Annotated in this window: 58 protein-coding genes (1 of these 58 running past the window's edge); 22 read left to right on the forward strand and 36 right to left on the reverse strand. The window is 37.8% G+C overall.

The window, feature by feature from the left end; all coding sequences use genetic code 11:
- Window positions 1-243: 243 nt before the first annotated feature.
- The 5 genes from J2R98_RS09945 to J2R98_RS09965 all read right to left on the reverse strand — a co-directional run bounded on the left by J2R98_RS09945 (window position 244) and on the right by J2R98_RS09965 (window position 5,333).
- Window positions 244-1,119 (reverse strand): glycine betaine ABC transporter substrate-binding protein, encoded by an 876-nt coding sequence (locus J2R98_RS09945; RefSeq protein ID WP_307068559.1) that lies wholly within the window; start codon window positions 1,117-1,119, stop codon window positions 244-246.
- A gap of 42 nt (window positions 1,120-1,161) precedes the next feature.
- On the reverse strand, window positions 1,162-2,376 hold the full coding sequence (locus J2R98_RS09950; protein WP_307068561.1) for a M24 family metallopeptidase: 1,215 nt from the start codon (window positions 2,374-2,376) through the stop codon (window positions 1,162-1,164).
- 123 nt (window positions 2,377-2,499) lie between these two features.
- Complete coding sequence (locus tag J2R98_RS09955; RefSeq protein WP_307068563.1) at window positions 2,500-3,210, reverse strand: GntR family transcriptional regulator; 711 nt, start codon at window positions 3,208-3,210, stop codon at window positions 2,500-2,502.
- Between the two features lie 79 nt (window positions 3,211-3,289).
- A complete protein-coding gene (locus tag J2R98_RS09960) occupies window positions 3,290-5,017 on the reverse strand; it encodes a DEAD/DEAH box helicase (protein ID WP_307068565.1) in 1,728 nt (575 codons plus the stop codon).
- Between the two features lie 127 nt (window positions 5,018-5,144).
- Window positions 5,145-5,333: a hypothetical protein gene (locus tag J2R98_RS09965; RefSeq protein ID WP_307068567.1), complete on the reverse strand. Its 189-nt coding sequence runs from the start codon at window positions 5,331-5,333 to the stop codon at window positions 5,145-5,147.
- A gap of 170 nt (window positions 5,334-5,503) precedes the next feature.
- Between J2R98_RS09965 and J2R98_RS09970 the strand changes: the two genes are divergently transcribed.
- Together J2R98_RS09970 and J2R98_RS09975 are read left to right on the forward strand one after the other, a co-directional pair.
- Window positions 5,504-6,184 carry a zinc metallopeptidase gene (locus J2R98_RS09970; RefSeq protein WP_307068569.1) on the forward strand — a complete coding sequence of 227 codons (681 nt, stop codon included), beginning with the start codon at window positions 5,504-5,506 and terminating at the stop codon, window positions 6,182-6,184.
- Between the two features lie 13 nt (window positions 6,185-6,197).
- Window positions 6,198-6,626, forward strand: a complete 429-nt coding sequence (locus J2R98_RS09975; protein ID WP_307068571.1) for a DUF5392 family protein — start codon at window positions 6,198-6,200, stop codon at window positions 6,624-6,626.
- A 36-nt stretch (window positions 6,627-6,662) separates the two neighbouring features.
- Here the strand turns inward: J2R98_RS09975 and J2R98_RS09980 are convergent, their stop codons facing one another.
- The 5 genes from J2R98_RS09980 to J2R98_RS10000 all read right to left on the reverse strand — a co-directional run bounded on the left by J2R98_RS09980 (window position 6,663) and on the right by J2R98_RS10000 (window position 11,203).
- Window positions 6,663-9,290 carry a thermonuclease family protein gene (locus J2R98_RS09980; protein ID WP_307068572.1) on the reverse strand — a complete coding sequence of 876 codons (2,628 nt, stop codon included), beginning with the start codon at window positions 9,288-9,290 and terminating at the stop codon, window positions 6,663-6,665.
- 161 nt (window positions 9,291-9,451) lie between these two features.
- Window positions 9,452-9,742 (reverse strand): hypothetical protein, encoded by a 291-nt coding sequence (locus J2R98_RS09985; protein WP_307068574.1) that lies wholly within the window; start codon window positions 9,740-9,742, stop codon window positions 9,452-9,454.
- Between the two features lie 54 nt (window positions 9,743-9,796).
- Entirely contained in the window at window positions 9,797-10,192 is a 396-nt protein-coding gene (locus J2R98_RS09990; RefSeq protein ID WP_307068577.1) for a DUF4181 domain-containing protein, read from the reverse strand.
- Window positions 10,193-10,304: 112 nt separating this feature from the next.
- Window positions 10,305-10,697: a hypothetical protein gene (locus tag J2R98_RS09995; protein ID WP_307068579.1), complete on the reverse strand. Its 393-nt coding sequence runs from the start codon at window positions 10,695-10,697 to the stop codon at window positions 10,305-10,307.
- 134 nt (window positions 10,698-10,831) lie between these two features.
- Window positions 10,832-11,203 (reverse strand): zinc ribbon domain-containing protein, encoded by a 372-nt coding sequence (locus tag J2R98_RS10000; RefSeq protein WP_307068581.1) that lies wholly within the window; start codon window positions 11,201-11,203, stop codon window positions 10,832-10,834.
- 140 nt (window positions 11,204-11,343) lie between these two features.
- Between J2R98_RS10000 and J2R98_RS10005 the strand changes: the two genes are divergently transcribed.
- From J2R98_RS10005 to J2R98_RS10020, 4 genes are all read left to right on the forward strand, one after another.
- Complete coding sequence (locus tag J2R98_RS10005) at window positions 11,344-11,742, forward strand: PH domain-containing protein (protein WP_307068584.1); 399 nt, start codon at window positions 11,344-11,346, stop codon at window positions 11,740-11,742.
- A gap of 17 nt (window positions 11,743-11,759) precedes the next feature.
- Entirely contained in the window at window positions 11,760-12,065 is a 306-nt protein-coding gene (locus J2R98_RS10010) for a TIGR04104 family putative zinc finger protein (protein WP_307068585.1), read from the forward strand.
- Between the two features lie 69 nt (window positions 12,066-12,134).
- Entirely contained in the window at window positions 12,135-12,431 is a 297-nt protein-coding gene (locus J2R98_RS10015) for a DUF2642 domain-containing protein (RefSeq protein ID WP_307068587.1), read from the forward strand.
- A 64-nt stretch (window positions 12,432-12,495) separates the two neighbouring features.
- Window positions 12,496-13,392, forward strand: coding sequence for a manganese catalase family protein (locus tag J2R98_RS10020; RefSeq protein ID WP_307068589.1), 897 nt, complete (start codon window positions 12,496-12,498; stop codon window positions 13,390-13,392).
- Window positions 13,393-13,426: 34 nt separating this feature from the next.
- Here the strand turns inward: J2R98_RS10020 and J2R98_RS10025 are convergent, their stop codons facing one another.
- From J2R98_RS10025 to J2R98_RS10050, 6 genes are all read right to left on the reverse strand, one after another.
- A complete protein-coding gene (locus J2R98_RS10025; protein ID WP_307068591.1) occupies window positions 13,427-14,842 on the reverse strand; it encodes a DHA2 family efflux MFS transporter permease subunit in 1,416 nt (471 codons plus the stop codon).
- A gap of 137 nt (window positions 14,843-14,979) precedes the next feature.
- The gene (locus J2R98_RS10030; protein WP_307068593.1) at window positions 14,980-15,120 is read right to left on the reverse strand and encodes a hypothetical protein; all 141 of its coding nucleotides are present in this window, start codon (window positions 15,118-15,120) and stop codon (window positions 14,980-14,982) included.
- 66 nt (window positions 15,121-15,186) lie between these two features.
- Window positions 15,187-15,942 (reverse strand): class I SAM-dependent methyltransferase, encoded by a 756-nt coding sequence (locus J2R98_RS10035; protein WP_307068596.1) that lies wholly within the window; start codon window positions 15,940-15,942, stop codon window positions 15,187-15,189.
- An 11-nt stretch (window positions 15,943-15,953) separates the two neighbouring features.
- Window positions 15,954-16,226, reverse strand: coding sequence for a DUF3006 domain-containing protein (locus tag J2R98_RS10040; RefSeq protein ID WP_307068598.1), 273 nt, complete (start codon window positions 16,224-16,226; stop codon window positions 15,954-15,956).
- Window positions 16,226-17,482, reverse strand: coding sequence for an MBL fold metallo-hydrolase (locus J2R98_RS10045; protein ID WP_307068601.1), 1,257 nt, complete (start codon window positions 17,480-17,482; stop codon window positions 16,226-16,228). The genes J2R98_RS10040 and J2R98_RS10045 overlap by 1 nt, the downstream gene beginning before the upstream one ends.
- Before the next feature lie 55 nt (window positions 17,483-17,537).
- Window positions 17,538-17,807, reverse strand: coding sequence for a DUF4190 domain-containing protein (locus J2R98_RS10050; protein ID WP_307068603.1), 270 nt, complete (start codon window positions 17,805-17,807; stop codon window positions 17,538-17,540).
- Between the two features lie 177 nt (window positions 17,808-17,984).
- Here J2R98_RS10050 and J2R98_RS10055 point away from each other — a divergent pair, with 177 nt between their 5' ends.
- On the forward strand, window positions 17,985-19,001 hold the full coding sequence (locus J2R98_RS10055) for a DUF2804 domain-containing protein (protein ID WP_307068604.1): 1,017 nt from the start codon (window positions 17,985-17,987) through the stop codon (window positions 18,999-19,001).
- A gap of 75 nt (window positions 19,002-19,076) precedes the next feature.
- Window positions 19,077-19,346: a hypothetical protein gene (locus tag J2R98_RS10060; protein ID WP_307068607.1), complete on the forward strand. Its 270-nt coding sequence runs from the start codon at window positions 19,077-19,079 to the stop codon at window positions 19,344-19,346.
- A 51-nt stretch (window positions 19,347-19,397) separates the two neighbouring features.
- Here J2R98_RS10060 and J2R98_RS10065 read toward each other — a convergent pair whose 3' ends face one another.
- The 3 genes from J2R98_RS10065 to J2R98_RS10075 form a co-directional block, all read right to left on the reverse strand.
- Window positions 19,398-20,987, reverse strand: a complete 1,590-nt coding sequence (locus J2R98_RS10065) for a diguanylate cyclase domain-containing protein (protein ID WP_307068609.1) — start codon at window positions 20,985-20,987, stop codon at window positions 19,398-19,400.
- A gap of 106 nt (window positions 20,988-21,093) precedes the next feature.
- Window positions 21,094-21,723 carry a YczE/YyaS/YitT family protein gene (locus J2R98_RS10070; RefSeq protein WP_307068610.1) on the reverse strand — a complete coding sequence of 210 codons (630 nt, stop codon included), beginning with the start codon at window positions 21,721-21,723 and terminating at the stop codon, window positions 21,094-21,096.
- Between the two features lie 124 nt (window positions 21,724-21,847).
- Window positions 21,848-22,123 carry a hypothetical protein gene (locus J2R98_RS10075; protein WP_307068612.1) on the reverse strand — a complete coding sequence of 92 codons (276 nt, stop codon included), beginning with the start codon at window positions 22,121-22,123 and terminating at the stop codon, window positions 21,848-21,850.
- A gap of 156 nt (window positions 22,124-22,279) precedes the next feature.
- Here J2R98_RS10075 and J2R98_RS10080 point away from each other — a divergent pair, with 156 nt between their 5' ends.
- Together J2R98_RS10080 and J2R98_RS10085 are read left to right on the forward strand one after the other, a co-directional pair.
- Window positions 22,280-23,431: a conserved virulence factor C family protein gene (locus J2R98_RS10080; protein WP_307068614.1), complete on the forward strand. Its 1,152-nt coding sequence runs from the start codon at window positions 22,280-22,282 to the stop codon at window positions 23,429-23,431.
- Window positions 23,432-23,598: 167 nt separating this feature from the next.
- Complete coding sequence (locus J2R98_RS10085) at window positions 23,599-25,650, forward strand: methyl-accepting chemotaxis protein (RefSeq protein ID WP_307068616.1); 2,052 nt, start codon at window positions 23,599-23,601, stop codon at window positions 25,648-25,650.
- Window positions 25,651-25,695: 45 nt separating this feature from the next.
- Here the strand turns inward: J2R98_RS10085 and J2R98_RS10090 are convergent, their stop codons facing one another.
- Entirely contained in the window at window positions 25,696-26,607 is a 912-nt protein-coding gene (locus J2R98_RS10090) for a TIGR01777 family oxidoreductase (RefSeq protein WP_307068618.1), read from the reverse strand.
- 138 nt (window positions 26,608-26,745) lie between these two features.
- Window positions 26,746-28,944 carry a S8 family peptidase gene (locus J2R98_RS10095; protein ID WP_307068620.1) on the reverse strand — a complete coding sequence of 733 codons (2,199 nt, stop codon included), beginning with the start codon at window positions 28,942-28,944 and terminating at the stop codon, window positions 26,746-26,748.
- A 225-nt stretch (window positions 28,945-29,169) separates the two neighbouring features.
- Between J2R98_RS10095 and J2R98_RS10100 the strand changes: the two genes are divergently transcribed.
- On the forward strand, window positions 29,170-30,426 hold the full coding sequence (locus tag J2R98_RS10100) for a GNAT family N-acetyltransferase (RefSeq protein ID WP_307068622.1): 1,257 nt from the start codon (window positions 29,170-29,172) through the stop codon (window positions 30,424-30,426).
- Between the two features lie 34 nt (window positions 30,427-30,460).
- Here the strand turns inward: J2R98_RS10100 and J2R98_RS10105 are convergent, their stop codons facing one another.
- Window positions 30,461-30,934 carry a DUF3231 family protein gene (locus J2R98_RS10105; protein WP_307068624.1) on the reverse strand — a complete coding sequence of 158 codons (474 nt, stop codon included), beginning with the start codon at window positions 30,932-30,934 and terminating at the stop codon, window positions 30,461-30,463.
- 61 nt (window positions 30,935-30,995) lie between these two features.
- Here J2R98_RS10105 and J2R98_RS10110 point away from each other — a divergent pair, with 61 nt between their 5' ends.
- Window positions 30,996-31,463, forward strand: a complete 468-nt coding sequence (locus J2R98_RS10110) for a DUF3231 family protein (protein ID WP_307068760.1) — start codon at window positions 30,996-30,998, stop codon at window positions 31,461-31,463.
- Between the two features lie 184 nt (window positions 31,464-31,647).
- On the opposite strand, the gene J2R98_RS10115 is transcribed toward J2R98_RS10110, so the two are convergent.
- Window positions 31,648-32,094 (reverse strand): chemotaxis protein CheW, encoded by a 447-nt coding sequence (locus J2R98_RS10115; protein ID WP_307068626.1) that lies wholly within the window; start codon window positions 32,092-32,094, stop codon window positions 31,648-31,650.
- A 117-nt stretch (window positions 32,095-32,211) separates the two neighbouring features.
- On the opposite strand from J2R98_RS10115, the gene J2R98_RS10120 reads away from it, so the two are divergent.
- From J2R98_RS10120 to J2R98_RS10135, 4 genes are all read left to right on the forward strand, one after another.
- A complete protein-coding gene (locus J2R98_RS10120; protein WP_307068628.1) occupies window positions 32,212-32,661 on the forward strand; it encodes a YaiI/YqxD family protein in 450 nt (149 codons plus the stop codon).
- Window positions 32,662-32,927: 266 nt separating this feature from the next.
- Window positions 32,928-34,055 (forward strand): S8 family peptidase, encoded by a 1,128-nt coding sequence (locus tag J2R98_RS10125; protein WP_307068630.1) that lies wholly within the window; start codon window positions 32,928-32,930, stop codon window positions 34,053-34,055.
- 644 nt (window positions 34,056-34,699) lie between these two features.
- On the forward strand, window positions 34,700-35,827 hold the full coding sequence (locus J2R98_RS10130; RefSeq protein ID WP_307068633.1) for a S8 family peptidase: 1,128 nt from the start codon (window positions 34,700-34,702) through the stop codon (window positions 35,825-35,827).
- 42 nt (window positions 35,828-35,869) lie between these two features.
- Window positions 35,870-36,991, forward strand: coding sequence for a S8 family peptidase (locus J2R98_RS10135; protein WP_307068635.1), 1,122 nt, complete (start codon window positions 35,870-35,872; stop codon window positions 36,989-36,991).
- A gap of 39 nt (window positions 36,992-37,030) precedes the next feature.
- Here J2R98_RS10135 and J2R98_RS10140 read toward each other — a convergent pair whose 3' ends face one another.
- From J2R98_RS10140 to desA, 5 genes are all read right to left on the reverse strand, one after another.
- Window positions 37,031-38,464: an amidase gene (locus J2R98_RS10140; protein WP_307068637.1), complete on the reverse strand. Its 1,434-nt coding sequence runs from the start codon at window positions 38,462-38,464 to the stop codon at window positions 37,031-37,033.
- Between the two features lie 158 nt (window positions 38,465-38,622).
- Window positions 38,623-39,663 carry a DmpA family aminopeptidase gene (locus J2R98_RS10145; protein ID WP_307068639.1) on the reverse strand — a complete coding sequence of 347 codons (1,041 nt, stop codon included), beginning with the start codon at window positions 39,661-39,663 and terminating at the stop codon, window positions 38,623-38,625.
- Entirely contained in the window at window positions 39,660-40,262 is a 603-nt protein-coding gene (locus J2R98_RS10150; protein ID WP_307068641.1) for a response regulator transcription factor, read from the reverse strand. Before J2R98_RS10150 ends, J2R98_RS10145 begins: the two co-directional genes overlap by 4 nt.
- Window positions 40,262-41,395, reverse strand: a complete 1,134-nt coding sequence (locus tag J2R98_RS10155; RefSeq protein ID WP_307068643.1) for a sensor histidine kinase — start codon at window positions 41,393-41,395, stop codon at window positions 40,262-40,264. Before J2R98_RS10155 ends, J2R98_RS10150 begins: the two co-directional genes overlap by 1 nt.
- Before the next feature lie 111 nt (window positions 41,396-41,506).
- The gene (gene desA, locus J2R98_RS10160; protein WP_307068646.1) at window positions 41,507-42,526 is read right to left on the reverse strand and encodes a Delta(5) desaturase DesA; all 1,020 of its coding nucleotides are present in this window, start codon (window positions 42,524-42,526) and stop codon (window positions 41,507-41,509) included.
- A gap of 226 nt (window positions 42,527-42,752) precedes the next feature.
- On the opposite strand from desA, the gene J2R98_RS10165 reads away from it, so the two are divergent.
- Complete coding sequence (locus J2R98_RS10165; protein WP_307068648.1) at window positions 42,753-43,487, forward strand: FixH family protein; 735 nt, start codon at window positions 42,753-42,755, stop codon at window positions 43,485-43,487.
- Window positions 43,488-43,528: 41 nt separating this feature from the next.
- Here J2R98_RS10165 and J2R98_RS10170 read toward each other — a convergent pair whose 3' ends face one another.
- Complete coding sequence (locus J2R98_RS10170; RefSeq protein ID WP_307068651.1) at window positions 43,529-44,086, reverse strand: CBS domain-containing protein; 558 nt, start codon at window positions 44,084-44,086, stop codon at window positions 43,529-43,531.
- A gap of 126 nt (window positions 44,087-44,212) precedes the next feature.
- Between J2R98_RS10170 and J2R98_RS10175 the strand changes: the two genes are divergently transcribed.
- Window positions 44,213-44,677: a ferritin family protein gene (locus tag J2R98_RS10175; protein ID WP_307068653.1), complete on the forward strand. Its 465-nt coding sequence runs from the start codon at window positions 44,213-44,215 to the stop codon at window positions 44,675-44,677.
- Between the two features lie 15 nt (window positions 44,678-44,692).
- Here the strand turns inward: J2R98_RS10175 and J2R98_RS10180 are convergent, their stop codons facing one another.
- Genes J2R98_RS10180 through J2R98_RS10190 form a run of 3 tightly spaced genes read right to left on the reverse strand, consistent with a single transcriptional unit; the run spans window position 44,693 to window position 47,826 of the window.
- Window positions 44,693-46,297, reverse strand: coding sequence for an ABC transporter permease (locus J2R98_RS10180; RefSeq protein ID WP_307068655.1), 1,605 nt, complete (start codon window positions 46,295-46,297; stop codon window positions 44,693-44,695).
- On the reverse strand, window positions 46,294-47,187 hold the full coding sequence (locus J2R98_RS10185) for an ABC transporter ATP-binding protein (RefSeq protein ID WP_307068657.1): 894 nt from the start codon (window positions 47,185-47,187) through the stop codon (window positions 46,294-46,296). The genes J2R98_RS10180 and J2R98_RS10185 overlap by 4 nt, the downstream gene beginning before the upstream one ends.
- Before the next feature lie 15 nt (window positions 47,188-47,202).
- A complete protein-coding gene (locus J2R98_RS10190) occupies window positions 47,203-47,826 on the reverse strand; it encodes a TetR/AcrR family transcriptional regulator (RefSeq protein ID WP_307068659.1) in 624 nt (207 codons plus the stop codon).
- 179 nt (window positions 47,827-48,005) lie between these two features.
- Here J2R98_RS10190 and J2R98_RS10195 point away from each other — a divergent pair, with 179 nt between their 5' ends.
- Complete coding sequence (locus J2R98_RS10195; RefSeq protein WP_307068662.1) at window positions 48,006-48,968, forward strand: hypothetical protein; 963 nt, start codon at window positions 48,006-48,008, stop codon at window positions 48,966-48,968.
- Between the two features lie 43 nt (window positions 48,969-49,011).
- Here J2R98_RS10195 and J2R98_RS10200 read toward each other — a convergent pair whose 3' ends face one another.
- Together J2R98_RS10200 and J2R98_RS10205 are read right to left on the reverse strand one after the other, a co-directional pair.
- Complete coding sequence (locus tag J2R98_RS10200; protein ID WP_307068664.1) at window positions 49,012-51,669, reverse strand: YhgE/Pip domain-containing protein; 2,658 nt, start codon at window positions 51,667-51,669, stop codon at window positions 49,012-49,014.
- A gap of 85 nt (window positions 51,670-51,754) precedes the next feature.
- Complete coding sequence (locus J2R98_RS10205) at window positions 51,755-52,276, reverse strand: hypothetical protein (protein ID WP_307068666.1); 522 nt, start codon at window positions 52,274-52,276, stop codon at window positions 51,755-51,757.
- Between the two features lie 118 nt (window positions 52,277-52,394).
- Here J2R98_RS10205 and J2R98_RS10210 point away from each other — a divergent pair, with 118 nt between their 5' ends.
- Window positions 52,395-53,882, forward strand: a complete 1,488-nt coding sequence (locus J2R98_RS10210) for a spore germination protein (RefSeq protein ID WP_307068668.1) — start codon at window positions 52,395-52,397, stop codon at window positions 53,880-53,882.
- Window positions 53,883-53,915: 33 nt separating this feature from the next.
- Here J2R98_RS10210 and J2R98_RS10215 read toward each other — a convergent pair whose 3' ends face one another.
- A complete protein-coding gene (locus J2R98_RS10215; protein WP_307068670.1) occupies window positions 53,916-55,262 on the reverse strand; it encodes a hydroxysqualene dehydroxylase in 1,347 nt (448 codons plus the stop codon).
- Window positions 55,263-55,557: 295 nt separating this feature from the next.
- On the opposite strand from J2R98_RS10215, the gene J2R98_RS10220 reads away from it, so the two are divergent.
- Window positions 55,558-56,223 (forward strand): type 1 glutamine amidotransferase domain-containing protein, encoded by a 666-nt coding sequence (locus J2R98_RS10220; RefSeq protein ID WP_307068671.1) that lies wholly within the window; start codon window positions 55,558-55,560, stop codon window positions 56,221-56,223.
- A gap of 121 nt (window positions 56,224-56,344) precedes the next feature.
- Window positions 56,345-57,454, forward strand: coding sequence for a mechanosensitive ion channel family protein (locus J2R98_RS10225; protein ID WP_307068673.1), 1,110 nt, complete (start codon window positions 56,345-56,347; stop codon window positions 57,452-57,454).
- A gap of 41 nt (window positions 57,455-57,495) precedes the next feature.
- On the opposite strand, the gene J2R98_RS10230 is transcribed toward J2R98_RS10225, so the two are convergent.
- Window positions 57,496-57,671: the 3' portion of a cation:proton antiporter gene (locus J2R98_RS10230; protein WP_307068674.1), read on the reverse strand. It continues 973 nt past the right edge of the window; 176 of the gene's 1,149 nt are visible here — the last part of the coding sequence; the start codon falls outside the window, past its right edge — the gene reads right to left on this strand; the stop codon is at window positions 57,496-57,498.

Genomic DNA, 57,671 nt, shown 5'->3' on the forward strand with positions numbered 1-57,671 from the left:
ACCCATTTTATCCCTCCTCATTGCCCAAAATTAGATTAAATACATTGTAAGCTTTTCCAATTTTGGTGTCCAAAGGATTAAGGGGGCTTAAAAGCGAACGCTGATAAAGTTTCCGTGAGCGCCGATAAATTATGACGAACGCTGATAAATTTTCATGAGCGCCGATAAATTATGACGAACGCTGATAAATTCTCGTGAGCGCCAAAAAAGGTAAGCGACCTCGTCGCTTACCGTTATTCATTATTATTCAGTTTCGCCAATCCACTCATTAATTAGATCGCGATTATCGTCAATCCAGTTTTGAGCACCTTCTGCATCGTCATCAACTTCATTAAGGTCAGCCATCAAGCTACCAAGCTCTTCATCATTTAGGAAGAAATTATCAAACCATTCCACTACTTCTGGGTGATCGTCCTCAAAACCAAGGCGTGTTCCATATAAAATATTCTCAGAATCACCATAAACATTCTTTGGATCATCTAAACTTTTTAAATCCATCTCCGCAAATGCCCAATGGGGTCTCCATAATGTCACAACTACTGGTTCCTCGTTGCTCATTTTAGTTTGTAATTGAGTAATCATCGTTGGCTCTGAAGAACTTAGTAAATCAAAATCTAAGTCATACTCTTCGATTACGTCTTCAGTTAAACTGACAAGACTTGATCCTGGCTCAATACCAACAATTTCTGACTCAAACAACTCCTTATTTGCCTCTAAGTCTTCAATACTATTAATATTTTCCATGTATGAAGGTACAACTAACGCTAATTCTGTACCCTCATACCAAGAATCACGCAGGTTAATTTCATCTTCATGTTCTTCATAAAATGGAGCATCTGTAATAGGCATCCAAATTTCCATACCGATATCAATATCTTCGTTTGCTAAGCCTTCATAAAGAATTGCTTTTTCTACATTTTCTAACGTAACATCATAGCCTTCTTCTTCTAAAATAATTTTCCACATGTTTGATACAGCAATATTTTCTGCCCAATTATTCATCCCGATTGAAATCGAACCTTTTTCTTCTGTATCTCCTTCTGACTCGTCACCACAAGCCACAAGTACTACTAATGAAGCAATCATTAAAAGTGTAATTAGTATTTTTACATTTTTCATCAAATTTCCTCCTATATATTTTTTTACTCGATCAATGGTTTACTATTTTAATAACTTTTCTTCAAATGGGAAGTCAGAAAAATTCTCTACACCATCTTTGGTCACAAGAAGTTGTTCTTCGAGTTTAACGCCTTCTTTTCCACCAGGTGATCCTATATAACTCTCTACACTGATGACCATGTTCTCTTCAATGACACCGTCATAACCCTTTTCCTCAAAGTCTTGTGGGTAAACAATATATGGGTACTCTCCACTTAAACCTGTCCCATGTGCTACTGTGAAATAGCGATTTGGAAAGAATTCATCAGGGATTTGCCAACTTTTCTCTGCATATTCTCTAAATGTCATACCCGGTTTCAACAATTCCATATTATATTGAATTTGTTCATACGCCGTTTGGTACAAGCGACGTTGTTCATCAGTTGGCTGGCTATCACCACAGAAAAATGTGCGGCTTATATCAGTGAAATAACCAAAGGGGCCATTCATATCCGTATCAAAAGCCACAAGTTCTCCTTCGTTAATCACTTTATCACTGCACTCTTGAAACCATGGATTTGTACGTTGACCAGAGCTTAACAAACGTGTCTCTACATAATCTCCACCTTGTGCAATGTTCGTTTGGTGAAGGTGTGACCATAGTTCATTTTCTGTTATGCCTGGCTCTAATGCTTCTACCATACGGACCATTCCGGCTTCAGCTGTTTGAACTGAAATTTTCATTGCTTCAATTTCTTCTTTGCTTTTAATACTGCGTGCATGTTCAATTGGTTCTTGTCCATCTACTACACGCATACCTTCATTGACTAGTGCGATGGCACCTGATGGATGGATACGATCAACAGCAATTTTATTGTTTTCACCTGCATGCTCTCTCATTAACGATGCAATCTCTTGAGCCCATTTTTTTGCTGTGTCCTCAAGATTGTAACCTGATGCCACATAAGACATCGTTAACGCAGGACGTACTTCATCGATTGTTTCTATACCGTCTGACAAATGCTCGCAATTTGGAAAGTCAAACAGAACGACTGGACCTTCAGTTGGAATGAATACATATCGTCCAGGATTGCGTAACATGAAGACTTGCATATTTCGACTGCCCGTCGCATAACGCAAGTTGACTGGATCGAATATGACAATTCCTCCATAACCTAATGATTTTAATTGTTCTCGAACACGATTTAATCGATACTTTCGCATTCTCACTAGGTCAATTTGAGTCTTGTCATGACGAACACTATTATATTGAATCACAAATTTTACCCCCAAATTGTATTTCGTGTGATTGTTACACAACTTATTGTAACATGTTATAAACATATTGCAATAAGTTGTGCTAAGAAATACAAGTTGGGGGTTGTAACATAACTATTTAATTTAACGACCAATCTCTATTCGATAATCAAAAGCGTTTGGCAAGTATCTTGTCTTTGAATATTCTATTGGATTATAATCCACACCTAGTGTGACACGGCTAATTTCAATTAACGGGTCACCACTTGTTATGCCAAGCAAATCCGCTTCATAACGATTAGCAATCGTCGCAGATACACTTTCTTTAATCGTCGAATAATTAACGCCATGCATTCCAAGTATAGGAAATATATCAAACCACTTATCCCCTTCATCTCCCAATATTTCACCAATATAAGTCGGTGTAAATAATTGTTGAATACCGATTGGATAACCATTTGCTAACCTAAGCCTTTCTAGAGTAAACACTTCCGCATCATCTTCTAACTCTAGTTTTTTCTTTGAGAAATAATGGTCATCAACAAACTTTGAACGGAGAACCTTTACACTGAAATCTTCACCTAGTTCATGGTGGACCACACCTGGATTATGTAATTCTTCTTTTGGGGCTTCTTTAACCCGCGCAACAGCCCCACGTCGTGTCTCGACAATCTCATCATTTGCTAAGTCTCGTATCGCTTGTCTGACAGTTGTACGACTAACATTATACTCTTGCATTAATTGGCTCTCAGATGGAATAGCATCACCCGGAGTTAAGTCGCCACTTTTTATACGGTCTATTAACTTTCGCTTAATTTGTAAATACAATGGAATCTTTCTTTGCTGATCCGTCATTAATTCCACCCCTAATCTAAATTCATTACCACTCAGTTTACTCTATTTAAACTACATAGCAAACAAATGAGCATCAATATTAGGTACGCTCAACCTTTTGTGCGCCCCAAAAGTGTTCAAACCGTGTATAAGCTAGTGGCTTACCAAGACGCATTAAGTTATCGGCAAAATCAATAATCGCACATTGTTCTGTCCCACCAAACTTAGGTCCACGCAACCCTCGTCCAATAATTTGTTCATACAAAATATCACTTGTCGTTGGACGAGTCATAACGATATACTCTGTGTTCGGCGCGTCAAAACCTGTCGTTAAGACGCCATAGTTGAATAAATAATCGAGTTCGCCTTTTTTAAATGCGTCGATATAAATTCGCCTTAAACCTTTTGACGTTTGCGATGAAATTGAAGCTGCTTTTCGCCCTAATGCGTTCATAACCGATGATAAAAATTCTGCATGATCTACTGTACAAGCATATACTAAGACTGGCTTACCTTTTGGAATATTTAATAACCGTTCAATAATCATTTCATTACGACCTTCATCAGCAGCTAATTCCTTAAGAAACTCTTTCGTTAAATCTTGGTCTTCATTAACGTCATCTTCATCTACTTCATAATCTTTGCCTGATTCATGAACAATGTGGATTGGAGTCGCCAAAAATCCTTCATCTCTAAAATAGCGAATTGGGTTTTCTTCGTACTCTTTATAATCAGGGAGTTGCGGCTTAATTAAATGAGCTTCAAATTCCCCAACTAGTTGTTCTGTTTCACCAAAACTACGCCCAGGTGTCGCCGTTAAACCACATACCGGGAACAAGTCTTCACCACAGAGTTCACGGGCTTTATTAATTAACAATTTATAGCTAGGCGCTGCAGCATGGTGTGCCTCATCAATAATCATAGCACCGCAGTTTTTCAAGATTTCTGTTAAAACGGGATCTTCAGCCTTCAGGCGCGAAACAATCTGTTGAATGCTAGCTACAACTGCCCCACCTGTTAAATCTTCTACACCCACTTTACCACCATTAAAGTATCGATAAACTCGTAACGTTTCTGGATAATCTTTTTCTTGCCACATATCAGCAATACAAGAGATGGCTTGTTCACAAAGCTCTGCACTTTGCGCGATCCATATCATATACTTTTGTTCGGAAAAATGAGTATGCATCCATTCTATAAAACTTTCTACCGCTACACGCGTCTTACCACCACCTGTTGGAAGTGTCACGATACAACGCGTTTGATCACCATTTAACTCCAACACATCGAGCATGTCGTCCTTTAACTGTTCCTGAAAATCAACTAACGGCGGCACTGTCTTTCTCGCTTCAACATCCATTACAGCTGATTGATTTGTTTGTTGAGGCATTTTAACGCCAGAGAATACGAGTGGAAAGCCAAGGGTTGAAACAAAATCACGTGGCCATACACGACCATCACTCCAACGTTTTTCTGCTAGCGCTTTGAACATGTAAGAAGGTGATGTAATCTTCTTACCGCTTCTCGGATTTCGTTCATAGAGTCCAATCAATTCTTGCTCAGATAACTGTCTTAACAAATGCTCGCGAAGCTGTCTGACGGCTTGACCACTTCCTTTAAACAATTCAGCTCCTTTTTCAATGACAACCATCCGTGCCAATTCCTCACTAGAAAGCGTTCCACCTTTGAATGTCTTATAATGACGACTAATCTCTTTAATGTTTTCTCTACCTAAAAGACCTTGTATGATTCGGTTCGGCACTTGATATGTATTAATTAATAGACCAACTGCTTGATCTATTTCTTTATTCGATAAATATGAAGACATAATAATCAACCTCTCCCACAACATTCTCTACTTATTCTATAATAAATTGCAATAAAACAAATAGAAAATATCACCGACAGAGGTATACCAATGTTTGGGATATTTTCTATTAGAAGAGCTACTAAAATTATTTACCGTTTTCTCCTTTACTTCCACCTAACTCTCGATCCATCTTTTCATCAAATGATTCCTCTTCTAAGTTATGGTACTCCTTATGTATGCCAAGGTGTTTCATAATGTAGTTAACTTTCGAATTAATCGATATGACTAAAACAAACATTGTGATGAACATAATGATCCCGATTATAAACCACATTTAAAGCTCCCCTTTACCAACCTCTTGCCTCATCTTAACATAATTTTTTCTAAAAAATGGTTAAATCATCGCTCAAATTGTCATAATGTTTTTAGAGCTTCTAAATTGTATAGCGTTCTGTGGCCATATAAAATATAGGTATAGGTTAATAATGAAAGGACGTAAACTCAATGTTTTTCCACCCAATGGATCTATTAATTTTTGCAGCACTTGGTTTAGCAATGTGGGCACAGTCGAAAGTGAAAGGTAATTTTGAAAAATGGTCGAAAGTGCAAGCTTCAGCTGGCTTGAGTGGAGCACAAGTCGCAAGAAGGATTTTAGACGAAGAAGGCTTACACAATGTGAAGATTGAGCGCTCGAACAAAGGAACATTATCCGATCATTATGACCCGTCTAAGAAAGTGGTGCGATTATCAGATCCTGTCTATAACGGGGATTCGATTTCTTCATTATCAGTCGCTGCTCATGAAGTGGGACACGCGATTCAAGATGCGACTAATTATTCGATGTTAGTCGTTCGACATAAGGTGTTCCCGCTAGCGAACTTCGGCTCACAGCTTGCACCCATTTTATTAATTGGTGGTTTTATTCTTGAGATGTTCAACTTAATTACTTTAGGGATTGTTCTGTTTTCATTAGCAGTGCTCTTCCAGTTAGTTACGCTCCCAGTTGAGTATAATGCTAGCAGTCGTGCTAAAGATAAATTAGTTGAACTTGGTATGATTTCAAATAATGAAGTTCGCGGTGTAAGTAAAGTGTTAAACGCTGCAGCATTAACTTACGTCGCCAGTACTTTAATGGCGGTTCTGCAGTTAATTAAATTTATCTTAATCGCTAAAAGTCGAAGATAAAGGAGTGTCTCAAATGAATTTATTTACACCAAAAGATGCTTCCAGTTATGTTAAAGAAGAATTCGATGAAATGCAGTCAAAAATATCGCCTTTTATGAAGCGAAGTTTAATTTATTCATTCATCGCATTTCCACTGATGGCCATTTCGATCTTTAATTTATTCTTCGTGTTAACATCAATGCCATATTCTAGTGAGGTTTTATTAGCAATCGGCGTTTTAGCCTTAATCGGTGCATTTGGCATGGCTTTGTTCAGAGAGTCACTACACCATAACAAATCACTTCATCAAACAAGTATCAATTATATAAGAGAACGAATTGCTAAAAGTGAAATCGTTCCTGAGCAAGCTGTAAAACGCTATTTGAAAACAATCGATTACAATCCTAATCAGTTATTTCATACGTTTCATGAGTTTTTAAAGCATGAAGAACGACTTAAATAAAAAACAGAGCAGAGGGCTAACCCCCTGCTCTATTTTTTATGGACGTGAAAACAGTTTGTCCAACTCATTTTCGATCTTATTTAATTCAACTTGTTTGCTTTGATCAAAATATTTGTCTAACGACTTTTCAATGTGTTGTAAGCCCGAAGCAATATGTTGTTCGGTATTTCCTTTTGTTTCAATCAACTCATGCAACTCTTCTTCTAGTAACAGTAACGTTTCTTCTAAGTCTTCATCTGCTCGTTCAACTAGGTTAGTAGTGACGTCACTTAACGTGTCTTCACCTTCAATGTACCCTTCTAGCAACGATTCTTGAACGACAAAATCTTCTTCAAACCTTGGCATTAACTTATACTCATTATAGTTGTACGTTACAACACCTGTAATCGATTCGTAAGTAACTGTTGTGTCAATGTCACCAATTAAAGCGTCAATCACAAACTCACCATAATCATCAAAAGCTGGATAATCACCAAATTGATTGCCAGGCTCTACTGTCACATTAGTTACTGTGACTAACTGCCCTTCTAACTCTTCACCGATCTCCGTGGATGCAACTAGCTTCGGTTCAGGTATGCCGACACTTTCATTGATTACTTCGACATTGGCATCGCTTGGTATGACTTGAAGTAATCCAAAATACTCTTCTGTACGTGCTTTCACTTGGATTTCGTCACCTAATTCTGCTCCGAAATCATTGGCACGAACGACGATACCACCTGTTTCATCTTGTACATAATAATTATACATCCCACCTTGAAAGAACCCTGCTGTTATAACACCTGTAAAATGAACGCGCGTGCCAAGTTCAGTGTTCCGAACATCCTCAAGTGAAACCAATGGTAACTCAACTTGCAAATCGTCTTCACTGCGTGGCATTAGTTTGTACTCTCCAAAATTGAAGTCAATGACTCCTGTAATGGCGTCATAAGTTTCACCAACTTCAAGAAAACCAGCATCATTATCAATAATAAATTCACCATCTGCATCGCGTGCTGTATAATCGTTGTATTGATCTACTGATAAAATCTCCACATCTTCCAATGTCACAAGTTGTGCTTCTAGCTCTTCACCTAAATCAATTGAACTAATCACTTGTGGGTCAACAACATCCTGTGCTTCATCAATCACTTCAGCATTGCTAGCCATAATTTGTAACATTCCGTAAAACTCTTCTGTAGTCCCGGCTGCACGTATTTCATCACCAACTTCAGCGTCTAAGTCGCCAGTACGTACTACAATAGCAGCAGTGTGGTCTTGTACATAATAGTTAATCATGCCACTCGCCTCAACTTTATGCGTTACAGTACCCTCAACCATGACATTTGTGCCAAGGTCAGCCACTCTTGCATCAGCAATAACTGGATCACGTTCAAACGCGGGTTCATAACCTTCTGCTAACGCTGTCATTTCATCTGGGAAGAAAATACGCTCATAATGAGGGACTTCTTCATAATCATCCGGCAAGAAGTACTGCATCGTACTTGAATTACCAACCATACGATGTAGTGGTCTGTCATCATATCGTGAACGGAATTCAAACGGCAATTCCATTAAAGGTTTTTCCTCGGACCAAACACCAAGCTTGTCCTCTTCAGCTTGTCTTGCAGCTTCTTGATACTCTAAATATGTCTCCTCATCACCAATAGGCCATATGAAGTAAGAAGGCGCATGACCTTCTCTCACTAATTCCAAGCCCGTGTTTAAGCCATCTTCAGCTCGAATGACTTCAGCTAATAACCGACCATAAGCATCTAAAGGTTCTTCACCCAACTTTAAAATAACTTCATCACCCGGTTGTAGCAACTCTTGTAAATACTCCGTTGCCCTCTCACCGTGATACTTTTGCGAATGATTCGGGTCTTCTAAAATTAAATCTTCATCATAATAATCTTGATGATACGTCTCAGCCGTATCCATATTTAAATACCTAATATTCGTTGTCCCTAAAACTGGACTCGTTATATGAATCGTATCGCCATCAACGACACGATCAACTGTTGCAACATACTCATCTTCAATCTCTGGAGGTTCAACTGGTTCGTGCTGTCCTAAGTGCTCAAATGTATCAGCAAAGAATGGAATCCATTCATCTTCTGGATGAAACTCATCGTGAATATTTCGATCGCCGACTTTCACATCATAGTCTCTCACTAACGTTTGATCAGCTGTTCTCGTTTGCTCATCACCCCAATACTGACCAGGGTCTTCACCAACTCGTCCAATTGAATCGATTACTTCACCGTCACGTATTGAGTCATCATAATCTTTAAATAAGACAATGGCATCATTACCATTAAAGCCATAAAAATATGATGACCCAGTCACATCAGCTCTTTCTAACAACTCATCAGACCCATTAGCATGAGCGACAACTAATGTCTCTCCAGACGCTAACTCACCTGTAAGCTCTAATGGACTCGCAAAGCCATCATCAGGATCTTGACTTGCTCCATTTGTAAAATTGACTAACGTATAGTCTTCTAGATTAATAGAATCACCTGTGCCATTATAAAGCTCTAACGCTTTATTAAAGCCACTACCTTCAACATATTCAGAGATGATTAAGTCCTCGAAGTCATCTGCACTAACAGGTGTTACTAACATACTACTAATTAAAACAACAAAAAACACACTTAGTAAGACGCTTTTTAACCTTTGCACTATTTAACCTCCCGTATTGTCAAAATCAGTTTTATTATAAACAAAATATTGTCACTTTTGTGTTAAATTTGTGTAAATTATTCCTCGAAAGGATAAAACAGTATAAAAGTCTAGGTGAAAAAGTCATACAAAATAAAAAAGTGCGCCTAACATTAAGCGCACTACAAGATATCTGCAACTATTCCCCAATTAGGTAAATAGAATATGAGAGGAAGAAAGAGATAAAAAAACGTATTTAGATCTTTTCTGGCTTCTTTCGGTAATAGATACATAACGACACTTGCATATACAACAAACGTCACAACTGAAAAATTTACACCATATTGAAGGATTTCACCAGGCCTTAGCCCTAACCATACCAAGCTAAATGTGAATAAATACTTCACGATCATTAACCCAATGATTGAAAACCAAAACCACTGCGGTTGCTTCCACTCGACTTGTTCTTCCATGTAAACTCACTCCTGATTAAAATAATGTTATGTGAGTTCTTGATGAGTTATTGACTAAACAAAATCAGGTATAACACCATATAAGTCCATAAAATAAATGACAATCACTAAAACAAACATAGTTGCTGATACAGACCAAATGACTATATACTCCCGCTTCTCACGTGCATGAATCCATTCCATCAAACCTTCAAAGCTATAAACCCACATATATAACAAAATAGATAAAAGCATAAACACAATTAAACCCTCTGTAAGAACCGCAATAATAACTGCCCCAATAACCGAAACTGAAAAGGTTAAGCAGCCATGTGTAAAACTGAAAAAACGCTCGTAAAACGATTTCTTCTCCTTTGGGATATGTAAATTATAACGAACAACTCTTTCAACAATATATGCTACTGCAAGTAGGTTTAATAATATGAGAAATAAAGGCACTAATTCCATCATGTAATCCTCTCCCTAACTCCCGCGACTAACCAGTTCAATCAGTAAATAGCCAAACCCTATAATCATAAATGAATTAAAAACATAATTTCTCCTGCATACATAACGTCACCACCTAGACCGCTAATGAGTTAGATAAAGCTAACAAAAACCCAAAGAAAGCTAATATAACGACTGTATTAATTAACATAATCCAATGAACTTTCTCTTGTGGACGATGCTTCCAAAACATAAAAATATCTAACCCTCTAAAAATTAAAACAAATGTAATTAAAATTACATAGGTTAAGTTATCAAAATCAAACAACAAATAATGGCCAATGAGTAACGTAATACCGATGAGCACGAAAATTTGGTTTAATTTACGATGTCGGTCATTAACATATGGATCTCTTCCTTGGAAGATTGTTTGCCAACTCGTATCTAACCCCATAAACTTTCGAACGGTACGTTGTAACAACCCCATAAATATAAAAAAGGTTAATATAATAACGATTAACTCAAGCATTTCTTGTTGCTCCCTTCTTTTAATCAATCGTTTGATTAATACATCTCTTAAACTATTACAGGCATAATACCATAAATTGTAACTAAACTGAAGAAATGAAAACAAAAAAACTCTACCACAAAGGCAGAGTTTCTCTAGAAAAATTCCCACTCATCAACATGTTTACCTTGATTCACTTTCTTCGCAATTCGATAAGCATCGATTAAATTAATAATCCAAATGACAAACGTTGCCATACCAGCAGTAGCAATTGTCGCCAAGATCCAAACACCAAATAGAACAATTCCTTTTAACCCTTGTCCAGCATATAACTGGCCTAAACCGACAACCAACGCTGAAAGAATTAAAGCTAATATTGGGCTCTTCCCTTTACTTGTTTGTGGTTGAGATTCATCATGTATGACAGTACTTTCAAGGCTACTTACGTTTGACTTTACACGCTCACCACACTGAGAGCAATATTGATCATTTACAAATAACTGATTTCCACATTTATGACACTTCACATCATCACCTCAAATTAACTATACATTTATATTATACTGGATATTTTCCTAGTTAAACAAATACATTGGCATACTATTTACAAAACAGGTGAAACAATTGCCTATATACTGTAAAATTGTTTGTGGGAGGAGGAATTGTTATGAATTATCAAACAAAAAAAGACGTCTGGGTGGCTATATTATTATTTGGTATTACAGGCTTTATCGTTACATACTCTTTTATTCAATCCGATTTATTCTTCATGATTATAGGCATCATTCTTGTAATCGCTGTCGTTTGGTTTTGGTTTACAGTTCGCTACCGAGTAGATGAAGGGCAAGTAGTCATAAAGTTTGGGCCATTTACAAAGAAAGTGGACATTTTAGATATAGAGCAAATCAGGTTGGTGCGTAGTTTAAAATTATCTCCTGCACTTTCAGTTACTCGTTTAGAAATCACATACGGTTTTGACCATCGGGTAGTAAGAATTTCTCCGGCTGATAAAAGTCTATTTATTAAACAGCTCATGTCTATAAACCCAGACATTGAGTTTGAGTAAAAATTTGAGGTGATCATATGCCAGTTTGTCAACACTGTGGAGAAGCGTGGTCTTATAAAGAATCACTCAAACAGATTATAAAGCTGAGAAGGAAAATGATTTGTGAGCACTGCAATGAGCAACAGTATTCTTCGCAGCGAAGTTATTGGATTAGTCAAATGGTATTCCTTCCTGCTTATTTCATCATTATTCCTTTGATGAATATCGTTTTTAATGTCGGCTTCATAACCGGTTTTCTTTTTATAACACTTTTAGCTACTTTCTACATTCTCATAACTCCAAAACTTCTGTCGTTATCTAATAAAGAAGAGCCATTATGGTAGGTTAATGTATCACCTTTAGGCATGTGCTGTCATAAACTAAATCAGCACATGTTTAAGGGGGATTTTTTTATGTATTATAACAACCCACAATATACGCAATATAGCCACCCGCAAATGCCACGTCAAGAAGAACAAGAAGTTGGACTTCTATCCTTGTCAATGATTGAGCCGTTCATGTTTTATAATCTTCAAGGGTTAAATGGGTCAAATGTTGTTGTGCAAACAACACAAGGAGCAGAACGCGGTACACTGGTAGAATCTACTCCAGACCATATCACAATGGAAGTTAGCGGAAACTACTATTTTATTCGTATGCAAGAAATCGTATGGGTTATGCCGACCAATTATGAACCAGATCATATTTGATGGATAAAACGACCTTTCAACGTCATACACATAATAATGACGTCAAACAGTTGGAGGGAACATCATGATTGAACGGTTTAACCGCATCGCCATTGAATTACCTAAGACAGATGACCCTGACCCAAATGCAGCCGCCGCTGTCCAAGAATTACTTGGTGGACGCTTTGGAGAAATGTCGACACTTAATAACTACATGTTTCAATCATTCGGTTTTAGACAACAAAAGAAACTGAAGCCTTTTTACGACTTAATTTGTAGTATATCAGGTGAAGAATTTGGTCATGTTGAATTAGTATCACACGCGATTAATTCCATGTTACAAGGTTCTACTTACGCTGAAGATCCAGATCAAACACCGATGAGAGATGGGGTCGATAAACGGATCTCATACCATTTTATCGACACAGATCAAATGGCAAAACCTTTTGATTCAATGGGGGCACCATGGACGGGTGATTACACATTTAAAAGCGGAAATTTAGTTGAAGACTTATTGCACAACTACTTCTTAGAAATCGGAGCCCGCACACATAAAATGCGCGTTTATGAGATGACTAGCAGTCCAATTGCGCGTGAAATGATTGGGTATCTACTCGTACGTGGTGGTGTCCATATTAAAGCTTATGCTAAAGCCTTATATGTTCTAACAGGAACAGACATGACTAAAATGCTTCCAGTCCCAGATTTAAGCAATCGTCAATTTGATTACGCTCGTAAATGGGAAGATGCTGGTGAAGGAACTAAGCTGTATACGTTTAGCCAAAAAGACTACGGCGAAATAAGACAAATATGGAAAGGAGATGACCCTGAAACTGGCATGCCCCTTGAAGTTATTCAAGGGGCACCAGAAGGCGCTCCTGTACCAGACTATCCACCTGCACCTGAAACGTTTGCACCAGGTATTTCTCGTGAAGACTTTGAAGAAATTTCTAAGCGACTTCAACGACAAGCTGGACTTTAAATAAAAAAGGTTGGCGCAATGACGCCAACCTTTTTTATTTCACTAACTCTTGATTTTCCTTTTTACTAATCCTCGTCATAAAGTAAGCTAAGACTAAACCTAACAATGAAAAGATTCCAGCTAAGAAGAACGAAGCATTTACACCTTGTAATTCTCCTTGCACACCTCCACCAGGAACCGCTAAAGTCACCATCACAGTCACCATTAGCGCTGTACTGATTGCACCTGACATTTGCCTTAACGTATTATTCATTGCCGAACCGTGTGATATTAACTTTTCTGGTAAGACATTTAAACCAGCTGTCGTAACAGGCATTAACACCATCGCGATTCCGAGCATTCTAAAAGCGTTCACAGTCGCTAAATAAGTAAATGACGTTGTAGGTGTCAAAGCTGAGAACATAAATGTTGTAACGGTCGTTAGTGTTAGCCCAACATAAAGTAACCACTTCGGTCCATACTTATCGAACATTCGCCCTGTTATAGGGTTCATAATCCCCATCAATATTGCACCCGGCAATAGCATGAGCCCCGCTTCTAACGCCGTAAACCCTAACGTATTTTGCATCATAATTGGAAGAACAATTGCTCCACCGATCATTGAGAAAAATGCTGTCATCCCAATAGCTGTAGAGATCGTGAAGATTTTATATTTAAAAATACGAAACTCTAAAATTGGTTGTTCGAGTTTCAACTGGCGACTAATAAAGATCAATAATGTTACAACACCCACTGCCATCGACACATAAACTTCTGGATGTGTCCAACCAACATTTCCTGCAACACTAAATCCATATAACAAACCACCAAAGCCGAGTGTTGATAATATAATGGATAAGACATCAATCTTCGGAAAATCACGCTTCGTTACATTTTTAAGAATAAAGTAAGCGACAATAATATCAATAATTGCAATCGGTAAAACAACCCAGAACAAACTTCTCCATACAAATTGCTCAACTAACCAACCTGATAACGTTGGCCCAATTGCTGGAGCAAATGAAATAACTAAACCGAAAATACCCATAATCGAACCACGTTTTTCAATCGGGAAGATTAGAAAGATAATGGTTTGCATTAAAGGTAATATAATACCTGCCCCTGCTGCTTGAAGTACTCTTCCAGCTAAAAGCACTTCAAAGTTAGGTGCAATTGCGCAGACGAGAGTACCGACAGTAAATGAGCCAATCGCAGTTAAAAATAAAGCTCTTGTCGTAAACCGCCCTATTAGAAAAGCAGTAACTGGTATCATGACACCATTAACAAGCATAAAAATGGATTGAAGCCACTGTGCAGTAGCTTCATCAATTTGTAAGTCTGTCATTATATGTGGTAAAGCTGTACCTAATAAAGTTTGATTTAAAATAGCAACAAAAGCCCCTGATATGAGGACAATCATCAGTGGAACGCGTTTGATGTTCTCCTTTTGTTGTTGGTCTTCAATCGACATCTTATTCCTTCTTTCATATGTAAATCTACTAGTATTTAATATTAACAGAAAAACTTCGATTTGCGAAGGAATCGAATCTATTATAAGTAGCTTATTATAAATCAAAACCACTAGATTAAATCTAGTGGTTTTCTTAATCACATCATATTGACCAAAGCCATTGACTCATCAACTAAGCCCCTATTTTGAATAAAAGTAAACAAGAAGTAAATGACAAACGCCATCACGACTACAATGCCGATTAAAATCCAAACCATCGTTTTACCTTTCATCTTCATAGACGTCGCCTCCAACAAAAACCATATTGATTACATTATAAACAATACGGCTGGCCAAGAAAAAGTTTATCTCTTATGTGCTTCATACGTCATTGTTTGCTCAGAGTTCGTTGGCTCAACACCATATTGATAATCAGCACTTATAACAACATCTTCAAACCCAACTTCTTTTAACATTAGTTTAAATTCTTCAACACCATACCATTTTAATGGAAAGCGTTCTAGTTCCGCTTCAACAAACTGTTGACGATGCCACTTTTCGTATTTATGGTGAGATACGGTGAGCTGATTTAGAAAGTCAACTTCGACTAATTTCCTCTCCAAAGTAATGAGATCGCCGTCTAATGTCGTCCATTCGCTTGTTTGAACACGACCTTGCTCGAAATCGGTCGTTAAAAAGGTATCAATGATTAACTTCCCACCTGGTTTTAGGTGTTTGTAGAAATTCTCCAAAGCTTGCAGAGCTTGTTCACGGTTTTCAATTAATAAGAAAGATCCTGCCGGTAAAATAATAGCTTCGTACTGCTCATCAATCGACATCGTGTCCATGCTACCTTGAAATAACCTTGTTGGAATTCCGCGTGCTTCACAATGGTCTTTACATAACTCTAGCATCTCTGCTGAAAGATCCATCCCATCAACTTGATAACCAGCTTCTATTAAAGGAATCATCACTCTTCCTGTCCCAACGGCAGGCTCTAGAACTCTTCCTTCAACACCTTTTAATCGGTCTGAGTAATACTCAATATCCCCAAACGAATGGCCAATCGGTTTATCAAGATCATAAACTTCAGTCGACAACTTATTATAAAATCCGTACATTGCTCCAACTCCTATTTCTTTTTAAACTTGCTACCTTCACTGTTTTTTCTTAGTCTATTTAGCCGATTACGAATACCATCTTTTTGTTGCTTAGTTTTTTCTTCATTAATAGTTAGTTCTACGATTTGGTCACTTTCAACTCTTATATCATACCATATACCTTCTTGGCTCTCTTCTGGCAACTGTGATACCGGTAAGTGAAATGTCTGCTTAGTCGTTTCAACTAAAATAACAGCGGTTTGGCCATCAACAATTTCGTCTAAAACGCCTTGAACTTGTTTCATTAAGACCCTCCTACACACGCTTCATCTTCTGACTTAATATCACCTAAGCGGCCATCGCCAATTCCATAAACTTGAGTTAGCTCCGATACTGCATCAAATGGACGTAAATCGATAATTTCAGCTGCTCTGTCAGGACCTATATGAACAATCGATTGAAGCTCTTCATTCGAAGCTGTATTAAGGTTAATACATTCAGAAGAACTAGGAGGTGGGTCTTCTTGTTGTTCACCTTCTTGGTCTTGAGCTTCAACTTCCCCTGAATGTTGAGTCGTAACGTTAATCGATTCACCATCTGTCGTAACCGTCACTGTACCGTTGACATCAGTTCCATATAAATCTATATTTTGGTTTAACACTCTTTGCACGACCTCTTCGTGTGGGTGGCCATAACTATTGTTAGCTCCAGCAGAATAGATGGCCACTTGTGGGTCCACAACTTCTAAAAAGTTTGGATTCGTTGATGAGCTTGACCCGTGGTGTCCAAGTTTTAAAACGTCAGCACTTAACTCATAGCCGCCTTCAAGCATTGTCGCTTCTCCATGTTCCTCTGCATCACCTGTAAATAAAAAAGACACATCACCATATGACATATGAGTAGAAATGGAATCTTCATTATAATCACCCGTTAGAGCATTTGGATGTACAACCTCCATCTCTAGCGAACCAATTTCATATTCTTCACCAGCACGCGGCTCATGATAATTGACATCACTCGTTTCAATCGCAGTAATGGCTCGTTCATATGTTTCAGACGAACCTTCATTACCTGTCATCCACAGTTCATCTACATTGAAATTTTCTATCACTTGATCCATTTGACCAATATGATCAGCATGAATATGAGTACCAACAACTAAATCAATCGCTTCAACATTTAATTCATTTAAGTAATGAGTGACATCACTACTTTGCCAATCCCCTGTATCAATTAAAACTTTGTATGTCTCACCTTCATGATCATGTCGTAACAAGGTTGAATCCGCTTGACCAACATCAAAATAAAACACTTCAAGCTCACCTTGTACTTCTTTCTCTTGGTTGGTGGATTGTTCCGTCTCTTCTTTGCTAAAATTCTCTTCCTCAGTTGCTTCTTTACCCTCGTCCTGTTCAACCTTTTCCGCCTCATCGACTGTTTCTTCCTTAGACGGTTCGGTTTGCTCAGCTGGTTCATCACATGCTGTTAAAACTAGTAGAGCCGATATTAAAGTTGCTCCAACAACTACCCTCATGCCATCTTCCTCTCTTATTTTTTCCACCCTCTATTACACCAATATCAAGGTTTCTCCGCAATGAGAGGAAAGTATTAAAATCTTATGTAATCAATACGTAAGTTAAAAAACTAACAGTAACCACTAAAGATACTAAACTACAGATTAAGCCAGCTCTTGCTAAACCTAATCCTGATTTACCGTTTTTACGAATTAAGCCAACAGCTACAATTCCCATTAATGTCCCAATAATACTTAATAAAATCGTCATGATTGAGTAAGTTAGTAAGCCAATGACTGCTAATATTCCTAAAATTAAAGATGCTATAGCTAGACCACTTATCTCTTGGTTTTCCTGATTCTGCTGTGACAACATAACCCCTCCTAGTTAATCTCGCTTATTTCTATAAAACCATACTTCTTCATCGTCATAGTAGGTCATCCCATAAACCACTATTTTCCACAATCGTAACATAAAATGACTATACTTAGAGGAATTCGCAACCCAAAAATCGTATAAATACATAAACAGATTTATGGAGGAATGTTCATGGTCAGCGAAGAAATCTTAACCCCTGTTCAATTATGTGACCGTAACGGAACATTAAACGATGAAGCAATCGGGTGGTCTCGAACCCCGCTCACTTCTTGTAATTTATCTGGAAGTTTTCTACGCAAGAAGAAATGGAATTACTGGTGTTTTACGAGTGATGAAGCTTTATTCTCGGTTACGATCTCTCATTTAGACTATGCAGCAGTGATTTTTGCTTATGTTCTAGACTTAGAGACGCTAAACTTTAAAGAACAAACAGTCGTCATGCCTTTCGGGAAAGGAACCATTATGTCTGATAACGTTTGGGACTCAGCCTATTTCGAAAAAGATGGAATTACCGTTGAATTTGTTGAAACCGAAGACATGGCAAAAGTTGATGTTATATGGGAAGAATTCCACGACGATAAGCCTTTGCAAGCTCATTTAGTCGTTGACCGCGCATGTGACTTCGACTCATTGAATGTCGTCATCCCATGGAGTGAAAAGCGATTCCAATACACTTCAAAGCAAGTCGCCTTACCTGTTCGAGGTGAAGTCAAATGGTCAGCTGGTACTTATTCTTTTCAACCAACTTACGCATTTGCCACACTCGATTTCGGACGAGGAAAATGGCCATATCATTCAAAATGGAACTGGGGGGCTGCATCAGGTTTTATCGACGATACACGAGTTGGGTTCAATCTCGGTGGACAATGGACAGATGGGACAGGTCAAACTGAAAACGGATTAATTATTGATGGGCGTCTTCATAAAGTGGATGAACAACTCGACTGGATTTATGACCACCATAATTATATGAAACCATGGATTATTCAAACACCTAAATCAAGACGGGTGAAGCTATTATTTGAACCGTTGTTTGAGCGAGAGGCACGAACGAATACAGGGGTGGTTAAATCAAGCGTCAACCAATTAATCGGCTACTACTCGGGAACGATTCAGCTACACGAAGGAGATGAGATAGAAATTACAAATCTTCTAGGTTGGGCTGAAGACCATGAAGCGAAATGGTAATTTAATAATAAATTAGCCTGTAGTAGCGTATGATTTAATAGTGTCACTTACGCTAGATGTTTAGGGGCTGATTGTTTGGGCTTTCAACATTATTTCATACTGCTTCTTGTAACAGCGCTGTTAGCTCTCATTTTGCGAGTTGTCCAGGTTCGTAGTTTTACTCGTATTGAAATTTATATTTTCGTCTTCGGACCACTTCTAGCAATGAGTGTCATTATGCTCTTTTTTGCACTAGTAGACTTAAACCGTGATGTATTTTTCCCCGTTGGTCAAGTAATGGCGATTTATTCAGCCATTGGCCTTGGTGCTGGCTATATATTTTCCACTTTAGTTGATCGATTTTAACGTAAAATATCCCCCCGCTTACTAATCACGGGTTAGCAAACGGGGGTATTTTTATTTTCTAAACTGATTGATGACTTTCACAATTGGATTATTGGTAATCGACTGTACTTCTGGTAAGTCGTCATGATAGAACTGATAGGTGTTCTTACCTATACTCTTCGCATAATACATCGCTTGGTCAGCTTTACTTAAAAGCTCCTCTATTTCTTCACTATCATCGGGGTAATGGCTAATACCAATACTTGGTGATACAACTACTTCTTCATCTTTTATTGAAATAGGCTTTGAAAGTTGTTCAATGATCCGCTCAGCCACTTCTTTAGCACCTTCACCCGCGATGTTCTCTAATATAACGACAAACTCATCACCGCCATATCGAGATACGAAGTCTTCTTCTCTCAAGCAACTAACAAACCGTGCTGCGACTACTTTAAGTAATTCATCACCTGAATCATGACCTAATTTGTCATTAACTTCTTTAAAACCATCTAAATCAATGAACATTGAAGCTAGAGACTCTCCTGTACGATTCGTACGTGCCATCGCTTTTTTTAAATGCATATCTAACATCTTACGGTTAGGCAAATCAGTTAATTCATCGTAATAAGCCATCTGCTTTAACTGCTCTTCTAATTTCTTTCTCTCCGTTATCTCTCTCGATATCAGCAAAATCTCATCTGGGACGATGGTCGACTGTTGATGATCACTTTGAGCGATCGGGGACCCTAGCACTTCAATCCAAACCCACCCTTGATCTTTATGCTTAACACGATATTCAGCTTCTTTCGTTTTACCGGTGGAAAGAAGCTCATCATATAGTTGTTGCATAACTTCTCGATCATCTGGGTGCACAAAACTTAGCGCCTCTTCCTCTTCATACTCGCTTTGTTCGTAACCCAAAACGGTTTTATGAGAAGGTGAAGCATAGGTTATGACACCTGTCTTATCAACCATCGCAATTAAATCATTCATGTTATTCGCTATCATTTCATACTTACGATTTGTTTCAGATAACACTTGCTCAATTTGTTTTTGCTTTGTAATATCTCGCGCAACTGAAACTGCGCCTATAATATTCTCTTTATCATCTCTTAAGCATTTAGCATTAACCGAAAGATACTTTGTTACACCATTTTTAGACATAACATATAATTGTTGATCCTGCACTTTCTCGCCTCTTAAAGCACGCATAAGTGGTAGTTGTTTAGGTTCAATACTCACTTCAGATTGTGGATCCAAATATGTCACATAAGATGTCCATTCTTCAAATGGAATGTAGTGATTATAATCTAAATCAATATAGTCATTAATGATATTATTCTTCTTCGTTAGATTCCCTTGTCCATCAACAACAGAAACACCTTCATACATATTTTCAAAAATATTGTCCATGAACGCTTCTTTTTTCTCTAATTCTTTTAAATGTCTCTGAATCTGTTTTAAGAAAACAAATACGACCGGCGCTACTATAAATAAGACATACATTAAATCAAATAAAACTGGCCATTCACTTCCACTCCATCGAACTTCACCGACTGCTAAGCCAACAAGACGATCAGCAAACTGACCAATTAGTAAAAGTGCAAGTATAATTAGAAATTTGGCGCTTATTTTATACTGTGTTATTTGTCTTTGACTCATGTTTACCCCCAAAACCTCAAATCATAAGTTAACATAGAAAAACTAGTTATTTAATTACCCTTAAATAACTAGCTTAAACGTCTTAATCCTAAAGAACTATAACAACCTAGGCATTAGGCTCAGCTTCTCCTGCTAGGATTGATTTAATTTTAGCAAATTGTTTAAAGAACAATTGAACTAATGGACCAATCCCGAATGCAACAATGATTGTTCCAATGCCAATTGGACCACCGATCACAAAAGCAATTATTAATACAACAATCTCTAAACCTGACTTGGACATAGCAATACTTAATCCTGTACGATAATGCACAGCCATCATTAAGTTATCGATTGGGTTACGCGCAAAGTCAAGTTGTAAATACATGCCAATACCTGCACCCATACCTAGCACTCCTAAACCTAAAAGACCAACACGCACTGCCATATCAGTAATCACGACACCATCAAATATGACTAAAAGCCAAAAATCAATAAATACACCGATTAAAAAGATTGTAAGAATGGCTGAATAATCAAACTTACTTCTTAACAAAAATTTATTTAAAATAATTAACAAAATACCAACAGTAAAAATCCACGTACCAACTGTGAAGCCAATTAAGTTAGATAATCCGACAAATAATGCATCCCATGCACCAACTCCTAAGTCAGACAGAATTAGCATTGTAACACCGAATGAAAGTGTTAACATGCCTAGTACGTAAAACATAATCGAATATATTAAGCCTTTCATTAAAAACACCTTTTTCCTTTAGTATGATAAATAACTAGGCTAGCATACCACAAAAAAATCAGTCACACAATAATAATGTGCAACTGGCATAAATTTGTTGATATATTGGTTTAATTTAACTCCACTACCCTAAAATACTAGATAAAATCAAGTTGAAAAAAGCATACCCAAATAAAGCTAAACTAAATATAAGTAAACCATATATCAAATATAAATCCCTTTCTTCTTTAGGCTCTTTAATCCACATTCTTAACTCGTAGATCGCATAAGCAAAACCACCAATAAATATAAGAACCCAAAACCAATGTGTTGAGAAGAAAAACATGAAGAAAAGGTATATCGTCAACAACACAACTATGACTATATTCTTGATTGAATTGAATGGATAGGGTTGGTTCATCGTATACTCCTCCACCTACTTTTTAAATACTTTACCCGTTCTATTACTATTATATGTTTAATTATTTCGTTTGTATGATGACGTTTGTGGGAGTTTCGTCAGTAAAATGTTGATTATGATAAAATAGGTATAACTATTTTTACGAGGGGGAAATTTATGAAGATCATTTCAATTGAACCAACTCCAAGCCCTTATTCTATGAAGATCAATGTTGATGAGACATTACCCGATATGCAAACAGAAACTTATAAACGAGACGATGATTTATCATCCGCTCCTCAATACGTCCATCAGTTGTTTAACGTTGAAGGTGTGAAAGAACTATATAGAGTGATTGATTTTATTGCACTAGAGCGCGACCCTAAAGTTGAATGGGAATCCATTTTACCTAAAGTCAAAGGAGTATTAGGTGCTGCTGATACGCCTTCAGAATCAACAGACCAACATTCTCAGACTGAAGAAGATGCTTATGGAGAAGTGAAAGTCTTCATCCAAATGTTTAGAGGCATACCGATGCAAGTAAAACTTGAAGAAAACGAAGAAGAAAAACGATTCGGTCTATCACAACGGTTTACCGATGCAGCAATGGAAGCATCAAAAGAAGCGACTAACATGTTAATGGAACGTAAATGGGTTGAACAGGACCCGCGTTATGGAGATCCGAGTGATATTGGACAAGATATCGTCGATGAAATTGAAGCAACTTATGATGAAAAGCGGTTAAAAACGTTAGTTAAACTTGCAACGTCAGATCAACAAGTTGATGAAAAACAAGCAAAAATGTTAGAGCCATTAACTGAAGACAAACTACAACAAGATGACTGGAAAGCGCGTTACGCTGCACTAGATCGTATGCCTGACCCTACAGTTGATGATTTACCACTGTTAGGCCAAGCATTAGGTGATCCTAAAATGTCCATTCGCCGTTTAGCAACTGCATATTTAGGTATGGTAGAAGACCGTCAAACACTACCTTATTTATTTAAAGCTTTAGAAGATAAAACAGTAACTGTTAGACGTACAGCCGGTGATTGCCTCTCAGACTTAGGCTTCACTGAAGCTATTCCAAAAATGATTGAAGGCTTAGAAGATCGAAGCCGAATTATTCGTTGGCGAGCAGCGATGTTTTTGTATGAGTATGGTGATGACACAGCCATACCAGCGTTAGAAAAAGCTTTAAACGATCCAGAATTCGAAGTTCGTATGCAAGCTAAGATGGCACTCTCACGTATTCAAGAAGGCGAAAAAGCACAAGGGTCTATTTGGAAACAGATGACTGAAATGACCAAGATGAAAAAGAATCAATAACCCTAGACCACTCGTCACGTTGGCGAGTGGTTTTGCATATCAAAAATCATTCAATAACTTCTCCTCCAAAAATGAGCATTTCGTTTTACGACAAAATTCTTGCTTTTTTGACACGTCATTCCCAAAGTGTTAAATTTATTTTAAATAAATTTAACTGGAGGTTAGCTATGAACGGTACTTCGAGCTTAAAACGAAAATTATTACTAATCTTTATCCCCATGACGTTTGTTGGTCTAGCATTATTTATGCTTTTTTCATACAACATTTCAAAAAGCCAACTGGATGAAGAAATTGAACACCGCATTACGAACTTACAAGACAGCTCTGTTAGCCAGATTGAAGAACGTTTTGCAAGTCACGAACAATTAGCTGAGTCAATTGCTGGTACAGTTTCAGCTACTGGCAACACGGTTGACGAAGGTGCATACATAGAACTGTTAGAACGCAACATTATGACGAATTCTGACACATTTGGTTCTGGAATTTGGTTTGAACCTTACGCTTATGACGAAGACACTGAATATGTGGGGCCTTACGTTTATAAAGAAGGTGATTCAGCCGTATACACAGACGTATATGAAGACCCAGACTATGACTACCCTAGCTGGGAGTGGTATGAACAAGCAGAGGGGGCTGAAAGTGCTGTATGGGGAGATCCATATTATGATGAAGCCTCAGACATCACAATGGTTACGACTACTGTGCCTTTTGAAGATCGTTTCGGCAATTTCAATGGTGTTGTAACAGCTGATATTGATTTAACACAAATCCAAAATATCATATCAGATATACAAGTCTATGATACAGGCTGGGCTTTTAGTTTTGATAACACAGGCCAAATGATCGCACACGTTGACGATTCGGTCGTCATGAACACTTCAATAGAAGAAGTTGATGCTTTTGCCAACTATAGTGATCAACTATTAGGTGATGATGAAGGCCAATTCACAGCCGAACTGAGCAACGGATCTAATCGTATTTATTACACAACAATCCCAAGCACAGGTTGGACGATTGGCATTGCTGTACCTGAAAGTGAAGTATACGCATCATTAAATGACCTATTATTCCAGCAAATAATTATTGGTGTAATCGTTATTTCCCTACTAGGTTTAGGTATTTATATTTTTGCTAACCGAATTGCAAAACCTATTACAACTTTACGAGAGAAAATGGATGAAGTAGCCAATGGTAATTTAACCGTGCAAGCAGAACACAGTTCGAAGGATGAGATCGGCTTTTTATACGACCATTTCAACAAGATGGTTTATAATATGAAGAATTTGATCCAACGTACAAACGAATCTGCTGAAGTCATTCGCTCGTCTGCTGAGAACTTCAGTGCCGTATCTGAAGAAACGACGGCTTCTAATGAAGAAATACAAGGAACGATGGATGAAATAGCAAACGGTGCACAACAGTCTTCAGAAAGCTTAGATACAATGACGGATCAAATTAATCAATTAAGTGATCAAATTGAGTCGATCTCTAACAGTAGTGAAACAATGAATCACTTAGCTTATGAAGCCAATACTGTTAACCAAAAAGGACTCAGCCAGATGAATCAACTATCTGAGTACTCTACAGAGTCAAAACAACAATTCGAACAAGCAGAAGGTGTCGTAAAAGAACTTAATGATCAAATTCAAAAGATTAGCGACTTTATCCATACGATCAACGACATCTCAGAACAAACAAACTTACTTGCACTAAATGCTTCAATCGAAGCAGCACGTGCTGGTGAAGATGGTAAAGGGTTCGCCGTTGTTGCTGATGAAGTTCGGAAACTAGCTGAACAGTCATCTCAATCAACTGAAGAGATTCGTAAAATTATAGAGGATGTAAAAGGTCAATCAAACCAGGCAATTAACCAAATGAATGAGGCTAAAACAACAACTGATTCACAAAACGAAATCGTCGAAACGACTGTACAAGTCTTTAACGATATCGGTAGTTCAGTGCAAAACATTACGAAAAGTGTTGAGCAAAATGTTCAAGCCATCCAAGACATGAGCCAATACAAAGACCATGTCGTATCATCCGTAGAGTCGATTTCTTCGAATATTCAAGAAACAGCCGCTTCCAATGAAGAGATTAGCGCAACAATTGATGAACAGACGAACGCTTTGCAATCATTAGCTAACTCCGCTGAAGAGCTTAACTCTTCTAGTGAACATCTAAATGAGTTGATCAATGAGTTTAAATTGAATAATAAATAATAAAAATAATGTCCATTCACAAAAGTGAGTGGACATTTTTCTGCGTTATACTAACTCTTTCAATGTTTCTTTTAACTCTGTGTATTGAAACTGAAAACCATCCTCTTCTAATCTTCTAGGGACACATTTCCTGCCCGTCAAAGCAAGGCTTGGTTCAGTACGCATCACCGTATAAGCCCCAAGCCAAACAAAAGGTGTAGGAGCTGGCGGAGCCCAACCTTTTCCCATCGCCTGTCTTAACTCACGCATAAATGTTTTATTAGTTACAGGGTTTGGTCCAGTCGCATTGTACACACCATTATAACGTTCATCTTCAATAGCCTCATGAAACATTTTGTTTAAATCATTAATATGTAGCCAACTTATGTACTGTTTACCTGATCCAACAGTGCCTCCTAGCCCTAAACGAGTAAGCTTTTCTAATGGCTCTAATGCACCGCCATTTTGACCAAGCACGAAGCCTATCCTAAACAAGACTTGCCGAGTTTCATCAAACGTTTGATTAAAAAATGCCCCTTCCCATTTCTCACAAACTTCTACAGAAAAACCATCACCATGAGGCGCATTTTCATCACACTTTTCTCGAGTATCACCATAAATAGCTAAAGAACCTGCTTGTATTAGAGCTGATGGTGGATTCTCAGCCTGGTTGATCGCATCACTCATAACATGAACAGAATTCAACCTTGATGAGATAATTTCTTCTTTGTTGGCCTTAGTATAAATACAATTAACACTTTTTCCTGTAAAATTGACAATCGCCAAACTACCATCCACTTCAGTGACCCAATCACCTAAAGTTGCACCATCCCACTGGACATAGCGAACACCACTCTCATCAACTTTAGAACCACTTCTCGTTAGAATAACGACATCATAACCCTCTTCAACTAAATAATGGGCTAATGATGTTCCTAAAAACCCAGAACCACCTGCTAGAACAACACGTTTTCGCATCTAAAACACCCCTCCCTCACTTAATTTAACATATATTAACACTTTTTTCTTCTTTCTATTCTCCACACTCTTAATATAATAGTTAACTTAGATCATCAAAAAAATCGCCAGAAAATATTCCGGCGATTTTCGTTCTTACTATTCTCTTCCGACTAGAGCTTGCTCATAAGCCACATTACCTGCTGAATCTTCAGCAATTAACTTAACAATCCAAGGTGCTTTAGCAGATAGTTTCAAATCCGATTTCTCTAACTCTAAGGTGCTACCCTTCTCACTGAAATCCTTTTTCTTAAAATGGTGCAGTGTTTTACCATTTGCAGATTCGACTATTAAATCAACAGACTCAAGATCAGATAGACCATCTGGATCGGACACTTCAGCATACACGTCTATACCTTCATTACCAGATACAACTTTAGGTGTTACTTGTAAATCTGTTTCAGGATCATAATTCAAGTTCTCTGGATATTCCACATGCCATTCACCTTCGTAACTCGTAAGCGTATTCGTTCTTCCATCAACACGAACTGTCCAAGTGCCTGGTTCAGGGAAATTCACAGATATTGAACGCTCACTCTCTAAATCTAGTAACCCTGCAGACTGTGCATCCGCAGCATCAACGTCTGTAACATCTCCATTAGGTCCATATAATGAAATGTAAATGTTTTCAAGAGTCAAGTCCCAACTTATATCAGCCGTAGCAGTTAGCGCTCCTTCTTCTACTTCAAAAGTATGCGTTTCATACCCTTCATTCGTTTCCCACGAATTTATAGCAACTTGCCCTTCATAAGAACCACTCTCAACAACAACATTTTCAGGTTTTTCATAAGTCACTAGATCATCTAATGCCACTTCTTCTGGAATCTCATTATTAACAGCATGAGCAACTGCTAAATACGCATCAATAAAACCAGCACCTGCTTCATACTCATGATATCCATACATAACTTCTTGATCTGCAGTCACTTCTACTAAGCGAATTAAATCTGCAGGGCTTAATGTTTCATCATGATTTTGTTCATATGCCTCAATAACTAAAGCTAACACACCCGTTACCATCGGTGTTGCCATTGACGTACCACTTGCCGAACCATAATAAGTACCACTTAATGTCATAGCATGTAATGGATTTTGTGCTGAAACGATATCAGCACCTGGAGCCACTACAGATGGTCGATATAACCCTAATGGATCACTATCAAAGTCCCAATTTTCTTGCTCTTCAGCAGTAGCGTTATAATAAGCCTCTGCATTGCTTAATGCTAGTTCTCGGTCATAATTTCCATCTTCTTTTCCTCTAGATGAAAAGCCAGTTACATCAAAAGACTTATCAGTTGCACCAACACCTAAAACATAAGGGGATGCTGCATATGGATTACATGTATTACTATCAGGTCCAGAGTTTCCATATGCAAAAACACTTAATATTCCTAGGTCAAAAGCTTCTTTTGCAGCTACATTCGTAGCATTGTTAGGGTTAAACTCACAACCTTCAGAGCCCCAACTATTTGAAATCAATCGAATATCAGCTTCTTCATCCTTAACTAGACCTATGATGTGGTCATAAGCTTCCAATGTATAGACTAACAACATACCTGTTGATGTACTATAACTATGTACATCTGCATCTGGTGCCATGCCACGTAAGTGCCCATCAGAAGCCTCACCACTACCTGCTATCGTTCCATAAACATGGGTTCCATGACCATATTCATCATTATTAACAGGTACTCCTGCTTCTATTTCTGCGTCATAGACACTTGTTTCTATATTTGTAATATCGGGAGTTGTACTTACGTATAAATGATCATCTGTCAGGATTGTACCTGCTACTTGCCAGTTTCTCACCTGGTTATGCTGTACATCAGGGTGTAAGCCATCCAATCCAGTATCAATAATAGCGATCTCTACCCCTTCACCAGTATAGCCGTACTCTTCTTGCATAGCATCTACCTGCGTCATGTCCCGACCTTCAGCATTGAAGAGCGACAACTCTTGGTTAGGTTCAATGAATTTCACTTCACTCCATTGAGATATTTCAGAAACTTCTTCTTGATTCAAATAAACCCTCGCAAATGGCAAGTGTTCATAAGCATGGTAATTACGATTTAATTGATCAAGTTTTTCTACATTCTCTAAATCATCAAACACGACAATAACATCATGATAAAGTGAATCATCAACTAACTGTAAAGTCTCAGTTAACTTGTCCGAAATTTTCTCTGTCTGGCCAAGTATTAAAGCGTTAGACTGGTTCACATTAGACGCTATCATTAACAACATTAATATTGAAAAGGTTAATAAGACCAGCCCACTTCTTCTAATTCTCTTCCTCATTCACAACCCTCCAAAATTTTTATCAATTACCATTATACAAAGAAGTGAACTGAATTGCTAGAAAAATAAAAAAATTAGGACTTTTGAACGCATAAGTAGTTGAATAACTAAAGTGTTTTTCTCTCACTTCACACAAAGGACAACGACTGAATTATTTACCAATTCGAATTTACTTGGATAATTGTCCCAACAGTTCTATAATAAAGCTATTAAGGAGGCATCAACATGCACGAAGTAAGACAAATACGAGAAGAAGAATACCGAGATAATGTTATTTTGCACGAACAAGCTTATACTGCTAACCCAGCTAGTAGCGAAGAAGAAATTGAGAAGTTAGTTAAACAAGAAAAAGAATTCCTCGCTCAAGCTGAAGGTGTTGTGCCTTATGGTGTGTTTAAGGACGATAAGCTAATTGGTTCCATGAAACTGTTTGACTTTGAAATGAATGTATTTGGAAGTTTCTTACCAACTGGTGGGTTGAGTTCTGTAGGGGTCGATTTGCTACACAAGAAAGAACGCGTCGCAAAAACGCTTGTTGATTTTTACTTAGATTATTTTGACCAAAGAGGTTATGCTTTGGCTGCATTATATGCGTTTAGGCCAGACTTTTACTACCAAATGGGGTTCGGCTATGGTCTTAAAAAAGATGTTTACACCATTGCACCACATGCTTTTCCAAACTTTAAGCATAAAGCAGATCTCGATTTTTTAACGAAGGAAGATGACCAAGCATTAGTCGACTGTTATAATGCATTCGCAGAGCAACAGCACGGATTAATGAAAAAGAGTCTATTCCAATACAAGCGCGCATTTGAGAAGTTTAACATTAAAGTAGTCGGCGTTAAGAAAAAAGGCAAATTAACTGGATATGCGATTTTTTCATTCAAAGAACGTCAAGATACGAACAATTTCTTATCAAGCAACATCATCGTCCATGAGTTCGTTTACACCGATAAGGATGCGTTACAACAATTATCGACCTTTTTCCATTCACAGAAGGATCAAGTACATCGAATCTCATTCCCAACACAAGATGAAACGATTCATCACTTTTTCACTGATGCAAGAGATGGGTCTGATGAGCTCATTAACTTCGTATACCACCAGACGAATCGAGCAGGACTTGGCTTAATGTATCGTGTCATCAATGTAAAACGATTCTTTGATCAATTATCAAAACATAACTTTAACAACGCGAATTACACGATTACTTTTCAAGTCACAGACACAATGTATCCTAAAAATGCAGGTGATGTAACAGTGAGGTTCACAAACGGAAAGCCTGCTGTAATTCAAGGGGCTAAAGCTGATACAACAATAAAAATTGATGTGTCAGACTTATCTAGTTTAGTTTTGGGTGTAGTGGATTTTGAGAAGCTTCATCTATACGATAAGGTAACCGTTTCAAACGAAGCACACGTGAATACAATTAATGAAATTTTTTATACGCGTCATAAGCCGATTTCGATGACGGATTTCTAACCACTTGGTACCAAGTGGTTAGACTTTTATGACTTTAAATGCTTTGATTCATCTTAACCAGTGGTGGTTCATCAAACATTTTATGTTTAATTAGAAGGTCTGCCGTATCTTCACCATACAAGACCATCTCCCCCATCATCTTAGAAAAAGTTGCGCCAATATCCTTACGAAGTGTAGCTGTTGCGGTTACACCATATCGACCTCCAGTTGCTGCAATCATTAAAGATACTTTGAACAACATTAGCCGGTCGGAGAAATGAGGCAGACCTTCTGTATCGATTTCTGATTCCCACGTTGGCATTTGCGGAAGTTCTTCCTTCTCAAACTTAGCTTGCATCATCTCCAAATGTTTAGAACACATATCCTTTCCACGTTCAAAGTGCTCTCGAATATCTGAAGTTTCAGATTTGCTAAACGAACGTAAAATTTCCTTAAGTACTTCAGTAGCCATAAAATTGTTTTGAATTTGAAGCACTTCAGGAGCACTTAATGCGCGCTTCTCCCCCATAAACTTGCCTAAAACCTTTTTCGTTTACGCTCGTTCTACTACATCATTTTTCGGAATATGAATATCAGGCTGGTGTAACCCTCTTCAGGACTTAACAGCTTCAGAAATTACAAATTTAATAGCATCTTTCACAACGAATACAATGGCTTCTGTTGTAACAGCTGATGTGCTAAAGAAAGCTGAATCTAATGATGTACGATCTATGCTAGAATTAGGTTCACAAATCGCGAAGACAGAAGTTGAAGGTGCTCAATACTTTATGCGTGAGACAGGTCGTGTACTGCCAGTCCCATTCACAGAGCAAGATATTTTATTGCCCAATCAGAAATACTACTCAGATAATTTTGTCATTTTATTAAAATATAAACTCGGTCAAGACGCGCTAAATTTATATGTTACCTCATTATCTACTTCGACAAATCCAGAAGTACGAGCATTTTACAAAAAGCTATCACAAGATACAACGGAGTTAGTGGATCAATGCATTGAGTTAATGGTTAAAATATGTATTCTAACCACCTTCAAGTAAGATTCATATACCTTTATTATGTAGCCAATCTTACTACTAATACATAGATCGTTAAGCAATAAAAAAATCGCCAGAATTATATACAATTCGGCGATTCATTATACTGATTCAATTTTGTATTGTTCCTTTTAAGTGCTCAAATCTTCGGGTAACTTGGATAGGTTCTTAATGGAATATCTTCAACTTAAGACTTCACATTAAATTCTTCATAATTTAAAACACGATCTAAATCTAAAATGACGATTAACTGACCTTCTTGGTTGGCAACTCCTGTAATGTATTCTCGTTCTACGCCAGCAACCATCTCAGGCGGAGCTTCAATTGATTCACTATTAAGATCAACTACTTCTGTAGCTTTATCGACAATGACCCCTAATTGCTTTTCGTCAATTGTTAACACTAATAGTCGTGTTTCTTCCGTTTGTTCAGCTTGTCCCATTTCTAACTTTTCTTTTAGATCAATAACCGGTGTAATTGCACCTCTAAGTTCAAATATTCCTTTCATTGCTTCAGGCATTTGTGGAATTGTTGTCAGTTCTGGCAGTTTCTCAATTGATCTTACTTGTTGAATATTAATCGCGAATCGTTCATGATTAATTTGAAAGATAATATACTTTGACACGTCAGACATTTTAATATCCCCCTTTTTTTATAAACGTTGTCCTTAAATTACATTATACTTGTTATTTCGACTAGAAAACACAACTTTTCACCTACATAAATCAAATTATTTGTTAGGAGTTGACCTATGAAGATCATCATTGATGCTGATGCATGTCCTGTCACCGAAGAAACGATCAGTGAAGCAAAAAAATATAATATCCCAGCCTTATTAGTTAAAAGCTTCGCCCACTTCTCACCTTTTGATCAACAAGATGGCGTTGAAACAATTTACGTTGATTCTGAAGCAGAAGCTGCCGATTATAAAATTCTGCAACAAGCTGAAAGAGGAGATTTAATCGTCACGCAGGATTACGGGCTTGCATCACTCACACTTCCGAAAGGGTGTACAGTCATCCATCATAAAGGCTTTTTATACTCTGAGAAAAATATCGATCAACTTTTACAATCACGCTACGTGAATGCTATGGCGAGAAAAAGTGGACAGCGTACAAAAGGACCGAAAGCTTTTACAGACGAGGATCGAAAACATTACGCTAAAAAACTACAGGCAGCTATACACGAGCTACATTCTTAGCCTTCCTTCATTGGAAGGCTTTTTTATTTGCCCCAAACAAGTGGAATAAAAAGGTAAATGACTAGCATTTTTAAACCACTTAATTTCCGACAATATTTGATATAAATCATTCTTTTTCACTATTAACACACCAGACTGATATGTGCTAATATTTTAACAATTCAAATTTTTGGAGGTGTTGTCGAACATACTCGAATAGTTAGCTCCATTTCACTCTACTGCACCACGACTGTCATAAAGCTTTATCTACTTAAAAGGAGGATTTTATGAAGAAATTAGTTGCAGCAGTCGGAACGTTAGCACTACTCACAGCACCTTTACAAACAGGATTTGCAGCACAGAGTGAAGAAAATAGTGAGGATTATTTAGTTAAATTTGATGGACCTGCTGAACAAGGGTTATTAGAGGCGTTTGGTGTTGAAGATGAAGATATCTTACATGCTTATGAGTTACTCCCTGTATATCATATTAACTTATCTGAAAACCAAGCAAACGGTTTAGAAAACCATCCACAAGTTGAGTTCGTCGAAGAAAATGCAGAAGCTGAGGCTTTATCTCAAACAGAACCTTGGGGGATCCCACACGTTCAAGGTACTGATGCCCAAGAAGAAGGACATACAGGTGAAGGGGTTAGTGTTGCTGTATTAGATACTGGTATTGACAACACTCATGAAGATTTAAATGTAGCTGGTGGTTATTCTGTCTTTGATGATGAAGAAAATAATGACCCTTTTTACGACGGTAATGGCCATGGCACACACGTAGCAGGAACAGTTGCTGCACTAGACAATGATTTGGGTGTTGTGGGTGTAGCTCCGGAGACAGACGTTTATGCCGTAAAAGTATTAAACAACGATGGTAGTGGTTCATACGCTGGTATTGCAGAAGGTCTTGAGTGGGCAATCCAGAATGATATGGACATCATTAACATGAGTCTAGGTGGGTCTCAAAGCTCTGATATTTTAGAAGATTATACTGACCTAGCTTATGATGAAGGTAGCTTAGTCGTTGCAGCTGCAGGTAACGATGGTAACCGCGGTGGTAATAATGACTCTGTTGGTTATCCTGCAAAATATGAATCTGCTATCGCAGTAGCTGCTGTTGATCAAAACAACGATCGCGCTACGTTCTCAAGTACAGGTGATGCAGTTGAAATTGCAGCTCCTGGTGTCGATGTGTTAAGCACTGTACCAGGTGATGATTACGATAGCTTTAACGGTACATCCATGGCTGCTCCACACGTTGCAGGTGTTGCAGCACAAGTTTGGCAAGCAAAGCCCGACCTTACAAACGAAGAATTACGTTCACTACTTAACGATACAGCTTTAGAGTTAGGGCCATCTCACCAATACGGTCACGGCCTTGTGCAATCGTTAGATGCTATTCAAGAGTAATTTTGCTTAACACCTCCCCACCTACCCTTTTTTAAGGGTAGGTTTTTTTTCATATATTGTACTAGTCATATACTTCGTTCTAATATCCACCATTTGACATTAAGTCTACTAAATGACCTATGTTTCAAGCCACAAACCTCTTAGTCTGTCTACTGAAACTTATAAATCCATGAAAACATTACAATCTAACTACTTTGCATTGTTTTAAACTTTTTGGTGAGTTACATATGAACTATAGTTATGCTAGTGACTTGTCACTGTACAATGACCTTAAATCGAACTCAACCTTTACTCTGACCAGCCTCAAAGCCTAATATTCTTAAAAGGTGAAAAACTCCATAATTGACTTCAATTTTCAGATTTAAGTGTAAATTATAGGTTAATAGTTTTAATTATAATCCACATAACAAAAACTACATTTTCGACATTTCATCCTTTTTAACTATTAACGCAACACAGGTATTTGTGCTAATATTTAGATGATTTTGAATTAGGAGGTGCAAAAAGAAGAGTTTTAGGTTTTACCTTAAGAGCTCTGTTAATCTTCTATTTATATAAACCCTTCAATCCTACTTAACTTTCTCCATTTCTCTTCAACAGGAAATTTGTTTATGCAGAGCATACAAATTTTAGAGGAGGATCTCATGAAAAAGTTTCTTATTGTTTTAAGTACCATTCTATTATTGTTCATTCCCTTCCAACATGTGTTTGCAGCTGAAACGAAAGAAGAAAAATCTGATTACCTGGTGATGTTCGACGGACCTGCTAAATCAGGGATTCTAAAAGCTTTCGGTGTAGATGACGAAGATGTTTTACACAGATTTGATTTACTTCCAGTTTATCATCTTAACTTAACTGACGGGCAAGCAAATGGTTTACAAAATCATCCTCACGTTGAGCATGTCGAAAGTAACGCTGATGCAAAAGCGTTTAGCCAAACGATTCCTTGGGGTGTCCCACACGTACAAGGGACTACTTCTCAAGATGCCGGTTATACAGGTAATGGTGTTAAAGTAGCCATTTTAGATACTGGTATTGATGCTTCTCATGAAGATTTAAATGTTGTCGGTGGTCATTCTGTTTTCGATGATAGTGACAACAACGATCCATATTATGATGGTAGTGGTCACGGTACACATGTAGCAGGAACAGTCGCAGCATTAGACAATAATGTAGGTGTTTTAGGAGTAGCACCAAAAGCTGACTTATATGCCGTTAAAGTCTTAAACAATAGTGGCAGTGGTTCTTATTCAGGCATTGCCGAAGGACTTGAATGGTCGATTCAAAATGATATGGACATCGTTAATATGAGCTTAGGCGGTTCTCAAAGTTCATCAATTTTGGAAGAATATACAGATTTAGCTTATGAAGATGGTATTTTAGTCGTAGCAGCAGCTGGCAACAGCGGTAACCGTGGCGGAAACAACGATTCAGTTGGCTATCCAGCTAAGTATGATTCAGCTATTGCTGTTGCAGCAGTTGACCAGAACAACAACCGCGCAACATTTTCTAGCACAGGTCCTGCTGTAGAACTCTCTGCACCAGGTGTGAACGTGTTAAGCACGATCCCTGGAAATAGCTATGATTCTTACAATGGTACATCAATGGCAGCCCCTCATGTTGCAGGTGTTGCAGCGCAAGTTTGGGAGGCGAAACCTCACTTATCCAATGTAGAATTGCGCGAATTACTGCAACAAACTGCACAAAACCTTGGACCATCGCACCAATATGGTCATGGTTTAGTTCAGTCTTATGATGCGATCTCTCATTAGACTTAAACATCATCTATAAACTTTTAATGTAGGAGTGTTTCAATGAAGAAGTTTTTAGTTGCGTTTTTGACTGTAGCGATTTTATTTGCGCTACAAACGACTGTTTCAGCTGATTCCTCTAATAAAGATGACTACCTCATTATGTTTGATGGACCTGCAGAAAAAGGAATCTTAAAAGCGTTTGACATTGATGAGGAAGACATTCATTTTGAATCAGAAATTTTACCCGTTTACCATCTAGAGTTAACAGAAAAGCAGGCAAAACTAGTAGAGAATCATCCGCAAATTAAGTATGTTGAAGAAGATGCTGAAGCAGAAGCTCATTACCAAACAACGCCTTATGGAATAGACTTAGTGCAGGCTTCTGACGTTCACCCATATGGTTACTACGGTCAAGGCATACGTGTTGCTGTTTTAGACACTGGAATTGATTCTAGTCACGAGGATTTACATGTGTATGGTGGCCACTCAGTATTTAGTACTTGGCCAGAAAGTGACCCGTATTATGATGGAAATGGACACGGCACACACGTAGCTGGTACAGTCGCAGCTCTAAATAACAGCTATGGCGTAATCGGTGTTGCACCTGAAGCCCATTTATTTGCAGTAAAAGTATTAGACAGTAACGGTGGTGGTTCATATTCAGGTATTGCCGAAGGGATTGAATGGTCAATCGTTAATGACATGGATATTATCAACATGTCTCTAGGCGGATCAACAGATTCCTCAATTTTAGAAGCATATAGTGATTATGCTTACAACCAAGGTATCTTAGTCATCGCTGCTGCAGGTAATAGCGGGAACGCTTGGGGTTCTGGTGATAACGTAGGATACCCAGCGAAATATGATTCCGTAATGGCTGTTGCAGCTGTTGATCAAAACGAAAACCGAGCTTCATTCTCAAGTACTGGACCTGCCGTCGAAATCTCAGCACCAGGTGTAGATGTATTAAGCACATACCCGAATAACAATTATACTTCTTTAAATGGTACATCAATGGCATCTCCGCATGTCGCTGGTGTTGCTGCATTAGTTTGGCACTACAAACCGTATTATTCTAACGTCCAATTAAGAAGCGTTCTAAATCAGACAGCTAAACCTTTAGGTAATAGCGATCATTACGGTAACGGCTTAGTTCAAGCTTACGACGCGATGGTCCATTAAAATATGTGAAGGATGCCGTATCAATTGCGGCATCCTTTTTTATTTGGTGACCTGCATTAATTGTTTATCTAATTCATCATACTTATAATACCAAGGGCTAGCCCGTTCGATTTGACTGGCAAGTTGAAAGAGAAGGTGATCCTCACCGACATTAGCTTTAAACTGCATACCGATTGGAACATTGTCGTCTGTCCAATAGCCAGGCACACTCATAGCTGGTTGTCCTGTAGCATTGGCAATAGGTGTAAAGCTACAATAGTTAACCATATTATTCGTTAAAGCTTCAATAGAATTTTGCTTTAACTCCCCTGTCTTAACAGGTGCTCTATTTAATACAGGTGTAAGAAGGATGTCGTACTGTGCATACAGTGACAAAAACCTCTTCGACTCAAGCTGTAACATAACACGCGCTTCTTCATAGTCAAAAGCTGTCATCTGTTGTCCTGCTTTATAAATTTCGTTAGATAAAGCTTCTAAGTTTTCATTTGATGGCACTCGCTCTACCATTTTGCCTAAATGGTCTATTGCAACAGCGCCTGAACCTGCCCATATTTTAATGAAGTTTTGTGTATATGAATGAAAATTCATTGGTACTGTTACTTCTTCAACTTCATGCCCTAAATCAGAAAGTAATTTAACCATCTGATCGAATGCTTTTTTCGTTTCGTCATCGATGGATACTTGTCCATTCCAATCAGGCGTTATACCGATCCTTAACGCTTTAGGATCCTCTTGTGTTGAGCTTAAAAATGTCTGTCTCGTTTCGTAAGTCGGATAAAGCTCTAAATCTGTTCCACCCTTTATAACATCTAACAAAGCGGCACTATCACGAACAGACCTTGTAACAGCGTGGTTAACAGATATTTGGTTAATATATGGCGATATCGGTATTTGACCTCGTGAAGGTTTAAAGCCAAACAAGCCACAAGAGGATGCTGGCATTCTTATTGAACCCCCACCATCATTAGCATGTGCAAATGGGGCCAATCCTGCTGCAACCGCTGCTGCTGAACCTCCACTTGAACCCCCTGGGGATCGCGTTAAATCCCAAGGGTTGTGAGACGGACCAAACAATTCAGGTTCGGTAATAGGTAAAAAGCCGAACTCAGGTGTATTCGTTTTACCAAGAAAATTCAAGCCCGCTTCACGGTACCTTTGAACAAAGACGTCATCTTCTCGTGCAACAAAACCTTCTTGAAGCTTTGAACCATTTGTGAAAGGTTCATTAACAATCGGATTAAGGTCTTTAATCAAAAATGGAAGACCAGCTAATGGATGATCATTTTTTTCCTCTTCTCCAGCTTGTGAACTAGCTTGGTCAAACATCGGGTGAACAACAGCATTGAGTATCGGGTTTAACCATTTAATTCGTTCTATGTAATAATTGGTCACTTCTCTAACTGATACTTCACCACGATTAATTAGATCCTTTTGTGCTAAAGCATCAAGTTTATTTAATTCGTTCAACCCCATTATTCTTACACCTCTTTTTAAAATATGCTACGAAATAGTGCCATGATTAACCTCGGAAGAATAAGCAACACTCAATGGACGTGAAGAAAAATTCCGCAAACCTTGACCTTGCCTTTCTCTCTTTCTTTTTACGTTCAACTCTCATTCAATACCCCCTCTTATATAAAGTTATCTATATAGTTAGATAATGAATGAAGGGTTAATTGATTTCGTCCAGTTACTGTTTCGGCCTTCACCATCGAATTTAAAATTGCTTCTTCAGTTGCATCAGCCACGGCTAGAAAGGCTTCGTCTAAATCATTTTCGTTAACGACTGCCATATGTTGAAGTGTTTTAGCCGAGTGTGGCACACGATTAGCTGTTGAAAAACCAATGGCAACATCCCCACTTCCATTTCCCATAAATGAACCTGTCCGGCTTAAGCCATTACCTGTTCGTTTAACGACTCTTTTTAATTGATCAGATGTAATAGGTAGATCCGTTGCTACAACCATCATGATTGACCCTTGATCAGGGGCGTCACCTTCTCCGTTAAGCTGGTCTTTTAACTGCACACCTACATGGTTGCCATTCAATCGAAATTCTTCTAGCTTTCCAAAGTTCGATAATACTAAAACCCCAATTGTGTAATCACCATGGTCATATGTAAGCTTACGAGAAGAAGTTCCTATGCCACCTTTCAATCCGAAGCATTTCATACCGCGACCAGCACCGACACTTCCTTCTTCGACATCAGTTTGTGCGTTATGGATCGCACTTAGCGCCTCTTCTTCTGATAATCGAAGTTTTCGAATATCATTTAACAACATATCATTACACTCGCCTACCACTGGGTTTACCGTACCCGTTGTACTGCCGATCGCCTCATCCTGTTCTAACATATAGCGAACAAGTGCTGTCGTACTAGTCCCGACACTTAACGTATTAGTCAGTAAAATGGGAGTCTCTAACGTACCTAACTCATCCACTTGTACAAGACCTGTCGTTTTACCAAATCCATTAAAAACGTGGCTGGCTGCAACCAGTTTGTTTTGAAATAAGTTACCATCAGCTGGAATTATGGCTGTCACGCCTGTTTGTACTTCACCAGAATCAATTGTCTCATGGCCAACTTTCACACCTTTTACATCTGTGATTTGGTTTCGTTCGCCAGTTGGGATTGAACCAATGGCCATACCATATTCCCGAATTCTTTTCATGATGATAACCATCCTTTTTCTTTCACTTTTGAGATCGCTTCTATACGGTTGCTTACTTCAAGCTTATCAAAAATAATCGATATATAATTACGAACCGTACCATGCGTTAAGTATAGCTCTTGTGCGATTTCTTTAGTGCTTTTACCTTCTGCGATTAACTCCACCACTTGCACTTCTCTTTCAGTGAGTGGGTTTACTTGTTCATAAGCTAAGTCGATTAGCTCTGGCGCATAAACTTTTCGCCCGTTCATAATCGTTCGAATGGAACTTGCTAACTCTTCACTCGGCGCATCCTTTAATAAGTACCCAGAAACACTCGCTTGACGCGCTCTTTCAAAGTAGCCAGCTCTTGCGAAAGTCGTTAATATAATGACTTTACAATTTTCTTCAACTAGTTCTTCTGCAGCATCAAGACCCGTCTTTACAGGCATCTCAATATCCATAATACAAATATCCGGCTTAAGCTCTTTAACCATTTGCACTGCTTCTTCACCATTATGCGCTTTTCCTACAACTTCCATATCAAACTCTAAATCTAACAACGACCCTAACGCACCAAGTAACATCCCTTGATCTTCAGCTAATACAATTCGAATCATTAAATCACCCCAGTGTCATCTTGTTTAACGGCTTTGGGGATTACAATTTTTAATGTTGTTCCATGTTCCCCACCAACTTCAAGCACACCATTTACAAACTCTAAGCGTTCACGCATTCCGCGAATACCACTATTAGATGAATCAATCACTTCATTAGGAATCCCTACCCCATTATCTTCAATAATTATTACTAACTGTTCTTCTTTCTCAAGAACATTAATTTGACAATACGTTGCCTGACTATGCTTCACCACATTAGTTACAGCCTCTTTCAAGCACATACTTGCTACATCCTCTATTAAGAGCGGGGTGTCTTCTAATTTTTGATCACCTTCAACTTGATACTCAATTTCTGCAGCTTCTAACAATTGTTGAACGTGGTGGATTTCTTCATCAAGTCTAACCCCGCGCATATCACTCACCATATCTCGAACTTCCTTTAAAGCAGTTCTTGCTGTTTGATTAATATCTCGCATTTCCTCAATTGCTTTATCTTGATCAACAGCTACCAACTTCCCAGCCAGGTCACTCTTTAGCCCTATGAGTGATAGTTTTTGTCCTAACGTATCATGCAAATCACGAGCAATTCGTTGTCTTTCCTCAAAAACGATCAGTTGGGAGATCTTTTGGTTCGCATCTTCTAATTCCCCTTCCAACTTCTCACGCTTAATTCGATTGTATGTATTAAACGGTAGCAGCACAACACCGATAATCGTAATAATAATAAACGGTAATTGTGTAAAAAATAGCTCAGTTTGGGTGAAGAAACTACCATAAACAGCAACTAGCGTCGTCACTAAATGAGTTATATATAACGTTAAAAACCCTGCTTTCTGTTGAATGTTGCCAATAAAATAAGCTAAAAACAGCGATACATAAACATAACCATAAAATAATGTCATGGCTACACTAATAACGATTTTGATCGAAACCCATACGTAAACTGACCAACCATCAGACAAAAATGACAGTCGATAGGCCAAAAAGAAAGTCAAAATCGAAACAATTCCTAAAATAATTTCTACTAATGAGTTCGATCTAAAAATAAAGAAAAACGGTAAAAAACTAAAGATTACCCATACGTATATGTTTAAGCTTAAATTGCGCGGTATTATATTGAACCAATTCTGCATCTATTAAGTCACCCATTTCAAACTACTTTGTTCTATCATACCATTTTGTACCATATATTCTCTAACTGTATGTAAAAATAACCACCCTAATGGTCGGGTGGTTAAATGTTGTTAATAATTGACTGTTTGATTGTGTCGCATCATTTGTTTAATTTCTTTAAAGCTTACAAATGTTTTCTTTCGCTCATCATATAATCTAAACTTAATGGACTTCAAGCTCGAACGTAACGTAATTGTTGTCGCTTCTTGTAACGGTGGTGTTTGTTCATGCACTGTTTCTAAATGATAATTAGGAACTTTAGGGCTTAAATGGTGCACATGGTGGTATCCAATATTACCCGTTAACCATTGTAAAACACGTGGTAATTTATAATAAGAACTACCATCAATCGCTGCTTTTACGTAATCCCATTCAGATTCATCTTCGAAATAAGAATCTTCGAACTGGTGTTGTACGTAAAACAACCAAATCCCTGCCATTCCAGAAACAAACATAATCGTAAATTGAATAACGAAGAAAGCATAAAATCCAATTAACCAGATTAACAATAGTGAAATGCCTAAAATCATCACATTCGTTAAATAAGTGTTTCGTCTTTCTGCTTTTTTAGCATCTTTACGATTCATTCGATTCGTAATAAACAACATATATATTGGACCTAAACCGAACATGACAATTGGGTTACGATACAAACGGTATTGCAATCTCTCTAAAGCTGATGATTTTAAATATTCATCCACTGTCATGATCCATACATCACCAGTACCACGTTTATTCAGGTTACTACTTGTAGCGTGGTGAATCGCATGTTCTCTTTTCCATTTTGAGTACGGGAACATTGTTAATATACCGGTCACTGTCCCTACAAAATTGTTCAATTTACGGTTTTTAAAAAAAGATCCATGACAACAATCATGAAAAATAATAAAAATGCGTACTAAGAACCCAGCAGCGATCACCGCAATAGGAATAGCAATCCAAACTGAAATGGATAAACTAAAGTATGCTATTACCCACAATGCAAAGAATGGTGGTAATGTGTTCATCATCTGCTTTGAACTTGCTTTGTCATCTGCATCCTCAAAAGGACGAACTTTCTTTCTTAGCTCTGATAATTTTGCATTTGCCATAACTTCACCTCGTCGCTAATCTTTATTCTTATAATACGCTTTAACCCCTCTTATTAAACAGTCATGAACGTCAGGACTTTAACATGACATTTGTCATATGGCTTGTTTCACTAATTAGACATAGACTTTTCTTAAAAGCGTCAAAATCGTGTCGATTTTTTTGACAAATTGCGTGTTAAAGTTGATTTATATGGTTAGAATGGCTGATGGAAGGAGTGGATTATATATGAATAAATGGCTTTTATCTTTAGTGGCTGTCATGTTAATCGCAGTAGCTGCCTGTGGAGGTCAAGATGAGGAAACAACAGAAGAAGAGGTTGACTCTTTAGCCCCACTAGAAGTAGAAGTTTTAATGAATGAAGAAATTGACACAGGTGAAAACACACTATCAACACGTGTTACACAAGACGGAAAACCTGTTGAAGATGCTAGTGAAGTTATGTTTGAAGTATGGCAAGAAGGACAAAAAGAGGCTAGTGAAATGATTGAAGGAGACCATGTTGAAGATGGTGTTTATGAAGTAAGCTATACGTTTGAAGAAGAAGGCGTTTTTTACTTAGTGTCTCACGTTACTGCTCGTGACCAACATCATATGCCGCAACATGATCTTGTTGTTGGAGATGCCGAAGTAGAAACAGCGACATCTGATGGTCATCCACACGATCACCATAGTCATACAGAAGACTCTGATGAACGTTTATCTGTCGAATTCCAAATGGTTGATGATCAACTGACAACCGAAGTATTATTTGAAGGACTTGAACTAGAAAATGCTGATGTCACTTTTGAAGTTTGGCACATTGATCACGAAGACCAAAGAGCTTGGATTTCTGCTACGGAATCTTCACCTGGCGTTTACCAAGCAGAATTTGATGAAGATACAACTGGAGAACATCATATCATCATCCATATTGAAAATGATGATTTACACGAACATATTGGTGAGGTATTTGAATACTAAAAAGTGAAAGGCGGCCGTTAAACTTTAACGGCCGTCTTTTTTTATTGCATACTTTGGTTATTCTGTTGGTTCATTTGTGTATTTTGCTGCTGTGCCATTTGCGTGTTTTGTTGTTGTGCCATTTGCGCATTTTGCTGTTGAGCTGCTTGTGCATTACCTTGTTGAGCAGCTTGTCTTAATGCATTTGGAATCGAAATATTCGATAATGCATCCCCCGCTTCATTACGGTATATGTTTTGTTGTGCTAAGTCACCAATTGATAACATCCCAACTGTTTGACCATTTTCGGTTACTGGTAAACGTCTTACTTGTTTTTCTGCCATCAAACGCGCAGCTTCATGAACATCCATACTTGCTTCTGCTGAAACAATTTCACTACTCATACATTGGCCAATTGGACAATCTCCTTGCTGGTTTTTAGCTGTCGCACGTAGAGTAATGTCACGGTCAGTAATAATCCCGCGAAGTTGACCATTTTCAATAACTGGAATAGCCCCGATATCATTCTGTTCCATTAAAGCAGCAGCTTCTTGCACAGTTTGATCTGACGTAACAGATACAATGTTTGAACTCATTAAATTTTTAATTACATTTTCCATTACTTATATCACTCCTTTTACCTTTATTGTGTAACTGTCCTTTAAAAATATTCATTTTTAAAATCATGCCAATATCTTTTCCTACATAAAATACACAACGATGTCTTTTAGAAGGGAGAAAGTATTATGTATCAACACTATTTTCATGATTACGAACTTAAAAGTAATTACCTACAAGACCAATCAAATCCCGTACACCAAGATTTAAAAGAAGCGATTGACAGTGAGTATAAAGCAATCTGTTTTTACAACGAACTAGCCCTTTTAACTTCTAACAATGAACTCCAAGAAAGAATCATTTCAATTAGAAATGAAGAGCAACTACACTTAAATGAATTCTCTAATTTTCACTTCAAATTAACGAACAACGTTTACCAACCGAAGCAAACAGAGTTAGGTCTTTTGAATTTAACTGATGCTATTCATACCGCCTTCCAATTAGAACAGCAATCCGCGAAAGCATACTTAAACATAGCAGACCGAATTAAAAACCCTTATTTTAAAGACCGTTTTAAACGGATCGCATCTGATGAATTGAGACACGCTAATTGGATGCTTTACTTCTTAACCAATATTAAAGGAGCTGATTGAGATCAGCTCCTTTTTTCATCCTTTTAAATCCCTATTAGCATAAAGCTGTAATGAAATAACAATCAATAAAATAGTCATCATTATTAAACCAAACAGAGCACTCCAATTCATTTCTTCTACTGGCAAACCAGGGACAAGCTCATAAGGCGATAATGATTTCATCCATGAAGGAAACTCTAATATACCCCCTAAATAAATGACGATAAAAGCATAACCTAAATAAAGCCATGTGAGTCCTTTCCATTTACCTAATCCAACACATAATGCCGCAAGCCCGATCATAACCCAAGTAGCAGGTAAATAAACAATAATCGCATTAAATGCTGTACTAAAAGCTAACTCATCTAACGTCAATGCCCCAGCCAATGCCATTCCAAAAGCAGCTGACGCCATGATCAATACACTGATGATTAAAGCAGTTAAAAGGTATGAACCTATAAGCTTCCGTCTAGATAATGTTGTCGCAACAACCTGCTCAATCCGATTGTTTTTCTCTTCTTTGGATAGTCGATACATCGATAAAATCATTGGGATTGTAGCAACAATTGATATGATGGCTCCAAGCATGACAATAAACTGTTCAATTAATTCAAATCCTGTACCTAAATCTTCACCTAACATTTGTGCCATAATTTCTATTTCTGCGACGTAAGTATCCGTTTCAACTAGAACAGAACCATAAGTAGCTCCAAAAACAAACATCCCTATAGTCCAAGCAATAATCGATGTGCGCTGCATTCGAATCGTAAAGCCTAACGGTGACTTTAACCATTTTGATGCGTGTGGCTTCCCTGGCTTTGAAGGAAGCAAACCAGCACCGACATCACGAATAGCATTTAAGTACATTGCAATCATGGCAATTAAAAATGCAACAGCAAACATTAGTAAAATCATCCACCAATTATTCTCCACAAAAACTCGAGACTCTAACATCCAGCCTAATGGCGAGAACCACGACAACGGATCATATGACACATCACCAATTGCTCGAATTAAATAAAACGTTAACATTACAGCAAAACTCAAGCCCATTGTCCCTCTTGCCGTTTCAGACAACTGAGCCATAACTGCTGTTACAGCAGCAAAAAGGAATCCTGTCACTCCTAGTGCAGCTCCGTATAAAAATGAGCCTTCAACTGTAATAGAGGGGATATTGATACTAACTAACACAAGCCCAATAAATAAGCTCAAAGTTATATATACAATGAGTTGAACTAACAATGTGGATGTAACGTTTGATAATCTACCTACAGGCAAAGAACTAATCAATTCAGCTCGCCCGTCTTCTTCATCTTCACGTGTATGCCTCGTGACAATTAAAATACTCATGACCGCAACCACTACAGCAGTGAGCAACAACATTTGGTGGGCCAAAATCGCGCCGACATCGTAATTGTCCACTCCATAAGCCGGTCCTAACAATGCTGTAATCGCCGGGTTAACAACCGAATGCGCTAGCTGCATTCGGTCTTCTGCAGAAGGGTATAATGATTCGAACAAAGTTGCAGTTGTAACCGTCATAATTAGAAATGATATTATCCATACCGGAATACGAACACGATCCTGCTTCATTTGCCATAATGCAATTGGCCAAACCCGACCAAACCAATGATTTGTCACGAATTCTCACCTCCAGTTTCATAATGACGCATAAATAAGTCTTCTAACGTCGGAGGAGCACTTTCAACTTTTAACAAACCATGTTCACTTACTTTCGTCATAACAGATGATAATGAATCTGAATCCACTTGAAAGCTAAACCCATCTCCTTCTTGTTTCCACTCAAACACCCCTAGTTCACCTGATAAGTCTACTGAAGCCTCTGTCTCTATATATAGGTGTGTTCTCGTTAAATGACGCAGTTCAGTTAATGAGCCAGATTCAATGATGGCACCTTCGCGAATAATGGCTACGTGATCACATAGCTTTTCAACCTCTGATAAAATATGGCTCGACAGCAGTACACTGCTTCCACGCTCTTTGGCTTCAATGACACATTGTTGAAATACTCTTTCCATCAACGGGTCTAAACCAGAAGTTGGTTCATCTAATATATAAAAGTCCGCTTCTGCAGCAAAAGCAGCGACTAAAGCAACTTTTTGACGATTGCCTTTTGAGTATGTTCCACATTTCTTTGTTGGATCAAGTTGAAACCGTTCAATAAGCTGTAACTTACGTTGCTGGTCAACTTGAGCTCCTCTTAAGCTAATGAAATAGTCAATAACTTGCCCGCCTGTTAAATTGGGCCATAAGTTAACATCGCCTGGAACATAGGCAATTTTCTTATGAAGATCAACGGCATCTTTCCAAACATCTTGACCGAAGATTTTTGCTTCACCAGAATTAGCTCTAATAATTCCTAACAACACGCGAATAGTCGTCGATTTACCAGCACCATTGGGGCCTATAAAACCGAACACTTCACCTTTCTCAACTCTTAAATCAACACCTTTTAGGGCCTCAACTTCCCCAAATGTCTTCGTTAGACCTTTTGTTTCTAATACCGCCATATCATTCCCCTCCCATTATTTATAAAAAGCCGTTTTTAATACATCTAAGTAATCACTAAACTCATTGCTTAATTGATCCAAATCAATGTCCATCATCTTTTCACCCTTAAAATTGGCCAACACTTGTTGCTGGTAGCCTTCCATAGCCCATTTTATTAACTCCATAGCTTTCTCAGAGTCAACGTCTTCACGAAAACGACTATAGTCTAAATTGTTATAAACTAAGTCATACCCAACGTGTCTTAAATGGTCTATTTTTTCTTGTACTTCTTCAGTTAATAAATCGCCATCAGCTAACATAAGCGTCCCTAAAAAGTTAAAAACATTAGGGTGTTCTTTATAAAACGAAAACTTACTAACAGTAGCCTTCCTGTATCGTTCAATAAGGTCAGTTTCATTTAAATTTATTTGAGGTAAGTATTTGTTATGTAATAAGTCAAAACAATAATTAACTAAGTAATAATATAGTTCTTGCTTATTATTGAAGTAATAAAATAACATGCCTTTCCCGATTCGCGCCTGGTTTACAATGCGATTTGTTGAAGCCTTCTCATAACCTTGTAGTGAAAATTCTTCTAACGCAGCATTTATAATTCTTTGTTGTTTTTCTTCTTCTAGATTTTCAAATGTGTATGACACTTAACACCCTCCTCTGAACCTAGACCGGTGTGGTCTAATATAATCTTACACCTTTTAGACCAAAGTGGTCAATAATTTTCTGAATATTAATATTATAGAATTTTCACAATATGTGTCACAATAGACTAGTAGTATGTGATAAGATAGTTACTGTAATTATTTAGGAGAGGGGAATATCCATGTATAAGAGAGTTATACTAGCAGCCGTATTAGCTGCATTGACGATACTTGCGGCTTGCGGAGATGACCGTAGTGACAAAGAAGTTGTCGTTGATGCATTTGATTCGTTGTTAGAGGCGGAAAGCTATGAGTCAACTTCAGAAATGGACTTTGAATTTGAATTTAACGGTGAAATGAATGATCCCATGTTCGATCAAGTTTCAGCTATGCTGAATGACTTTGATTTTAAGATGGATCAAGTATATGATGCTAATAAACAATTACAAGAAGCGGTTATTTACTTTAGTGGTAGTATGCCACCATTGACACTTGATGTAGAAGTACCTCTATTGCAAAACTTAGAGACTCAAACGATGTATATTCAAACTGATAGTATCGTTGAGAACTTAGGTATGTTCTTCCCATTACCTGAAGAAGCAGCAGGAAAACTACTTGAAATTAATTTAGAGGATTTTGATGCAGAAGCACCAGATTTTGACCAACATGAAATGGAACAAAGAATGCAACAATTTTTAGCTGACTTCTTTGAACAGAAAGATGAAAGTGATTTCTCAAGCGATGGTGATGAGTACACTGTTTCTTTCAACGAAGACGACTTTTTGTATTTAGTTGAAGGTTTCATGACTGAGTTTGATGACCTATTTAATGATGAAGAGCTTGCAATGGTAGAACAAGATTTCGATGAGGCAGTTGCTGAAATGTCTGAAGTCATGAACGTTGAACAATTAGACTTTTCTGTTGTTGTAGATGGTGATCAACTTGAGCAAGACTCATTTGTAATGGATCTTTTATTAGAGGATCCTGATAGTGATGAATCAGTTAAAATCTATCTAGCTGGAAACACCACATACAGCAACTTCAATGAAGATGTTGAATTTACAATCGATCCTGAAAATGAAGAAATTCTAGACTTTGAAGAGTTAGAACAAATGATGATGGATGCGATGATGCAAGGATTTTAAAGCCACATTTAAGAGCTGTCGAGTGATTACTCGACAGCTTTTTTTAATCAATTAACCGACTAGATTTCGATTTCTTTGATGTTTCCGCAATTCGCGCGGCTAACTTTTCTTTTAAAAGTAATCCAAACACAATCGTTCCAACCCCAAATGCTACAAGCATGATCGTGTTAAACCAAGCAACAGATGCTATAATTCCTCCTACCGCTTCTCTTAACAAATCAACAGCATACGTGAATGGTAAGTAAGGATGGATCGCTTGGAAAAAGTTTGGTGCGACTTCAATCGGGAACATTCCTCCCCCACCAGCTAGCTGTAAGACGAGAAGGACAATGGCTAGAGCTTTACCTATATTCCCAAACACTGAAGTAAGCGTGTAAACCATTAACATGAATACAACAGCAATTAACACTGTAAAAATCGTAAACCACCACGGCGACTGCGTATGAACTCCTAGCATCATAATGTTGCCTACACTAATGACGATACCTTGTAATACAGCCACAATGAGGAATAAAATCATTCTCCCTAAATACATATGGTGCATTTTGTAATGCGGTTGACGATCTTTTCGATGGACTTCAGTACTAAGTAGATTACATAGCAATAAAGCACCAATCCATAAACTTAAAGCTGTATAAAAAGGTGCATTCGCAGAACCGTAGTTAGGAACTGAGAACAGTTGGTTTTCATTTAAAACAACCGGCTCCCTAAAGAATTCACTTTCTTCCTCTACATCATTTCTCAAAAGGGCTATTAAGTCATTTAAAGCCCCCTCTTCTTCTATCTCTCGCATTCGTTCAGTGACTTCACTAAGTTGAGTATCTAGGTCTTCGAGGTCTTCATCTGCGAATTGCGCTAACTGTTGTACAGTTTCTTCCACTTGAGGAAAGTGTTCATCGATTAAATCAAGTAATGACAAATACTGCGCTTCAACCTCTGGCAAATCACTACGAATGAAAAGTGCGACTTCCTCTATCCTCTCTTGCAAATCAGCAAATTGATGTTCCATAAAATATTCAACATCCGAAAGAGTATTTTCAACCTTAGGGAGAGTCTCTTCGATTTGATCGATTAAATCAACAAGATCATCACTAACATTTGTCTCGTTTAAAAATGCTTCTAACTCTTGTTCATCTATTTGAAAGAGTTGATCCATCTCATCTATATGATCTTCTAGCTCTGGAAGCACTTCTACTATGTTAGATAACTGTTCATTTGTCTCATAAACTTGTTGATAGGCTTGCTCAAACACTGAATGAATTTGTTCTTCGCCTTCGGTTGTCATGAAATATTGAAAATCAACTAAGTTACTATTTAGCGTTTCAATTGTTTGATTCAAATCATCGACCCTATCTTCAGCAACCTCCCCGTTTTGTTCAATTTCTTCAATACCTTGTTCAACTAGTTGCTGAGAAGATTGGACATGCTGTTGAACAGTTTGTAATTGCTCAATCGTTTCTGAAATATTAGGGTCAACTGATTCCCATTGTTCTAATTGAGCTATCAAATCTTCCAATAGCAAATCATAAGATTGCAACTGATAGTTTAAATCATGTAGCCTTGCCTCTACAGTTTCTATATCTGACTCGTTTAAAGCTTGTTCAACCTCTTCTAATAAGAGAATTGTTTCGTCTGTCATGTCGTTAACACGCTCTATATATTGATCTAGGTCTTCATTCAAATTATCCAATAGATCAACTAAAGTACCTGTATGCTGCTCCATTGCTTGAAGTTGTTCCAATACACCAGGTAAATTGTCATTAACTATACTTATACCTTCTTGTAACTGTAAGGCTACTAAAGCAACCTCATTAATTTCATCTTCAATCACTTCCATTTGCTCTGAAAAAGCTCTAAAATCTTCTAAAGACTGGTTAATCTGGGGCAAGTACGATTGAACTTCAACGATCCTTTCACCTAACGCTTCAATCTCAGATAAATTTTCTTCTAAATGAAGAAAATGCTCTACCCCTTCTCTAATTTGTGGTCGGAGCTCATCTAGCGATTGAAACTGCTCTACTTGACTCTCAACATCACCCCACCGTTCATCTATCGATATAACGATGTCCCCAATATCAATCAATAAAGGCGTACTTTCTTCTAATGTGTAGACCTGCTGCTTAAGTGCCCTAATAGTAGGCAACTCCTCTTCTAATGTAATTCCAAGACGATCGAACTCTGTAAAAAGAGCTTCACTCGATTCTTGCATGAATTGAGATGATACTTCATTGACTATAGTACTCGTACCAGTCCCTGTCATTTTCGGTGCGATTGCATTTAGTTTTTCATTAACATCATAATGAATTTCCGCAGGGTTTGGTGAGCCATCAATTACACTTACTAAACCTTCAGAGAAATCTTCAGGGATATATATGGCTGCATAATAATCACCATAATACACCCCTTCTTCAGCTTCTTCTCTTGAAACAAATGTCCAACCAAGCCCGCCTTCTTCTTGAAGATTAGCTTCAACTTCATCTCCTACATGTACAAAATCACCTTCTACTTCAGTGCCTTCATCTTCATTAACGACCGCGACTTTCACATCATCTGTATTGTCATAAGGATCCCAAGATGCCGCTAAATTAAACCAGGCATAAAGTGAAGGGAGAATGGCTAACCCGATTAACAATATCCCAACGAGTGGCACTCGTTTTATATTGGCTATATCTTGTTTAAATATATTCCAGATTGCTTTCATATCCACTCACCTTTAAACCTATTTTGAAATAATTTCACCTCCACCTATTATACATGTAAAACTATGACTTAATTGTAATACTTTTTTACAACTTCTTGACCAACATAATTCCAAAAACTGAAACAAAAACTACCCCTACGTGATGAACCCAAGGTGTTATAACTAAACCGCCCACCATAACAAAAGCAGCAATCAATAACAAAATTCCTATTCTAATATAACGTTTGAATAGTACATAACCAAAACTAATCAACCCTAAAGGAAAAAGTAATGACATAGCACCTATAGGCGTTAGTTCCAAATGAATTGTAAGAACATCTGGTGTCGTTTCCCCAACTAAATTCAACAGCGAAACAAACTGGCTAATCATCAAAAAAGGTATACCGACTATCGTTAACAACAAAGCAAACTGCATTAACCGGTCTTCAGAGTAAATTTTGATCCAATAAATTAAACCAACTTGAATCAAACTTAGACTTATTAAGAGTATATAAACTAACACCAATGAATCTTGGCCTGTTCTACCTTCTACCCCAAAACTAAACACTGCCGGTTGCATAAACAATACTAAACCTAATATGTAACACCATTTCAGCACTCGATCCATCATCAACCCCCTCTTCCACTTTTCCTCTAATATACCAAAACCATTAACTCCGCATAACTTTCAAAGACTTATAAATAATATAATTAGTTACTTTCAGACTTATTGGAGGAGGTGAACTATGGGTAAACCTGGCAACCAAGTCCCTGTATCAAAAAACTTTAAGAAAAATGTTGAATATTTAACTAAAGAATTAAGAATCGAAGAAAATTTTGACGTTATTCACCATAAACTTGTTCATGGTGGTAGAAGAATGGCGATGTTTTTTATCGATGGTTTTGCTAACGATCTATCGATGATTGAGACGTTAAAAAGCTTAAATGATTTAGAAATTGAAGACTTAAAGAAAAATCCGATTGATACTCTTACCCAATCGATTATTCCACACCAAGAAGTGGAAACATCAGAGGACCTAGAAGAAGTTATTGGTCAGGTATTAGCTGGACAAACAGCTCTAATTATTGAGAACTGCAATACAGCTGTGATGGTAGACACACGTGAATACCCAATACGTTCACCTGAAGAGCCCGATTTAGAAAGAGTCGTACGTGGTCCAAGAGATGGTTTTGTCGAAACAATTGTCTTTAACGCCGGTTTAATGCGTAGACACGTCCGTGATCGATCCTTTGTAATGGAATACTTACAAATCGGTAAACGCTCAAAGAAAGACATTGCATTAGCCTATATCGACAGCATTGCTGACAAAGAGTTAGTAAACCGAATTAAAAAAGAATTAGAGTATATCGATGTAGACGGTTTACCTATGGGGGAGAAAACACTAGAAGAGTATATTTTCGGCAAACGATTAAGCCCTTATCCACTCGTTCGCTACACTGAACGTGGAGACACATCAGGCATTCACTTAATGGAAGGGCATGTTCTAATCTTAGTCGATGGGTCACCTAGTGTCATGATTTGCCCTACGACCTTTTGGCATCATTTGCAACATGCAGAAGAATACAGACAAGCACCTGCTGTTGGTATGTTCTTACGTTGGATCCGCTTCATTTCAGTATTAATTGCTTTATTCATCTTACCGATGTGGTACTTATTTGCCACTAATCCACACTTAGGTGGTGAACATTTAGCCTTTTTAGGACCAGATGACCCAGGTTCTATTCCTCTATACGTACAGTTTTTACTCGCAGAAATTGGGGTCGACATATTAAGGATGGCGGCCATTCACACTCCTAACGCTTTAGCTACTGCGTTAGGTCTAGTAGCTGCTATTTTAATTGGGGAAATAGCGGTCGAGGTAGGGTTATTTACTAATGAAGTCATTTTATACATTGCTGCTGCCGTCATTGGAAACTACGCCACACCAAGTTACGAACTCAGCTTAGCAAATCGAATCGCCCGTTTAGCTTTCTTAACTGTAGCAGCTGCATTTGGCATCGTAGGATTTATTATTGCTGTCACGATTTGGCTACTCGCATTAATTAAAACGAAAACACTAAATGTTCCGTACATGTGGCCATTAATACCGTTTAATCCAAGAGCATTCTTCCTGACATTAGTGCGATCACCTCTACCATTTAACGATAAGCGACCTAGCATTCTAAATACTAAAGATAATACACGCCAACCACCGAAAAGAAGGATTTTATAAACAAAAACTGCTCATCATGTTATGAGCAGTTTTTTATTGGCTGCAACGCAATGCTTTTTTTACATTTTCACTTGCTAACTCTCCTGATAAAACTGCACCTTCCATTGTTGATAAATAAGGCTGTTTTGTATAATCTCCAGCTAGCGTCAAACCAGGGACAACAGTACTCTGTCTTGGCCTTAATAAGTCGTGCCCAGGTGCAACTGAGTAAAATTTATCATCGTGCCTAACAACTCGATAATCGATTACTTTATTTCTCATACTAATCCCAATTTGTTCAGCTTCTTTATATATTAATTCAAGTAATTCTTCATCTGTATGTTCTTCTAGTTTTTCAGGTGACGCAAGCATCACTGACAAGCGTCCTTTTGACTGACTAAATGTTGACCTTGATTGTTCAGAGAAGCTTCCTAATACTGTTCCCGGAGCAAAAGTAGTTCGATCATGTTCTAACACTGGCTCTGTTAATTCTATTTGCACTGAAATAGCAGGCATGGTCGGCAACTTTAATAACGAGTAAAAATTTATTTGATCTAGTTGTGACTGACTAATGATATTTTGAGCAGCCCCTATATCTGTCGCTAAAACCAATTGGTCTGCATAGATTTTCTCATGACCAAGGTCAACACCTTCTACTTTCTCTCCTGCAACCAATAACCTTTTAACACCTTGGTTTAAAGCCACTTCCCCACCTAGATTTTCAAAATAATCTACAAGCGGTCCAATCATCACATCACTCATTCCGCCTAAGTAACTACCAATACGCATTTTATAAAACCTTTGCGGAGCCGGTGCTAGTATTCCGAAAAAAACATAAGCCGAAAAGTCTTCTGAAGGCGTAAAAAAAATACCTCGACACATCGCTTCGATAAATAAGTAGATCGCATCTTCATGCACCTCTTGTCCACGAGCGAAGTCCAATATACTCGTCTGATCTAATTTTTTCGGATCAACCTTAAACTCGTGAAGACCATTTTTAAAAAATGGCACTAACGATCGTTTCGCTTTAGGTGAGATCGATTTGTTGTTACCAATCATCGCACTCAATATTTTGATCGGTCCGTGAAAAGGTGCCACACCAAAAGTGGTAACATGTTTATGGTTTGGTGATAAAACATCCAAGTTCTCTTCCCACACAACGATATCATTCAAGCTAATTCCTGCTTGTTGGAGTAACTTTGGGTATTGTTTATAGTAACCAATAACTCTGTGAAAACCCGCATCCACTTCCATACCGTTACTATCCCACGAAGCAGTACGCCCTCCCATGTGCGACTCTTTTTCTAATATTAATACGTTGTAACCGTCTTGGGATAGTTCAATTCCACACGTTATACCAGCTAGTCCACCACCAACAATAATGACATCATATCGTTCCATTGTTCGAGCCACCTTATCTATTGTTGTTATTAGATTGTCCATTGTTATGAGTTAAATGCCTATTTTTACTCATTCGCGAGACACTAGCAAAGGCAAATGCATACGTAACAAAAATACCTTAAAGATAAAATAAGGAAGCTTGAGCCTGCACCTCCATATACATTTGATACGAATTTTAATATACCACCTCAATTATGTTAAATCCCTCTTTAGGGATTTTTCTTTTTATAAGCATCTGTTTTGCTTCATATTTTTCATAAATGTTATAAATACTACTACAGAAGGAGGTATAAACATGACAAAGAAAGTTTTAATGGTTTTAACCAATCATACGAAAATTACAGATGATCACAAAACAGGTTTATGGTTAGAAGAGTTCGCACTACCATATGTTAAATTTAAAGAGCAAGGCTATGAAGTGAAAGTAACGAGCATTGAAGGTGGTGAAGTACCACTGGACCCAAATAGTATTGAAGACAACCCAGATTGGAAAGCTGCAGAGTCTGAACTAAAAGATACAGAAAAGCTAACGAAAGGTGATGCTGGTGAATTCGATGCTATATTTTTACCAGGTGGACATGGTACGATGTTCGACTTCCCAGATCACGAAACGCTTCAATATGTATTACAACAATTTGCTGAAAAAGAAAAAGTCATCGGCTCTGTCTGTCACGGGCCAGCTGGACTAGTTAATGTCACCTATGAAGACGGCACTCCAATTGTTAAAGACAGAAAAGTAACTGCATTCACTGACGAAGAAGAAAAAGAAATGCAATTAGATGAGCGAATGCCGTTCATGTTAGAGACAAAGCTTCGTGAGCAAGGGGCGAATTTCGAACGCGGTGAAAAATGGACAGACTTCTCCGTACGTGACCACAATATTGTTACAGGACAAAATCCTCAATCGAGTGGTAGTACAGCAGATCGTGTCATCCGTGCTATTGAAGCATCAGCCGTTTAATAGACAACCTCGGGCGTTACTAGCTCGAGGTTTTTACATATTCAGCTTCTTTATGTTTTAAGATGTGTATAGTATGATAATAATAGTTTTAAAGAGCCGTTAAGGATGAAGGAGAAATAATATGAACTGGCGATTTTGGGAATACATAAATGATTACGACTTATGGATCAACTTAGGCATTGCTTTAGGAATTCTATTAGTCTTCCTTTTGTTAAGAAAGCTATTTACTAAGTATGTTTTTTATTTCATCTTAAAACTGACGAATAAGTCAGGCTCAGATCTACTTAATTTCGTTGTGAAATCATATGAACGACCAATCAGAGCACTATTTGTCATTATAGGTATATACATAGCTACCGATTATGTCCCTTTCATTAATCAAGAAGGCGACCTATTTGAAAGCTTAATTAGGTCATCAGTTATTCTAATCATCACTTGGGGGCTATTCAATTTAGCTTCAAGTTCATCTTTATTGCTTATGAAAGTCAGTGATAAAGTGAACTTAGAGATTGATCAAATATTAATTCCATTTATATCAAAAGCGGTCCGTTTTATCGTCGTTGCGATTAGTTTAAGTATTATTGCACAAGAGTTTGGTTATGACGTCAGCGGTTTTGTTGCTGGTTTAGGCCTTGGTGGTTTAGCGTTTGCTTTGGCTGCCCAAGAAGTGATAAAAAACTTATTTGGCGGGGTTGTCATCATTACTGAAAAACCGTTTACGATGGGTGACTGGGTTGAAACTCCTAGCGTTGAAGGTGTCGTTGAAGATATTACCTTCAGAAGTACACGAGTTAGAACCTTTTCAGAGTCACTTGTTACGATTCCGAACTCGACACTATCAAATGAACCCATCACGAACTGGAGCGAAATGGGCAAACGACGCATTTTCTTTAATTTAGGTGTTGAATATAGTACACCGAAGGATAAACTTGAGGCAGTCGTTGAACGCGTACGAGAACTATTAGAAAACCATGAAGATATTCACCAAGAAACGATCTTTGTACGCTTCGATAAGTATAACAATAGCAGTTTAGATATTATGCTTTACTTCTTTACAAAGACAACACAATGGGAAGAGTATTTAAAAATTAAAGAAGATATTAACTTTAAGATTATGGACATTTTAGAAGAAGAAGATGTATCAATCGCTTTCCCATCTCGCACACTATACCTCGATGCAGAGGAAGAAGCGATGAAGCGTTTTTCAAACTCATTTAAAGATGATGAATAGAAAAAAGGTGCCTTCCACTATATGGAGGCACCTTTTCTTAATCAAGATCGAGCTTCACGTTTTCCAAAGACACGCCTAGCAATAACTGGTGCATTTTGAAATAACACAACACCTAAAATTGCTGATGTTAAAATAAACACACTACTAAATGCCATAATCATTTCAGAAGCTAAGGCAGCCATAATAATTGAAAACTCTCCTCTTTGTGTTAGAGAAA

This window comes from Alkalibacillus filiformis (assembly GCF_030814115.1).
Taxonomy (GTDB): domain Bacteria; phylum Bacillota; class Bacilli; order Bacillales; family Alkalibacillaceae; genus Alkalibacillus; species Alkalibacillus filiformis.

Bases quoted from the DNA above. Each gene is read 5' to 3' on its own strand.
- J2R98_RS10225 (WP_307068673.1), top strand. From the start codon at position 56,345: ATGAACTGGCGATTTTGGGAATACATAAATGATTACGACTTATGGATC.
- J2R98_RS10070 (WP_307068610.1), bottom strand. From the start codon at position 21,723: ATGAAAGGCTTAATATATTCGATTATGTTTTACGTACTAGGCATGTTA.
- J2R98_RS10150 (WP_307068641.1), bottom strand. From the start codon at position 40,262: ATGATTCGAATTGTATTAGCTGAAGATCAAGGGATGTTACTTGGTGCG.
- J2R98_RS10090 (WP_307068618.1), bottom strand. From the start codon at position 26,607: ATGCGAAAACGTGTTGTTCTAGCAGGTGGTTCTGGGTTTTTAGGAACA.
- J2R98_RS10120 (WP_307068628.1), top strand. From the start codon at position 32,212: ATGAAGATCATCATTGATGCTGATGCATGTCCTGTCACCGAAGAAACG.
- J2R98_RS10010 (WP_307068585.1), top strand. From the start codon at position 11,760: ATGCCAGTTTGTCAACACTGTGGAGAAGCGTGGTCTTATAAAGAATCA.
- J2R98_RS10005 (WP_307068584.1), top strand. From the start codon at position 11,344: ATGAATTATCAAACAAAAAAAGACGTCTGGGTGGCTATATTATTATTT.
- J2R98_RS10075 (WP_307068612.1), bottom strand. From the start codon at position 22,123: ATGAACCAACCCTATCCATTCAATTCAATCAAGAATATAGTCATAGTT.
- J2R98_RS09965 (WP_307068567.1), bottom strand. From the start codon at position 5,333: ATGTGGTTTATAATCGGGATCATTATGTTCATCACAATGTTTGTTTTA.
- J2R98_RS10095 (WP_307068620.1), bottom strand. From the start codon at position 28,944: ATGAGGAAGAGAATTAGAAGAAGTGGGCTGGTCTTATTAACCTTTTCA.
- J2R98_RS10170 (WP_307068651.1), bottom strand. From the start codon at position 44,086: ATGGAAAATGTAATTAAAAATTTAATGAGTTCAAACATTGTATCTGTT.
- J2R98_RS10105 (WP_307068624.1), bottom strand. From the start codon at position 30,934: ATGGGGGAGAAGCGCGCATTAAGTGCTCCTGAAGTGCTTCAAATTCAA.
- J2R98_RS09995 (WP_307068579.1), bottom strand. From the start codon at position 10,697: ATGCTTGAGTTAATCGTTATTATATTAACCTTTTTTATATTTATGGGG.
- J2R98_RS10125 (WP_307068630.1), top strand. From the start codon at position 32,928: ATGAAGAAATTAGTTGCAGCAGTCGGAACGTTAGCACTACTCACAGCA.
- J2R98_RS10015 (WP_307068587.1), top strand. From the start codon at position 12,135: ATGTATTATAACAACCCACAATATACGCAATATAGCCACCCGCAAATG.
- desA (WP_307068646.1), bottom strand. From the start codon at position 42,526: ATGGCAAATGCAAAATTATCAGAGCTAAGAAAGAAAGTTCGTCCTTTT.
- J2R98_RS10210 (WP_307068668.1), top strand. From the start codon at position 52,395: ATGGGTAAACCTGGCAACCAAGTCCCTGTATCAAAAAACTTTAAGAAA.
- J2R98_RS10185 (WP_307068657.1), bottom strand. From the start codon at position 47,187: ATGGCGGTATTAGAAACAAAAGGTCTAACGAAGACATTTGGGGAAGTT.
- J2R98_RS10135 (WP_307068635.1), top strand. From the start codon at position 35,870: ATGAAGAAGTTTTTAGTTGCGTTTTTGACTGTAGCGATTTTATTTGCG.
- J2R98_RS10145 (WP_307068639.1), bottom strand. From the start codon at position 39,663: ATGAAAAGAATTCGGGAATATGGTATGGCCATTGGTTCAATCCCAACT.
- J2R98_RS10140 (WP_307068637.1), bottom strand. From the start codon at position 38,464: ATGGGGTTGAACGAATTAAATAAACTTGATGCTTTAGCACAAAAGGAT.
- J2R98_RS10080 (WP_307068614.1), top strand. From the start codon at position 22,280: ATGAAGATCATTTCAATTGAACCAACTCCAAGCCCTTATTCTATGAAG.
- J2R98_RS10155 (WP_307068643.1), bottom strand. From the start codon at position 41,395: ATGCAGAATTGGTTCAATATAATACCGCGCAATTTAAGCTTAAACATA.
- J2R98_RS10040 (WP_307068598.1), bottom strand. From the start codon at position 16,226: ATGAAACAAGTTCAAGGCGTTTTAGACGAAATTGTTGATGGCCAAACC.
- J2R98_RS09960 (WP_307068565.1), bottom strand. From the start codon at position 5,017: ATGTCTTCATATTTATCGAATAAAGAAATAGATCAAGCAGTTGGTCTA.
- J2R98_RS10035 (WP_307068596.1), bottom strand. From the start codon at position 15,942: ATGTACGGATTTTATAATAAGTTGTCGACTGAAGTTTATGATCTTGAT.
- J2R98_RS10100 (WP_307068622.1), top strand. From the start codon at position 29,170: ATGCACGAAGTAAGACAAATACGAGAAGAAGAATACCGAGATAATGTT.
- J2R98_RS10065 (WP_307068609.1), bottom strand. From the start codon at position 20,987: ATGAGTCAAAGACAAATAACACAGTATAAAATAAGCGCCAAATTTCTA.
- J2R98_RS10115 (WP_307068626.1), bottom strand. From the start codon at position 32,094: ATGTCTGACGTGTCAAAGTATATTATCTTTCAAATTAATCATGAACGA.
- J2R98_RS10205 (WP_307068666.1), bottom strand. From the start codon at position 52,276: ATGGATCGAGTGCTGAAATGGTGTTACATATTAGGTTTAGTATTGTTT.
- J2R98_RS10030 (WP_307068593.1), bottom strand. From the start codon at position 15,120: ATGAAGATGAAAGGTAAAACGATGGTTTGGATTTTAATCGGCATTGTA.
- J2R98_RS10055 (WP_307068604.1), top strand. From the start codon at position 17,985: ATGGTCAGCGAAGAAATCTTAACCCCTGTTCAATTATGTGACCGTAAC.
- J2R98_RS10200 (WP_307068664.1), bottom strand. From the start codon at position 51,669: ATGAAAGCAATCTGGAATATATTTAAACAAGATATAGCCAATATAAAA.
- J2R98_RS10215 (WP_307068670.1), bottom strand. From the start codon at position 55,262: ATGGAACGATATGATGTCATTATTGTTGGTGGTGGACTAGCTGGTATA.
- J2R98_RS09945 (WP_307068559.1), bottom strand. From the start codon at position 1,119: ATGAAAAATGTAAAAATACTAATTACACTTTTAATGATTGCTTCATTA.
- J2R98_RS10130 (WP_307068633.1), top strand. From the start codon at position 34,700: ATGAAAAAGTTTCTTATTGTTTTAAGTACCATTCTATTATTGTTCATT.
- J2R98_RS10195 (WP_307068662.1), top strand. From the start codon at position 48,006: ATGTATAAGAGAGTTATACTAGCAGCCGTATTAGCTGCATTGACGATA.
- J2R98_RS10025 (WP_307068591.1), bottom strand. From the start codon at position 14,842: ATGTCGATTGAAGACCAACAACAAAAGGAGAACATCAAACGCGTTCCA.
- J2R98_RS09985 (WP_307068574.1), bottom strand. From the start codon at position 9,742: ATGGAAGAACAAGTCGAGTGGAAGCAACCGCAGTGGTTTTGGTTTTCA.
- J2R98_RS10220 (WP_307068671.1), top strand. From the start codon at position 55,558: ATGACAAAGAAAGTTTTAATGGTTTTAACCAATCATACGAAAATTACA.
- J2R98_RS10085 (WP_307068616.1), top strand. From the start codon at position 23,599: ATGAACGGTACTTCGAGCTTAAAACGAAAATTATTACTAATCTTTATC.
- J2R98_RS09970 (WP_307068569.1), top strand. From the start codon at position 5,504: ATGTTTTTCCACCCAATGGATCTATTAATTTTTGCAGCACTTGGTTTA.
- J2R98_RS09975 (WP_307068571.1), top strand. From the start codon at position 6,198: ATGAATTTATTTACACCAAAAGATGCTTCCAGTTATGTTAAAGAAGAA.
- J2R98_RS10020 (WP_307068589.1), top strand. From the start codon at position 12,496: ATGATTGAACGGTTTAACCGCATCGCCATTGAATTACCTAAGACAGAT.
- J2R98_RS10175 (WP_307068653.1), top strand. From the start codon at position 44,213: ATGTATCAACACTATTTTCATGATTACGAACTTAAAAGTAATTACCTA.
- J2R98_RS09990 (WP_307068577.1), bottom strand. From the start codon at position 10,192: ATGATGGAATTAGTGCCTTTATTTCTCATATTATTAAACCTACTTGCA.
- J2R98_RS09955 (WP_307068563.1), bottom strand. From the start codon at position 3,210: ATGACGGATCAGCAAAGAAAGATTCCATTGTATTTACAAATTAAGCGA.
- J2R98_RS10165 (WP_307068648.1), top strand. From the start codon at position 42,753: ATGAATAAATGGCTTTTATCTTTAGTGGCTGTCATGTTAATCGCAGTA.